Source organism: Vibrio sinaloensis (assembly GCF_000808535.1).
Taxonomy (GTDB): Bacteria; Pseudomonadota; Gammaproteobacteria; order Enterobacterales; family Vibrionaceae; genus Vibrio; species Vibrio sinaloensis_D.
In genome coordinates this window covers 1-57,671 of record NZ_JWLV01000022.1, presented here as the reverse complement: position 1 = coordinate 57,671, position 57,671 = coordinate 1, and the positions used below count along the sequence as shown (strand labels likewise).

Annotated in this window: 57 protein-coding genes; 22 read left to right on the top strand and 35 right to left on the bottom strand. The window is 47.2% G+C overall.

Going from position 1 to position 57,671, the window contains the following annotated elements; all coding sequences use genetic code 11:
• Positions 1–153: 153 nt before the first annotated feature.
• The 9 genes from mioC to RJ47_RS13240 form a co-directional block, all read right to left on the bottom strand.
• Positions 154–588: an FMN-binding protein MioC gene (mioC, locus tag RJ47_RS13275; protein WP_039484356.1), complete on the bottom strand. Its 435-nt coding sequence runs from the start codon at positions 586–588 to the stop codon at positions 154–156.
• Positions 589–639: 51 nt separating this feature from the next.
• On the bottom strand, positions 640–2,001 hold the full coding sequence (mnmE, locus tag RJ47_RS13270) for a tRNA uridine-5-carboxymethylaminomethyl(34) synthesis GTPase MnmE (protein ID WP_039478842.1): 1,362 nt from the start codon (positions 1,999–2,001) through the stop codon (positions 640–642).
• Between the two features lie 121 nt (positions 2,002–2,122).
• Positions 2,123–3,742 (bottom strand): membrane protein insertase YidC, encoded by a 1,620-nt coding sequence (gene yidC / locus RJ47_RS13265; RefSeq protein ID WP_038141369.1) that lies wholly within the window; start codon positions 3,740–3,742, stop codon positions 2,123–2,125.
• A gap of 2 nt (positions 3,743–3,744) precedes the next feature.
• Complete coding sequence (gene yidD, locus RJ47_RS20870) at positions 3,745–4,008, bottom strand: membrane protein insertion efficiency factor YidD (protein ID WP_072016668.1); 264 nt, start codon at positions 4,006–4,008, stop codon at positions 3,745–3,747.
• Entirely contained in the window at positions 3,975–4,298 is a 324-nt protein-coding gene (gene rnpA, locus RJ47_RS13260; RefSeq protein WP_050796250.1) for a ribonuclease P protein component, read from the bottom strand. The genes yidD and rnpA overlap by 34 nt, the downstream gene beginning before the upstream one ends.
• 45 nt (positions 4,299–4,343) lie before the next feature.
• On the bottom strand, positions 4,344–4,481 hold the full coding sequence (gene rpmH, locus RJ47_RS13255) for a 50S ribosomal protein L34 (RefSeq protein WP_038141364.1): 138 nt from the start codon (positions 4,479–4,481) through the stop codon (positions 4,344–4,346).
• Positions 4,482–4,711: 230 nt separating this feature from the next.
• Positions 4,712–5,449: an amino acid ABC transporter ATP-binding protein gene (locus RJ47_RS13250; RefSeq protein ID WP_038141360.1), complete on the bottom strand. Its 738-nt coding sequence runs from the start codon at positions 5,447–5,449 to the stop codon at positions 4,712–4,714.
• Positions 5,446–6,117: an amino acid ABC transporter permease gene (locus RJ47_RS13245; protein ID WP_005472539.1), complete on the bottom strand. Its 672-nt coding sequence runs from the start codon at positions 6,115–6,117 to the stop codon at positions 5,446–5,448. Before RJ47_RS13245 ends, RJ47_RS13250 begins: the two co-directional genes overlap by 4 nt.
• Before the next feature lie 106 nt (positions 6,118–6,223).
• A complete protein-coding gene (locus RJ47_RS13240; protein WP_039478832.1) occupies positions 6,224–6,970 on the bottom strand; it encodes an amino acid ABC transporter substrate-binding protein in 747 nt (248 codons plus the stop codon).
• Positions 6,971–7,368: 398 nt separating this feature from the next.
• Here RJ47_RS13240 and dnaA point away from each other — a divergent pair, with 398 nt between their 5' ends.
• From dnaA to RJ47_RS13215, 5 genes are all read left to right on the top strand, one after another.
• Complete coding sequence (gene dnaA, locus RJ47_RS13235; protein WP_038141356.1) at positions 7,369–8,775, top strand: chromosomal replication initiator protein DnaA; 1,407 nt, start codon at positions 7,369–7,371, stop codon at positions 8,773–8,775.
• Between the two features lie 92 nt (positions 8,776–8,867).
• Complete coding sequence (gene dnaN / locus RJ47_RS13230) at positions 8,868–9,968, top strand: DNA polymerase III subunit beta (RefSeq protein WP_039484353.1); 1,101 nt, start codon at positions 8,868–8,870, stop codon at positions 9,966–9,968.
• Between the two features lies 1 nt (position 9,969).
• On the top strand, positions 9,970–11,052 hold the full coding sequence (gene recF / locus RJ47_RS13225) for a DNA replication/repair protein RecF (protein WP_038191806.1): 1,083 nt from the start codon (positions 9,970–9,972) through the stop codon (positions 11,050–11,052).
• A gap of 13 nt (positions 11,053–11,065) precedes the next feature.
• A complete protein-coding gene (gyrB, locus tag RJ47_RS13220; RefSeq protein ID WP_039484350.1) occupies positions 11,066–13,483 on the top strand; it encodes a DNA topoisomerase (ATP-hydrolyzing) subunit B in 2,418 nt (805 codons plus the stop codon).
• A 538-nt stretch (positions 13,484–14,021) separates the two neighbouring features.
• On the top strand, positions 14,022–14,459 hold the full coding sequence (locus RJ47_RS13215) for an Hsp20 family protein (RefSeq protein WP_005472612.1): 438 nt from the start codon (positions 14,022–14,024) through the stop codon (positions 14,457–14,459).
• Positions 14,460–14,557: 98 nt separating this feature from the next.
• On the opposite strand, the gene RJ47_RS13210 is transcribed toward RJ47_RS13215, so the two are convergent.
• The 3 genes from RJ47_RS13210 to glyQ all read right to left on the bottom strand — a co-directional run bounded on the left by RJ47_RS13210 (position 14,558) and on the right by glyQ (position 19,019).
• Positions 14,558–15,808 carry a valine--pyruvate transaminase gene (locus RJ47_RS13210; protein ID WP_039484348.1) on the bottom strand — a complete coding sequence of 417 codons (1,251 nt, stop codon included), beginning with the start codon at positions 15,806–15,808 and terminating at the stop codon, positions 14,558–14,560.
• Between the two features lie 221 nt (positions 15,809–16,029).
• A complete protein-coding gene (glyS, locus tag RJ47_RS13205; RefSeq protein ID WP_039484346.1) occupies positions 16,030–18,096 on the bottom strand; it encodes a glycine--tRNA ligase subunit beta in 2,067 nt (688 codons plus the stop codon).
• A gap of 2 nt (positions 18,097–18,098) precedes the next feature.
• Positions 18,099–19,019, bottom strand: a complete 921-nt coding sequence (gene glyQ, locus RJ47_RS13200; protein WP_005472497.1) for a glycine--tRNA ligase subunit alpha — start codon at positions 19,017–19,019, stop codon at positions 18,099–18,101.
• 428 nt (positions 19,020–19,447) lie between these two features.
• Here glyQ and RJ47_RS13195 point away from each other — a divergent pair, with 428 nt between their 5' ends.
• The 3 genes from RJ47_RS13195 to RJ47_RS13185 all read left to right on the top strand — a co-directional run bounded on the left by RJ47_RS13195 (position 19,448) and on the right by RJ47_RS13185 (position 22,415).
• Complete coding sequence (locus RJ47_RS13195; RefSeq protein WP_038191798.1) at positions 19,448–20,005, top strand: TMEM165/GDT1 family protein; 558 nt, start codon at positions 19,448–19,450, stop codon at positions 20,003–20,005.
• A 298-nt stretch (positions 20,006–20,303) separates the two neighbouring features.
• A complete protein-coding gene (locus tag RJ47_RS13190; protein ID WP_039484343.1) occupies positions 20,304–21,977 on the top strand; it encodes an ABC transporter substrate-binding protein in 1,674 nt (557 codons plus the stop codon).
• Positions 21,978–22,154: 177 nt separating this feature from the next.
• Positions 22,155–22,415 (top strand): hypothetical protein, encoded by a 261-nt coding sequence (locus tag RJ47_RS13185; protein ID WP_005451077.1) that lies wholly within the window; start codon positions 22,155–22,157, stop codon positions 22,413–22,415.
• Positions 22,416–22,495: 80 nt separating this feature from the next.
• Here RJ47_RS13185 and RJ47_RS13180 read toward each other — a convergent pair whose 3' ends face one another.
• The 3 genes from RJ47_RS13180 to tusA form a co-directional block, all read right to left on the bottom strand.
• Positions 22,496–22,771, bottom strand: a complete 276-nt coding sequence (locus tag RJ47_RS13180) for a hypothetical protein (RefSeq protein ID WP_039484337.1) — start codon at positions 22,769–22,771, stop codon at positions 22,496–22,498.
• Positions 22,772–23,881 (bottom strand): OpgC domain-containing protein, encoded by a 1,110-nt coding sequence (gene opgC, locus RJ47_RS13175; protein ID WP_052237955.1) that lies wholly within the window; start codon positions 23,879–23,881, stop codon positions 22,772–22,774.
• 98 nt (positions 23,882–23,979) lie between these two features.
• Positions 23,980–24,228 (bottom strand): sulfurtransferase TusA, encoded by a 249-nt coding sequence (gene tusA, locus RJ47_RS13170; RefSeq protein WP_039484334.1) that lies wholly within the window; start codon positions 24,226–24,228, stop codon positions 23,980–23,982.
• 134 nt (positions 24,229–24,362) lie between these two features.
• On the opposite strand from tusA, the gene RJ47_RS13165 reads away from it, so the two are divergent.
• Both RJ47_RS13165 and RJ47_RS13160 read left to right on the top strand, forming a co-directional pair.
• On the top strand, positions 24,363–24,557 hold the full coding sequence (locus tag RJ47_RS13165; RefSeq protein WP_039484375.1) for a hypothetical protein: 195 nt from the start codon (positions 24,363–24,365) through the stop codon (positions 24,555–24,557).
• 149 nt (positions 24,558–24,706) lie between these two features.
• Positions 24,707–25,648, top strand: a complete 942-nt coding sequence (locus RJ47_RS13160) for a LysR family transcriptional regulator (protein ID WP_039484332.1) — start codon at positions 24,707–24,709, stop codon at positions 25,646–25,648.
• A gap of 51 nt (positions 25,649–25,699) precedes the next feature.
• Here the strand turns inward: RJ47_RS13160 and RJ47_RS13155 are convergent, their stop codons facing one another.
• From RJ47_RS13155 to ilvG, 6 genes are all read right to left on the bottom strand, one after another.
• A complete protein-coding gene (locus tag RJ47_RS13155) occupies positions 25,700–26,680 on the bottom strand; it encodes an MDR family oxidoreductase (RefSeq protein ID WP_039484329.1) in 981 nt (326 codons plus the stop codon).
• Positions 26,681–26,846: 166 nt separating this feature from the next.
• Positions 26,847–28,376 (bottom strand): threonine ammonia-lyase, biosynthetic, encoded by a 1,530-nt coding sequence (gene ilvA / locus RJ47_RS13150; RefSeq protein WP_039484327.1) that lies wholly within the window; start codon positions 28,374–28,376, stop codon positions 26,847–26,849.
• A gap of 3 nt (positions 28,377–28,379) precedes the next feature.
• Positions 28,380–30,221, bottom strand: a complete 1,842-nt coding sequence (gene ilvD, locus RJ47_RS13145) for a dihydroxy-acid dehydratase (protein WP_038141333.1) — start codon at positions 30,219–30,221, stop codon at positions 28,380–28,382.
• Between the two features lie 30 nt (positions 30,222–30,251).
• Positions 30,252–31,199, bottom strand: a complete 948-nt coding sequence (gene ilvE / locus RJ47_RS13140; protein WP_005472570.1) for a branched-chain-amino-acid transaminase — start codon at positions 31,197–31,199, stop codon at positions 30,252–30,254.
• Positions 31,200–31,211: 12 nt separating this feature from the next.
• Positions 31,212–31,496 (bottom strand): acetolactate synthase 2 small subunit, encoded by a 285-nt coding sequence (gene ilvM, locus RJ47_RS13135; RefSeq protein WP_005472540.1) that lies wholly within the window; start codon positions 31,494–31,496, stop codon positions 31,212–31,214.
• Between the two features lies 1 nt (position 31,497).
• A complete protein-coding gene (gene ilvG / locus RJ47_RS13130) occupies positions 31,498–33,144 on the bottom strand; it encodes an acetolactate synthase 2 catalytic subunit (protein ID WP_039484322.1) in 1,647 nt (548 codons plus the stop codon).
• 479 nt (positions 33,145–33,623) lie between these two features.
• Here ilvG and RJ47_RS13125 point away from each other — a divergent pair, with 479 nt between their 5' ends.
• The gene (locus RJ47_RS13125) at positions 33,624–35,147 is read left to right on the top strand and encodes a YifB family Mg chelatase-like AAA ATPase (RefSeq protein WP_039484319.1); all 1,524 of its coding nucleotides are present in this window, start codon (positions 33,624–33,626) and stop codon (positions 35,145–35,147) included.
• Between the two features lie 52 nt (positions 35,148–35,199).
• Here RJ47_RS13125 and RJ47_RS13120 read toward each other — a convergent pair whose 3' ends face one another.
• Positions 35,200–36,180 carry a DUF2860 domain-containing protein gene (locus RJ47_RS13120; RefSeq protein WP_039484316.1) on the bottom strand — a complete coding sequence of 327 codons (981 nt, stop codon included), beginning with the start codon at positions 36,178–36,180 and terminating at the stop codon, positions 35,200–35,202.
• A gap of 169 nt (positions 36,181–36,349) precedes the next feature.
• Here RJ47_RS13120 and RJ47_RS13115 point away from each other — a divergent pair, with 169 nt between their 5' ends.
• On the top strand, positions 36,350–37,237 hold the full coding sequence (locus RJ47_RS13115; RefSeq protein ID WP_039478796.1) for an acyltransferase: 888 nt from the start codon (positions 36,350–36,352) through the stop codon (positions 37,235–37,237).
• Positions 37,238–37,270: 33 nt separating this feature from the next.
• Here the strand turns inward: RJ47_RS13115 and RJ47_RS13110 are convergent, their stop codons facing one another.
• The 5 genes from RJ47_RS13110 to RJ47_RS21435 all read right to left on the bottom strand — a co-directional run bounded on the left by RJ47_RS13110 (position 37,271) and on the right by RJ47_RS21435 (position 41,141).
• Positions 37,271–37,873 (bottom strand): thiol:disulfide interchange protein DsbA/DsbL, encoded by a 603-nt coding sequence (locus tag RJ47_RS13110; RefSeq protein ID WP_038141321.1) that lies wholly within the window; start codon positions 37,871–37,873, stop codon positions 37,271–37,273.
• Between the two features lie 32 nt (positions 37,874–37,905).
• The gene (locus RJ47_RS13105) at positions 37,906–38,892 is read right to left on the bottom strand and encodes a serine/threonine protein kinase (RefSeq protein ID WP_039484313.1); all 987 of its coding nucleotides are present in this window, start codon (positions 38,890–38,892) and stop codon (positions 37,906–37,908) included.
• A 49-nt stretch (positions 38,893–38,941) separates the two neighbouring features.
• Positions 38,942–40,360 (bottom strand): cytochrome c oxidase accessory protein CcoG, encoded by a 1,419-nt coding sequence (ccoG, locus tag RJ47_RS13100; protein ID WP_039484310.1) that lies wholly within the window; start codon positions 40,358–40,360, stop codon positions 38,942–38,944.
• A 249-nt stretch (positions 40,361–40,609) separates the two neighbouring features.
• Positions 40,610–40,876, bottom strand: coding sequence for a YihD family protein (locus RJ47_RS13095; protein WP_005472551.1), 267 nt, complete (start codon positions 40,874–40,876; stop codon positions 40,610–40,612).
• Positions 40,877–40,973: 97 nt separating this feature from the next.
• The gene (locus RJ47_RS21435; protein ID WP_086028707.1) at positions 40,974–41,141 is read right to left on the bottom strand and encodes a hypothetical protein; all 168 of its coding nucleotides are present in this window, start codon (positions 41,139–41,141) and stop codon (positions 40,974–40,976) included.
• A gap of 305 nt (positions 41,142–41,446) precedes the next feature.
• Between RJ47_RS21435 and RJ47_RS13090 the strand changes: the two genes are divergently transcribed.
• Positions 41,447–42,244, top strand: coding sequence for a sporulation protein (locus RJ47_RS13090; protein ID WP_038141313.1), 798 nt, complete (start codon positions 41,447–41,449; stop codon positions 42,242–42,244).
• Positions 42,245–42,331: 87 nt separating this feature from the next.
• Complete coding sequence (gene trhA, locus RJ47_RS13085) at positions 42,332–42,985, top strand: PAQR family membrane homeostasis protein TrhA (RefSeq protein ID WP_038141309.1); 654 nt, start codon at positions 42,332–42,334, stop codon at positions 42,983–42,985.
• A gap of 1 nt (position 42,986) precedes the next feature.
• Here the strand turns inward: trhA and RJ47_RS13080 are convergent, their stop codons facing one another.
• The 5 genes from RJ47_RS13080 to def form a co-directional block, all read right to left on the bottom strand.
• A complete protein-coding gene (locus tag RJ47_RS13080; RefSeq protein WP_039484308.1) occupies positions 42,987–44,432 on the bottom strand; it encodes a TrkH family potassium uptake protein in 1,446 nt (481 codons plus the stop codon).
• 10 nt (positions 44,433–44,442) lie between these two features.
• On the bottom strand, positions 44,443–45,819 hold the full coding sequence (gene trkA, locus RJ47_RS13075) for a Trk system potassium transporter TrkA (protein ID WP_005472471.1): 1,377 nt from the start codon (positions 45,817–45,819) through the stop codon (positions 44,443–44,445).
• Positions 45,820–45,920: 101 nt separating this feature from the next.
• Positions 45,921–47,201, bottom strand: a complete 1,281-nt coding sequence (gene rsmB / locus RJ47_RS13070) for a 16S rRNA (cytosine(967)-C(5))-methyltransferase RsmB (RefSeq protein ID WP_038141300.1) — start codon at positions 47,199–47,201, stop codon at positions 45,921–45,923.
• A gap of 71 nt (positions 47,202–47,272) precedes the next feature.
• Positions 47,273–48,220, bottom strand: coding sequence for a methionyl-tRNA formyltransferase (fmt, locus tag RJ47_RS13065; protein WP_039478788.1), 948 nt, complete (start codon positions 48,218–48,220; stop codon positions 47,273–47,275).
• A gap of 25 nt (positions 48,221–48,245) precedes the next feature.
• Positions 48,246–48,764, bottom strand: a complete 519-nt coding sequence (def, locus tag RJ47_RS13060) for a peptide deformylase (RefSeq protein ID WP_005472495.1) — start codon at positions 48,762–48,764, stop codon at positions 48,246–48,248.
• A gap of 164 nt (positions 48,765–48,928) precedes the next feature.
• Here def and RJ47_RS13055 point away from each other — a divergent pair, with 164 nt between their 5' ends.
• Genes RJ47_RS13055 through RJ47_RS13040 form a run of 4 tightly spaced genes read left to right on the top strand, consistent with a single transcriptional unit; the run spans position 48,929 to position 52,148 of the window.
• A complete protein-coding gene (locus RJ47_RS13055) occupies positions 48,929–49,948 on the top strand; it encodes a LysM peptidoglycan-binding domain-containing protein (RefSeq protein WP_039484305.1) in 1,020 nt (339 codons plus the stop codon).
• Complete coding sequence (gene dprA / locus RJ47_RS13050; protein WP_039484303.1) at positions 49,948–51,069, top strand: DNA-processing protein DprA; 1,122 nt, start codon at positions 49,948–49,950, stop codon at positions 51,067–51,069. The genes RJ47_RS13055 and dprA overlap by 1 nt, the downstream gene beginning before the upstream one ends.
• Complete coding sequence (locus RJ47_RS13045) at positions 51,066–51,545, top strand: DUF494 family protein (RefSeq protein ID WP_038141288.1); 480 nt, start codon at positions 51,066–51,068, stop codon at positions 51,543–51,545. Before dprA ends, RJ47_RS13045 begins: the two co-directional genes overlap by 4 nt.
• Before the next feature lie 12 nt (positions 51,546–51,557).
• Positions 51,558–52,148: a type I DNA topoisomerase gene (locus RJ47_RS13040; protein ID WP_039484299.1), complete on the top strand. Its 591-nt coding sequence runs from the start codon at positions 51,558–51,560 to the stop codon at positions 52,146–52,148.
• A 45-nt stretch (positions 52,149–52,193) separates the two neighbouring features.
• Here the strand turns inward: RJ47_RS13040 and RJ47_RS13035 are convergent, their stop codons facing one another.
• Complete coding sequence (locus RJ47_RS13035) at positions 52,194–53,327, bottom strand: 5-(carboxyamino)imidazole ribonucleotide synthase (protein ID WP_039484296.1); 1,134 nt, start codon at positions 53,325–53,327, stop codon at positions 52,194–52,196.
• Positions 53,328–53,331: 4 nt separating this feature from the next.
• Positions 53,332–53,817, bottom strand: a complete 486-nt coding sequence (gene purE / locus RJ47_RS13030; RefSeq protein WP_004410971.1) for a 5-(carboxyamino)imidazole ribonucleotide mutase — start codon at positions 53,815–53,817, stop codon at positions 53,332–53,334.
• A gap of 192 nt (positions 53,818–54,009) precedes the next feature.
• Here purE and RJ47_RS13025 point away from each other — a divergent pair, with 192 nt between their 5' ends.
• From RJ47_RS13025 to RJ47_RS13010, 4 genes are all read left to right on the top strand, one after another.
• Entirely contained in the window at positions 54,010–54,567 is a 558-nt protein-coding gene (locus tag RJ47_RS13025) for an L-threonylcarbamoyladenylate synthase (protein WP_038141280.1), read from the top strand.
• An 18-nt stretch (positions 54,568–54,585) separates the two neighbouring features.
• Positions 54,586–55,503, top strand: a complete 918-nt coding sequence (gene hemF / locus RJ47_RS13020) for an oxygen-dependent coproporphyrinogen oxidase (protein ID WP_039484293.1) — start codon at positions 54,586–54,588, stop codon at positions 55,501–55,503.
• A 76-nt stretch (positions 55,504–55,579) separates the two neighbouring features.
• Positions 55,580–56,413, top strand: coding sequence for a shikimate dehydrogenase (gene aroE / locus RJ47_RS13015; RefSeq protein WP_039484289.1), 834 nt, complete (start codon positions 55,580–55,582; stop codon positions 56,411–56,413).
• Complete coding sequence (locus tag RJ47_RS13010) at positions 56,413–56,679, top strand: DUF1488 domain-containing protein (protein ID WP_005472590.1); 267 nt, start codon at positions 56,413–56,415, stop codon at positions 56,677–56,679. The genes aroE and RJ47_RS13010 overlap by 1 nt, the downstream gene beginning before the upstream one ends.
• Here the strand turns inward: RJ47_RS13010 and RJ47_RS13005 are convergent.
• Positions 56,672–57,220, bottom strand: a complete 549-nt coding sequence (locus RJ47_RS13005; protein ID WP_039484286.1) for a gamma carbonic anhydrase family protein — start codon at positions 57,218–57,220, stop codon at positions 56,672–56,674. The two genes, RJ47_RS13010 and RJ47_RS13005, sit on opposite strands and share 8 nt — an antisense overlap.
• Positions 57,221–57,671: the final 451 nt, after the last annotated feature.

Here is a 57,671-nt window from a genome sequence, read left to right as displayed (position 1 = left end):
TTGTTATTGGGATAACTATAGGAAAGTCACTGGATTTGATCTAGTTTATCCACAGGCCGGATGGTTGCTTTTTGACCAAGTAAACTGAAAAGTGGTGGGAGAAGTTATTCACAGAGAGGAAATCAGAGCCGAAAAACGACTCTGAATTGGGGATTAGAAGCGTTCAATATGTTCTAGTAACCAAGTTTCAGCGGCATCTTCGGGAACTGAGTGGCTGAGTACATCGATGGTTAAGCAGTCAGTAATGGGGGCTGCACCAATATCTTCCAGAAGGTCATGGGCATGTTTTCCAGCGGCACAGAAGGTGTCGTAGCTCGAGTCACCAATCGCGATAACGGCATACTTAACCTCACTCATTTTAGGTGGCGTATTTTGTAATGCTGCAATGAAAGGCTGAATGTTATCTGGATATTCGCCCGCACCATGCGTTGATGTGATAACAAGCCATGTCCCTTTGTTTTCAATATCGTTAATGTCTGGTTGGTTGTGGATTGTGGTTTCAAACCCTTTCTCAATCAGAAGATCGCTTAGGTGGTCACCCACATATTCAGCTCCGCCTAAAGTGCTGCCTGTTATAATGTGAATCATTGTTCGTCCTTTACTAAAAGAAGTGCGACCTCTAGGTCGCACTGTCGATGATTATTTACCAATACAGAAAGAAGAGAAGATGCGGCCCAGTAGGTCGTCTGAGCTGAACTCGCCGGTGATTTCACTCAAATGTTGCTGAGCGATACGCAACTCTTCTGCCAAAATCTCCCCAGCCATATAGCCCTCAAGCTGCTGTTGACCAATGTCTAGGTGTTCGGCTGCGCGTTCCAGTGCCTCTAGGTGTCTGCGACGAGCCATAAAGCCGCCTTCATTACCTCCAGCAAAGCCCATGCACTCTTTTAAATGGCTGCGTAGTGACTCGACACCTTCACCCGTCTTCGCTGACAGGCGGATAAGGGTTGGATCGTTGACATGACAAATGCCAAGATCTTCACCGGTTTGATCGGCTTTGTTGCGGATCACTGTCATACCAATGTTATCTGGCAGGCGATCAACGAAGTCTGGCCAAATTTCTTTTGGATCGGTGGCATCTGTGGTTGTGCCATCAACCATAAAGAGTACGCGGTCCGCTTGAGCGATTTCGTCCCAGGCGCGTTCAATGCCGATTTTCTCGACTTCATCAGAGGCGTCACGCAGACCTGCGGTATCGATAATATGCAGTGGCATTCCGTCAATATGGATATGTTCACGCAGCACGTCACGTGTGGTTCCTGCTATGTCGGTCACAATGGCCGACTCTTTGCCTGATAGTGCATTGAGCAGGCTTGATTTGCCCGCATTCGGACGACCTGCGATAACCACCTTCATGCCTTCACGCATAATCGCACCTTGGTTCGCCTCTTGGCGCACCGCACTCAGGTTATCAATGATGGCTTGCAGATCACCTGCTACTTTTCCATCAGCCAGAAAGTCGATTTCTTCTTCTGGGAAGTCAATAGCCGCTTCGACATAGATGCGAAGGTGGATCAGGGATTCGACCAGAGTGTGAATACGTTGCGAGAACGCACCTTGCAGTGATTGTAGGGCGGATTTAGCCGCTTCTTCCGAACTTGCATCGATCAAGTCAGCAATAGCTTCTGCTTGAGCGAGATCGAGTTTGTCATTTAAAAACGCGCGCTCTGAAAACTCTCCCGGTCTTGCGGTACGAATCCCCGGTATTTGTAGGATGCGTTTAATTAGCATGTCCATCACGACAGGGCCGCCATGACCTTGCAGTTCAAGGACATCTTCACCAGTGAATGAATGCGGGTTCGGGAAGTACAATGCGATACCTTGGTCAAGCTGGGAGCCATCTTGCGAGGTAAAGGGTAAGTATTCTGCATAGCGTGGACGCAGTGTTTTCCCTGTTACTTCTTGAGCGACTTTCTCTGCCAGTGGGCCGGATACTCGAATAATGCCGACGCCGCCACGACCAGGGGCGGTTGCTTGGGCGACAATGGTATCTGTAGTCATAGTTGTGCCTGTAGAATCTCGGTGCCATTGCATGGCAAATAAGTAATGTGATGAATTGTAATCAGCTCAAATAAAAAAGGCGACCTTTTGGCCGCCTTTGATAATAATTTCGCATTAAAGGTTACTTAGAGTGTAAGCCTTTTTTCTCCAATGCTTTGTAAATAAGCGTTTGTTGGATAAGCGTTACGATGTTCGATACTAGCCAGTATAGAACCAGACCTGATGGGAAGAACAGGAAGAAGAAAGTAAACATAACCGGCATAAAGGTCATGATCTTCTGCTGCATTGGATCCGTCACGGTCGTCGGGCTCATCTTTTGGATTAGGAACATCGATGCACCCATCAGCAGTGGCAAGATGTAGTACGGGTCTTGCGCTGAAAGGTCATGAATCCAACCGAAGAATGGCGAGTGACGTAGCTCAACCGACTCCATCAATGCCCAGTATAGTGCGATGAAGATAGGCATCTGTAGGATAAGAGGAAGACAGCCACCTAGCGGGTTCACTTTCTCTTTCTTGTACAGTTCCATCATTTCTTGGCTCATGCGCTGACGGTCATCGCCAATACGCTCACGCATTGCTTGCAGTTTAGGTTGCAGCATGCGCATTTTCGCCATAGATGTGTATTGCGCTTTCGTAAGTGGGTACATGGCACCACGTACGATGAACGTCAAACAGATGATTGCCACACCCCAGTTGCCAACAAAGCTTTGAATAAACGAAAGCAGTGAGTGCAGAGGTTTCGCAATGAACCATAGCCAGCCGTAATCGACAACAAGGTCTAGGTTTGGTGCAACTTCAGCCATCTGGTCTTGAAGTTTTGGACCGACCCAAAGCGTTGCCGTCATTTGAGCGCTGTCACCGGTTGCGATGGTTTTGTTCGGCATACGAACGCCGATATCGCCAAGATTGCCAATCACGCGAGTGTATAGGTTAGTGCCTGGCTCGTTGCGTGGAATCCATGCTGATGCGAAGTAGTGCTGGATCATTGCCGCCCAACCTTGACCATCTGGCAGGTTTAGAGACAAGTTACGATCTTGCATATCTTCGAAGCTGTATTTCTTGTAGCGCGTATCTTCTGTTGAGTATGCGCCACCACGGTAAGTTGGCATTGTGATGCTGCCACCAGCGTCAAGAAGGTTTTGACGTAGGTGAGCGTACATACCGAATGTCGCGTTGTTGCCAGAGTTGTTCACAACGTTGTATTCAACGTCGATCGCGTAGCTGCCACGCTTAAGGATGAATGTCTTGGTGTACTCTAAGCCGTTTGCTGCGTATGTCATTGGAACGCGAAGTTCGTCTTGGCCATCTGCTAGAGTGAAGCTATCCGCGCTGACTGCGTATGCAGGACGGTTAGTACTGCTTAGGTCGATACCTTGAGGGCCCACAAGGCCACTTTGAGCGATGAACTGGTGACCAGGCTCGTTTTTAAGTAAAACGAATGCATCAGCAGAATCCATCTCAGCCGAGTATTGGTTTAGATCTGCGTGAATGACATCACCACCAACTGTATCAATCGACAGAGTCAATGCATCAGTGGTCACGGTAATCGTTTTAGCAGAAGCTTGCTGACCAGGAGCTGGATCGAGCTCGTCAGCAAAAGATGGGGCAGGTAGAGTACTGCTTGATTGAGCCTGCTCAACCGGCTGAGGCGTTGGGTTCTTTGCAACTTGCCATTGTTGGAACAATAGGAAAGAAACCAGTGCTAGCGCGATTAACAGGATATTACGTTGAGAATCCATCGTTAATTGTCTCTGTCTTGTTTTTGGACTGGTGGAACGGGGTCGTATGTCCAACCCTTTTTATTTAAAGGGTTGCATTTTAATAGACGTTTGCTTGATAACCAACACCCTTTTACAAAACCGTGAGCTTTCAACGCTTCAATGGCATAAGTAGAGCAGGTTGGAGTAAAACGACAACGCGGTCCAAGAAGTGGACTAATAAAGCCTTGATAGAGTCGGACGAGGCCGATCGCTAACCGCGAGAGGGGCGAGACAGACGCTGCCATAATTTATCAAACAGTTTAAACATTTCATCGTTGCTTAAATCTTGCGCGCTTTTCTTGGCAATAACAACAAAATCTTTGTTAGGAAGCTGATGTTGTTTGTTACGAAAGCTTTCGCGAGCGAGACGCTTGAAGCGATTACGACCAACAGCAGTTTTAATCTGTTTCTTCGGAACGGCTAAACCTAGTCTTGGGTGAGATAAGGAATTTTTGCGAGCAATGATAGTGAAATGAGGTGAGCCAGCTCGATGAGCTTGCTGAAAGACATTTTGATAATGCTCGGGAGTTAACAAGCGTAACTCCCGATTGAACGCGTACGTATTCAAAATAATCGAAGATTACTTAGAAAGACGCTTACGGCCTTTAGCACGACGTGCGTTGATTGTTGCACGACCGTTCTTAGTAGCCATACGTGCACGGAAACCGTGAGTACGCTTGCGCTTTAGAACTGAAGGTTGAAAAGTGCGTTTAGACATGGTTATTACCTTTACTGATCAGTAGTTTTAGGTCAATGTTAACCCGGCGTGGGTATACGAGGTCTTCTCTATATATAAAGAGGACAAACCGACGCCTCTCAACAAAGAGGCGGAATTGTAATCACAGTCACACAAAGTGTCAATCTTTGTGCAAGCGCTAAATTCCGGCCGAGCGATTATACGTAGTGTGAGCAAAATCTCAAGGATCAAACGATCCTCTTTTGTGATCTTTACTCTGCACCAACTTGTCGAAGGAATTTTTGTAAGCGAGGATCTTGTGGATTTCCAAAGATATCCTGTGGAGAACCTTGCTCAACAATGTGCCCTTCTGCCATAAAGATCACCCGATCGGCGACCTCTCTAGCAAATTGCATCTCATGAGTGACCACCAGCATGGTCTGATGTTTTGTAGCTAAGTCCTTCATTAAATTAAGAACTTCACCCACCCATTCAGGATCAAGTGCCGATGTTGGCTCATCGAAAAGCAGCAGTTCTGGTTGCAGCGCCATAGCGCGTCCGATACCCACACGCTGCTGTTGACCACCAGACAGCGCTGCTGGATAACTGTCACCCTTGTCGCCTAAGCCAATATCATCAAGAATCTCTTGCGCGCGTTGAAGTGCGTCTGTTTTTTTCCAACCACGCACAGTCATCAGCCCTTCAGCGATGTTTTGTCTTGCGGTCATGTGGGCGAAAAGCGCATAGTTTTGGAACACAAAGCCTGTCTTACGACGCAAAGCGAGAACTTCGGCTTTGGTGTGATTTTCACTATCGACGCTGACGTCATCAATCGTGATGACCCCTTTGTCGGCATTCTCTAAGAAATTTACTGTGCGAAGTAATGTCGACTTGCCTGTTCCGCTAGAGCCAATAATGACGATGATCTCACCTTGTTTTATCTCAAGGTCAATCCCTTTTAGCACTTCAGTATCCCCGAAGCGTTTTTGAATATTACTCAGTTTGATCATCGTACGTACGCCTTATTGAGTTTAGCTTCTGCCCAGATTTGAACACGAGTAAGGATAACCACCACACCCCAGTAAATAAGTGCAACCGCAAGAAACGCTTCAAAGAAACGGAAGCTTGATGATGCCTCCATTTGTGCTTTGGCCATAATCTCTGCAACGCCTAGCGTAAAGGCCAGTGACGTTGATTTGATCATATCGATGAAGTAGTTCATCAGTGAAGGCAAGGCCACACGAGTCGCTTGCGGCAAAATGACGCGACGCATCGCTTGTGTCGTCGTCATGCCGACTGAGAGGCTCGCTTCCATCTGGCTACGATCAATACCAATAATGGCAGCGCGAATACTTTCTGCCATGTAGGCGGCGAAGTGCAAGGTCAAACCGATGACAGCGGCACTGAAAGCATCTAGCCCGACCATCCATGGGAAAATCTGTGGTAAGCCGTAGTAAAGCAAAAACAGCTGTACTAACAGAGGCGTGCCACGGAAGAAGCTGATATACAGCTGGCTCAGTTGATCGAGTACTGGAACCTTGAATACGCGGATATTGGCGAGAATCACTGACAGTATTAAAGAGAAGATCAGACCCCAAACGGCCATCTCCATAGTTGTTCCCAGATACTTAAGCAGTATCGGCATCAACTCCAGCATGTAGTTAAAATCGAATCCCATAACGTGTCCCAGTGTATAACGACATAGAAAAGCAAAACCCACTGCAAAGGGAGGAAAGCAGTGGGTTAGAAAAGCCTACTTCAACAAAAGTAGCGGAGTGGTCACATTATTTAGTGATGTCTGCACCAAACCACTTTTCAGAAATTTGCGCTAGAGTACCGTCTGCGCGCATTGCTGCAAGTGCTTGGTTAACTTCTGCTTGCAGTTTTTTACCATTTTCATTGTTTACAAATGGCCAAGCATTTTGAATCGTTTCAAACGGTTCGCCTGCAAGTTGAAGAGGAAGACCTGTCTTTTTGATTAGCTCTAGCGCTGAAAGGCGATCCATCACGAAGGCATCTGCACGACCCAGTGCGACATCGTGTTCAATACCTGTGTCGTAGGTTTTGATGTTGATTTTGCCATCTTTGTCGTAGTCACGTAGCAGTTGCTCAAAGTTTGAACCTAGGTTTACTGCCACCGTCTTGCCCGCAAGATCTTGAACACCTTTGATCTCGTCGTTGCCTTTGCGAACCGTAATTTGTGCACCATCCACCACGTATGGGTCAGCAAATAGGTATTTTGCTTTACGCGCGTCTGTCATTGTAATTTGGTTAGAAATTGTATCGATGCGGCCTGTTTCTAGTAGACCGAACAAACCAGAGAAATTTGCGGTTACGTATTCCACTTTGTAATCGTTACGTTTACCAATCTCGTCCCATAGGTCCACTTCGAAGCCTTGTAGCTGATCTTGCTTAACGAAAGTGAATGGGAAGTAACGGCCAGACATGCCGACTTTGACTTCCGTAGCAGCCTGCACAGTCGCAGCAGACAGAGCGATTGCTGCAACTGCAGCCTTAAACCAGATTTTCATAGTACAACTCCATATAATTATGGGGAGAAATATTACTGTTACTTTAGTTAATTAGATAAATAACTAAGAGCAATATCCTAGATAGTAGAGTAATAAGGTTGATATTTTGGTCTAAATCTTACGGCTCAGAGGATTATTTTTCGATCCTGTGAAGGTGGCGATCGATATTTCATGCACAGAGTTATCACCAGAGTCAGGATCGGGCGGAAATTGCCCTTATGTGGATCAATGTGTGAGTAAAAATGGGGCAGTGTGTGGGGATCCGCCGAATAATGTCGAAAATATTGTGAATAACTTGGATCTTATTCACTGGATCGTCGATCTATTGCTAGCGATCTTGGTTATCAACAGGTAAAATTGCCAATCTTTTCCAATCAATTACTTCGAGTGGGGGCACCGTGTCATCTTCGCTTTGGTTGCAATGTCTGCAACAGCTTCAAGAAGAGCTACCAGCAACTGAATTCAGCATGTGGGTTCGTCCGCTACAAGCGGAGCTCAATGACAATACGCTCACCTTGTTTGCCCCAAACCGCTTTGTCCTCGATTGGGTTCGTGATAAGTACCTCAACAGCATTAATCGACTGCTGCAAGAGTATTGTGGCAATGACATTCCGAGCCTACGCTTTGAAGTGGGCAGCAGACCTGTTTCTGCACCTAAGCCGGCACCGAAACGCACGCCAGCCGATGTTGCTGCAGAATCGTCGGCACCGGCACAATTGCAAGCTCGTAAACCGGTTCATAAAACCTGGGATGACGACGCGCAAGCCATTGCCGACATTAATCATCGTTCAAACGTCAACCCAAAACACAAGTTTACTAACTTCGTTGAAGGTAAATCGAACCAGCTCGGTTTAGCGGCAGCGCGTCAGGTGTCGGATAACCCTGGTTCAGCATACAACCCGCTGTTCTTATACGGTGGTACTGGCCTAGGTAAAACACACTTGTTGCACGCGGTCGGTAACGCCATTGTGGACAACAAACCGAATGCTAAAGTGGTTTACATGCATTCTGAGCGTTTCGTGCAAGACATGGTAAAAGCGCTACAGAATAACGCGATCGAAGAGTTCAAACGTTACTATCGCAGTGTTGACGCTCTACTTATCGATGATATTCAATTTTTCGCCAACAAAGAGCGCTCGCAAGAAGAGTTTTTCCATACCTTCAATGCGTTATTGGAAGGCAATCAACAGATCATCCTCACGTCTGACCGTTACCCGAAAGAGATCAACGGTGTAGAAGATCGTTTAAAATCCCGGTTTGGTTGGGGTCTGACGGTTGCGATCGAGCCACCTGAGCTTGAAACGCGCGTTGCGATCTTGATGAAAAAAGCGGAAGACCACCAAATCCACCTTGCAGATGAAGTGGCATTCTTCATTGCTAAGCGCCTGCGCTCTAATGTTCGTGAGTTGGAAGGGGCATTGAACCGCGTTATCGCCAACGCTAACTTTACTGGTCGTCCTATTACCATCGACTTTGTTCGTGAAGCACTGCGTGACTTGCTTGCTCTACAAGAGAAGCTAGTGACCATTGATAACATTCAAAAGACGGTCGCGGAATACTACAAGATTAAAGTGGCGGACCTCTTGTCCAAACGCCGTTCACGTTCGGTGGCTCGTCCGCGTCAGCTTGCGATGGCATTGGCCAAAGAGCTCACCAACCACAGCTTACCTGAAATCGGTGATGCGTTTGGTGGTCGTGACCACACGACAGTTTTACATGCTTGTCGTAAGATTGAGCAGCTTCGCGAAGAGAGCCATGACATCAAAGAAGATTACTCGAACTTGATTCGTACCCTTTCTTCGTAATTCGCAGTATTCTATGGCCTTGAATGTTCGAGGCCATTGCACCTGAACTAATCTCTTTTATAAAGCTAGAAGAATTCTGATAAGAGCGTCCTATGAAATTTTCCATTGAGCGTAGCCATTTACTGAAGCCTCTCCAGCAAGTCTCAGGGGCTTTAGGTGGTCGTCCAACTCTGCCTATTCTTGGTAACCTGCTACTCAAAGTCGAAGACAATGTACTGTCAATGACAGCAACCGACTTAGAAGTGGAACTGATCAGCCGAGTGACGTTAGAAGGCGATTTTGAGGCGGGGAGCATTACTGTCCCGTCGCGTAAGTTCCTTGATATTTGTCGTGGTTTACCCGATGACTCGGTGATTACCTTTGTCTTAGAAGGTGATCGCGTTCAAGTTCGCTCTGGTCGTAGCCGCTTCTCCCTGGCGACGCTACCAGCCAATGACTTTCCGAATATCGAAGATTGGCAAAGCGAAGTTGAAATCTCATTGACCCAAGCAGAGCTTCGCGGTCTGATTGAGAAAACTCAGTTCTCAATGGCCAACCAAGATGTGCGCTACTACCTCAATGGTATGTTGTTTGAAATTGAAGGTTCAACGCTGCGCAGTGTGGCGACTGATGGTCACCGAATGGCCGTTTCGCAAACGGCACTGGGCGCTGACTTTGCTCAGCAACAGATCATAGTGCCGCGTAAAGGTGTATTAGAGCTGGTCAAGCTACTTGATGCTCCTGAACAGCCAGTTGTGCTGCAGATCGGTAGCTCGAACGTACGTGCAGAAGTAAATAATTATGTGTTTACCTCTAAGCTAGTGGATGGCCGTTTCCCAGATTATCGCCGCGTAATGCCGCAAAATACAACCAAGACGTTGGAAGCGGGTTGCGATGAATTGCGTTCCGCGTTTTCTCGAGCTGCGATTCTTTCCAACGAAAAATTCCGTGGGGTTCGCGTTAATCTAGCCGATACTGAAATGCGCATTACCGCCAACAACCCAGAGCAGGAAGAAGCGGAAGAGATGTTGGATGTGAGCTTTGATGGTGAGCCGATCGAAATTGGCTTCAACGTCAGCTACGTATTGGATGTGCTCAACACGTTACGCTGCGAAAAAGTACGGGTCTCGATGTCGGATGCCAATGCCAGTGCTCTGATTGAAAATGCAGAAGACGACAGTGCCATGTACGTGGTGATGCCAATTCGACTTTAGCATGCCGCTTACACGTCTCATCATTAAGCAGTTTAGAAACATTGAAGCCTGTGACATTAACCTGTCAGCAGGCTTTAACTTTCTTATTGGCCCCAATGGCAGTGGCAAAACCAGCGTCTTAGAGGCGATCTATTTGTTGGGTCATGGCCGTTCTTTCAAGAGCTCTTTGACCGGTAGAATTATTCAAAATGACTGTAATGAACTGTTTGTTCATGGGCGTTTTTTGAACTCGGATCAATTTGAGCTACCAATTGGCATTAATAAGCAGCGTGATGGCTCAACAGAGGTTAAAATAGGCGGTCAATCTGGGCAAAAGCTCGCTCAGTTGGCGCAGGTTTTACCCCTGCAATTAATACACCCTGAAGGGTTCGATTTGCTGACGGATGGGCCGAAACATCGCCGCGCATTTATCGATTGGGGGGTATTTCATACCGAGTCGGCATTCTATGATGCGTGGGGGCGATTTAAGCGCTTGAACAAGCAGCGCAATGCCTTATTGAAAACAGCAACCAGTTATCGAGAGCTCAGTTATTGGGATCAAGAGATGGCTCGGTTGGCTGAAAATATCAGTCAGTGGCGCTCAGTGTATGTTGAGCAAATGAAGTCAAAGGCTGAAGAAATCTGTCAAACTTTCCTGCCGGAGTTTGATATCCAGTTGAAGTATTACCGAGGCTGGGACAAAGATACCCCATATCAGCAAATTCTTGAGAAGAATTTTGAACGGGATCAGGCCCTAGGTTACACCTTTAGTGGCCCAAATAAGGCAGATTTAAAAATTAAGGTAAATGGCACGCCTGTTGAGGATGTGTTATCTCGTGGCCAACTGAAGTTGATGGTATGTGCCTTACGAGTGGCGCAAGGCCAACACTTGACTGAAATGACAGGCAAACAGTGTGTTTACCTTATAGATGACTTTGCATCGGAATTAGATAGCCAACGTCGGGAGCGTCTTGCGGACTGCTTAAAAGAGACGGGGGCACAAGTTTTTGTAAGCTCTATTACGCAAAGCCAGATTGCCGACATGGCAGATGAAAATGGTAAGATGTTCCATGTGGAACATGGCACAATAGAGCAAAATATATAGTGGAAGATAACTCATGTCTGAAAATTACGATTCATCGAGTATTAAAGTACTAAAAGGTCTGGACGCGGTACGTAAGCGTCCTGGTATGTACATCGGCGACACGGATGATGGTACCGGTCTGCACCACATGGTTTTTGAGGTGGTGGATAACTCAATTGATGAAGCGTTAGCGGGTCACTGTCAGGACATCGTGGTTACAATTCATGAAGATAACTCGGTATCGGTTCGCGACGATGGTCGTGGTATCCCTACCGAGATGCACCCAGAAGAAAAAGTCTCAGCGGCGGAAGTTATCATGACGGTACTTCACGCGGGTGGTAAGTTTGACGACAACTCATACAAGGTATCGGGTGGTCTGCACGGTGTTGGTGTTTCGGTGGTAAACGCACTGTCTAAGCAAGTAACGCTAACTATCCATCGCGGCGGGCAAATTCACACTCAAACTTATCATCATGGTGAGCCTCAAGCACCACTGGCTGTGATTGGTGAGACTGATAAAACGGGTACAGAAATCCGTTTCTGGCCGAGTGAAGAGACTTTCTCTAACACTGAATTCCATTACGACATTCTCGCAAAACGTCTGCGTGAGCTATCTTTCCTAAACTCTGGCGTATCGATCAAGCTACGTGACGAGCGCGAAGAAGACAAACAAGATCACTTCATGTACGAAGGTGGTATTCAAGCCTTTGTCGATCACTTGAACACCAACAAGACTCCAATTATCGAGAAAGTCTTCCACTTCAACGCAGAGCGTGAAGATGGCATTGCAGTTGAAGTGGCGATGCAGTGGAATGACGGTTACCAAGAGAACATCTTCTGTTTCACTAACAACATTCCTCAGCGTGATGGTGGTACCCACCTTGCGGGTTTCCGTGCTGCGCTAACGCGTACCTTGAACTCGTTCATGGACAAAGAAGGCTTCTCGAAGAAAGCGAAAACCGCGACTTCTGGTGATGATGCGCGTGAAGGTCTAACGGCGGTTATCTCGGTGAAAGTGCCAGATCCTAAGTTCTCAAGCCAAACCAAAGACAAGCTGGTTTCTTCTGAAGTGAAATCTGCGGTTGAGTCTGCAATGGGCGAGAAACTGTCAGAATTCCTTGTGGAGCATCCAACAGAAGCAAAAATCGTTTGTACCAAGATCATCGACGCAGCTCGTGCTCGTGATGCGGCGCGTAAAGCACGTGAGATGACTCGTCGTAAAGGCGCACTAGACTTAGCCGGTCTACCAGGCAAACTGGCGGACTGTCAGGAAAAAGATCCAGCGCTCTCTGAACTGTACATAGTGGAGGGTGACTCGGCAGGCGGCTCCGCAAAACAAGGCCGTAACCGTAAGAACCAAGCGATTCTTCCTCTGAAAGGTAAAATCCTTAACGTAGAGAAAGCGCGTTTCGACAAGATGCTTTCTTCTCAAGAAGTAGCAACGCTGATTACGGCTCTTGGTTGTGGTATCGGTCGTGACGAGTACAACCCAGACAAACTGCGTTACCACAACATCATCATCATGACCGATGCCGACGTCGATGGTTCGCACATCCGTACGCTACTATTGACCTTCTTCTACCGTCAAATGCCAGAGCTTATCGAGCGTGGCTACGTGTACATTGCTCAGCCACCGCTTTACAAAGTGAAGAAAGGTAAGCAAGAGCAGTACATTAAAGATGAAGATGCAATGAACCAATACCAAGTGGCATTGGCGCTTGATAACGCATCTCTGCACGTAAACGCAGAAGCACCAGCACTGGCGGGTGAAGCACTAGAGAAACTGGTTCAGCAATACAACGCTGGCATCAAGCTGGTGGATCGCATGAGCCGTCGTTACCCACGCGCGCTCGTTCATGAGTTCATCTACACGCCGCGTTTAACTGCTGAACAGTGTCATGACGCCGCGGCAGTAGAAGCTTGGACTAGGCAACTTGTCGAGCAGCTAAACGCGAAAGAAGTGGGCGCAAGCCAATACAACGCAGAAGTTGAGCAGCACGCAGAGCTAGGTCTAAGCCTACCTAAGATTGTGGTACGCACTCACGGCGTGACGCATGAGCATGTACTAAGCATTGACCTAGTTAATTCGAAAGAGTACGGCAAGCTAGCAAGCCTATCGGAAGCACTAGACGGTCTGATTGAAGAGGGCGCATACATTAAACGTGGTGAGCGTACTCAGCCTGTTGCAAGCTTTGTTGATGCACTAGAGTGGCTAATCAAAGAGTCGCGTCGTGGTCTAAGCCTACAGCGCTACAAAGGTCTAGGTGAGATGAACCCAGATCAGCTTTGGGAAACCACAATGGACCCAGAAACGCGCCGTATGATGCAAGTAACGATCGAAGATGCAGTTGGTGCTGACCAGTTGTTCACGACACTAATGGGTGACCAAGTTGAGCCGCGTCGTAACTTCATCGAAGAGAATGCATTGAAAGTAGCTAACCTGGACGTTTAGTATCTTTGATACTTCGCTCTTTAGCTTAATTTCTGTGTCAGAGGTGCTCACATACCTTCGTATGCTCCGCGCCTCTTCCTTGAACTAAAGCCAAATAGCTTCGTCTCAAAAAACTAAATTTTTAAAGGACTGCCAGAAATGGTGGTCTTTTTTATTTCCGATGTTTTCATTATTTTTCAATTGGCTGGAGCGTTATCCTCAAGAGAGAGGAACGACCTAGTTGGGGATCTCTAGAAGCGTATAGAAAATTTTTTAATCCGATCCCTTGAAACTGATTTGTGGTATCCACATATCTATTAGTGAAGAGGAAAGCTGTCTTGCTCAAGAGAGAAGAAATAGACCTCTGGACTCGCTGATAAGGTATCGCTCAAGAGAGGATGACTTTAGAGGCACACAATTGAACTGATTTATTACTACGTCCCAGTGCTGATTGAGCCCGAGGAGTAGAAGATAAATCCCTTAGCTGGCAAGGATCGAACAGAGCATCGATCTACGCAAACTCACGGCTAAGACTATTGCTTATTATGAGGATAGCATTATGAGAACTGTAGATTTCACTCCACTTTACCGCAACGCAATTGGTTTCGATCGTCTTTTGAATATGATGGAAGCGAATACATCAAAGAATTCTTCTGGCGGTTACCCTCCATACAATATCGAGCAGCAAGACGAAAACCACTACCGCATTACCATGGCCGTGGCGGGTTTTGCAGAAGAGCAGTTAGATCTGACTCAGAAAGAGAACATGCTAATTGTTAAAGGTGAGCGTAAAGCAGAAGAAGAGAAACAATACGTTTATCAAGGTATTGCAGAGCGCGATTTTGAGCGAAAATTCCAGCTGGCAGACTACGTGAAAGTCGTGGGGGCAACTATGGAAAATGGTCTACTGCATATTGACCTAGAACGCGAAATCCCAGAAGCGATGCAGCCACGTAAAATTGCGATTAACGGCAGCAAGCTTATTGAAAGCAAATAATTGCGAGTAACGAGTGAAAGAGCACCATCTAGGTGCTCTTTTTTGTATCTTACGTAAGCGACTTGGCAAGTATTCATTATTCAGGTCGCTGCGAGGTATTATCCTTGTTGGTACGCCTCTTCGACCTCTTCAGAGATAATCTTGATGCCTTTCTGCATCATCTCGTCATCCTGAACATAGTTCATGCGCAAGCACTGATGCGTATGCTCCCAATCATCTTCTTGACCGATAAAGAAGTACTCACCTGGGACAATCAATACACCACGGGATTTAAGGCGTTTGTAGAGTTCCATTGTGGTGATAGGCAGCTCATCAAACCATAGCCAAAGGAAGATAGCACCTTCGGGTTTATGAATACGAAAGCGCTTATCGGTAATGGCTTCTTGCAGCAATTGAACCGCACGTTGAGACTTTTGTTGGTAAAACGGCTTAATCACATTGGAACTCAGCTCAAGAAGATCGCCTTTTTCGATCATACGGTTGGCCATCGCAGGGCCTAAGCTGCCTGGCGCTAGGCTGATGATGCCATTCATGTTGGTCATCGCTTGGGTTATCTCTTCACTCGCAATCACAATCCCACAGCGAACGCCTGGTAGACCGAGTTTGGACAGGCTCATACACAGGATGGTGTTCTCATTCCAGAAGGGTTCTACGTCTTCAAAAATAATATTTGGGAACGGTAAGCCGTAGGCGTTATCGATGATCAGTGGAATGTTGTTTTCACGTGCCAGCTTATCCAGTTTATGGATTTCTTCATCAGTGAGTACATTACCTGTCGGGTTGGTTGGGCGAGAGGCACAAATCGCGGCAACTGAGTCATCGACTTTAAGCTGTTCAAAATCAACGTGGTATTTAAACAAGCCATTATCAAGTAGCTCAATTTCTGGATGGTAAGAGACGAAGATATCTTCATCAATGCCAGCGTCGCCATAGCCGATGTATTCAGGGGCAAGCGGCAATAAAATTTTCTTGTGCGACCCATCTGTTTGCTTACCCGCAAGCAGGTTAAATAGGTAGAAAAAGCCACTTTGACTGCCATTGGTCAGGCTGATGTTCTTCTCACTGATATTCCAACCATAGGTGTCTTTTAACAGCTTTGCTAGCGCTTTTACGAACGTGTTTTTGCCCTGAGGACCATCGTAGTTCGCCATGGCGGCCACGAGTTCACCACTGGCGAGCATCTCTTCACTGGTTTGATGAAAGTAATCGAGCATGGCTGGAATCGCGGCAGGGTTACCGCCTCCGAGCATGATGGCACCAGGGGTGCGAAGACCATCATTGAGATCATCCATTAATTGTGTGATACCTGAGTACTGATTAAATTTTTCACCAAACTTAGAGAATTGCATCGCAGATTTTACCTAATTCATTATTGTCATTGCTTTTTGTTATCAGAGATCAGTGCGTGGCTGATCAATCGAGTAATCCTTGAACATACCTTAATGGTCATAAGACGAAAAGCACTAAATTGGGGCAGGCTAGAATAAGCGGAAAAATAAAGCCCAACTCCGTGGAGTTGGGCTTTAAAGGTCTTACTTTAAGTAAGGTCTTCTGAGGTTTAATCGAAGGCTTACTTTTGTAGTAGAGAGATATCTGCGATCTGTAGGAACAGGTTACGTAGGTTGTTAAGTAGCGTTAGACGGTTCTTTTTCAGAGCTTCGTCGTCTGCCATTACCATTACGTTATCGAAGAAGGCATCAACAGGCTCACGTAGACCCGCTAGCTTGCTTAGTGCTTCTTGGTAGTTACCTGTCGCGAATGCTGGCTCTAGCGCTTCTGTCATCACTTCAACGCTTTCTGCTAGAGCTTTCTCTGCGTCTTCTTGTAGAAGAGCAAGGTCGATCTCAGCAGCGAGTTCACCGTCGAATTTCGCTAGGATGTTACCTACACGTTTGTTCGCAGCAGCCAGTGCTTCAGCGGCTTCTAGTTCACGGAAGTGAGATACCGCTTTCACACGCTGGTCGAAGTCTGCAGGTTTAGTTGGACGGTTAGCCAGTACCGCTTGGATGATATCCACGCTGAAGCCTTGGTCTTTGTACCATGCATTGAAACGACCAAGCATGAATTCAATAACGTCGTCTGCAACGTTCGCGTTTGTTAGCTTGTCGCCAAATAGAGACTGAGCTTTCGCGATAAGGTCTGTTAGGTCTAGGTTGTAGCCGTTTTCTACGATGATACGTAGTACACCTAGTGACGCACGACGAAGTGCGAATGGGTCGCTGCCTTTTGGAGCTTGGCCAATACCGAAGATACCAACGATAGTATCTAGCTTGTCTGCCATTGCTACAGCAGATGAGATACCTGTGCTTGGTAGGTCATCACCAGCGAAACGAGGCATGTACTGCTCGTAAAGCGCTAGTGCAACTTGCTCGTCTTCACCATCGTGAGTCGCATAGTGCATGCCCATGACACCTTGAGTATCGGTAAATTCGAATACCATAGAGGTCATTAGGTCACACTTGGCTAGCAGACCAGCACGCTTAGATTTTTCAACGTCAGCATCGATTTGCTCAGCGATGTAGCCAGCAAGCTCAGTAATACGGTCAGTCTTGTCTTTGATAGTACCAAGCTGCTTCTGGAAGATAGCTTGCTCTAGCTCAGGTAGACGATCGATTAGAGGACGCTTACGGTCAGTGTTGAAGAAGAATTCTGCATCCGCTAGACGTGGACGTACAACCTTCTCGTTACCTTCGATTACGTAGCGAGGCTCTTTTGATTCGATGTTTGAAACGAAGATGAAGTTAGGTAGTAGCTTCTTGTTGTCATCGTAAACAGGGAAGTACTTTTGGTCACCTTTCATGGTGTAAACCAAAGCTTCAGAAGGTACTTTTAGGAACTCTTCCTCAAACTTCGCTGTTAGCACAACTGGCCACTCAACCAGAGAAGTTACTTCTTCAACTAGGTCATCTTCTAGATCCGCTGTACCACCAACCGCTGCTGCTGCTTTTTGCGAATCAGCAAGGATGATCGCTTTACGCGCTTCGTAATCTGCCATGACTTTACCGCGCTCTTCTAGGATCGCTGGGTATTGTTCTGCAGAATCGATAGTGAACTCTTGCTCACCCATGAAGCGGTGACCACGGATAGTGCGGTCTGATGCTACGCCTAGGATCTCACCTTCGATAAGGTCAGAGCCCATTAGCATGGTTAGCGTTTTAACCGGACGGATAAACTGAGTGGTTTTGTTACCCCAGCGCATTGGCTTAGCGATAGGTAGGTTGCCCAGTGCTTTTGCTGCCAGCTCAACAACGATTTCAGACGTTGCTTGGCCTTTTACTTCTTGTTTGAAAAGAAGCCATTCGCCCTTGTCTGTGACTAGACGGTCAGCTTGCTCAACTGTGATGCCGTTACCACGCGCCCAGCCTTGAGCCGCTTTGGTTGCATTGCCGTCAGCATCAAATGCGACAGAAACTGCAGGACCGCGCTTCTCAACGACTTTGTCAGCTTGGCCTTCAGCTAGCGCAGAAACCTTAAGTGCTAGACGACGAGGAGCGGCGTACCATTTCACGCCTTCGTGTGCTAGGTCTGCGCCTTTTAGCTCAGCTTCGAAGTTTGCTGCGAACGCTTCCGCTAGAGTGCGAAGTTGCGTTGGTGGTAGCTCTTCAGTACCCAGTTCAATTAGAAATTCTTTTGCCATGATTACTTCTCCTCGTCCTTCTTGCACATTGGGAAGCCAAGCGCTTCACGTGATGCGTAGTATGCTTCTGCAACAGACTTAGTCAGGTTGCGGATACGAAGGATGTAACGTTGGCGCTCTGTAACAGAGATAGCTTTACGTGCGTCTAACAAGTTGAAAGCGTGTGCCGCTTTTAGGATGCGCTCGTAAGCTGGTAGAGGTAGAGGCTTCTCTAGCTCTAATAGTTCTTTTGATTCTTTTTCACACTGGTCGAAGAAGCTGAATAGGAAATCAACGTCAGCGTGTTCAAAGTTGTACGTTGATTGCTCAACTTCATTTTGGTGGAAGATGTCACCGTAAGTTACGTTAGAACCGTCTGGCGCGACGTTCCATACTAGGTCGTAAACTGAGTCTACTTCTTGGATGTACATAGCTAGACGTTCGATACCGTAAGTGATCTCGCCAGTAACTGGTTTACACTCAAGGCCACCAACTTGCTGGAAGTAAGTAAACTGAGTCACTTCCATACCGTTTAGCCATACTTCCCAACCAAGACCCCATGCGCCTAGCGTTGGGTTTTCCCAGTTATCTTCTACGAAACGAATATCGTGAACTAGCGGGTCGATACCAAGAACTTCAAGCGAGCCTAGGTACAACTCCTGAATGTTATCTGGAGAAGGTTTTAGAGCTACTTGGAACTGATAATAGTGCTGCAGACGGTTCGGGTTTTCACCATAGCGACCATCGGTCGGGCGACGTGAAGGTTGAACGTAAGCTGTCGACATTGGCTCTGGGCCAAGTGCACGTAGACATGTCATTGGGTGAGAGGTGCCAGCACCTACTTCCATATCTAGAGGTTGAACAATGGTACAACCGTTTTGTGCCCAGTAATCCTGCAGCGCGAGGATCATTCCCTGGAAGGTTTTGATATCGTATTTTTGCATAGTAATTCGCGCGATTCTTTGAGTAATAGTTGTGTCTAAAATAGACAAAAAATAACAATCAAGTATACCCAGATAATTGGCATGGGAGTAGCGCTAATCTTGATTAATTCCTAGTCGAAATTCTCCTTTAGTAGATTTTTAATGGCTTATTCGTCCAAATTTTCCTAAAAGGGAGTTTTTCACCAGTTTATTGCTTGAGATGTTGCAATGAGATGACTAAAATGCAGCCATCTTTGGGGAGTAGCTTACTTGATAGATACCACGTTTATCAGGTTCGTCCGTCAACATAATTGGTGCAAAATCACCATGGCGTTCGAGGCTCATTCACATGAGCTTAGCAAGACCTTAGATAAACATCGTGAACCGGGGTGGGGCGCGAGGTTTGTCTATGGTTAAAAAACTATAATCCCTGCCCCAATGAGCATGTCGTGAGCGTTTTAGCTATTTCAATTACTACCGTAGCCTTAGCAGAAATTGGTGATAAGACCCAATTGCTATCCTTGCTACTGGCCAGTCGATACCGTAAACCCATTCCCATTATTGCAGCGATCTTTTTTGCCACTATTGCCAACCACGCGTTAGCGGCATGGCTTGGGGTTGTAGTGGCGGATTACCTTTCTCCAGAAGTCTTAAAGTGGGTGGTCGTTGTCAGCTTTTTAGCCATGGCAGGCTGGGTGCTGATTCCAGACAAACTGGATGACGATGAAGAGATCTCCAATCGCGGTCCTTTTGTTGCCAGTTTTATTGCCTTTTTCATTGCGGAAATTGGCGATAAAACGCAGATCGCTACCTCTATCTTAGGTGCGCAGTACTCCGATGCCTTAACTTGGGTCATTCTAGGTACCACGATTGGTATGCTGCTTGCCAATGTTCCGGTTGTGCTGATTGGCAAATTGTCCGCTGATAAGATGCCGCTTGGCTTGATCCGAAAAGTGACCGCATTGCTGTTTGTTGCTTTGGCTGTTGCCGCTGCGGTTTTCTCTTAAGCGTCGGTATTCTCAACAATGGCGACCAGAGAGAGTTTTAATCTGGTCGCATTTTCGTTGATTGGTATGCGGTTGATGCCACTGGAAGATGTGGTAATTTTCCTTCAAACACGGCGTCATTTGATGATATGACACGCAAAGCATCCGCAATCTTGATAGAATTGTGGTTGCTTAATAATTAAATAGTTCTGGCTTGTGTTATTTTTGCAACTTTCTGTTTTCTATCAAAAATTACTCATATTGAAGCAGAGCGATAGTCCGGTTAGTTTTTATGCATCTCTACTCGTAAGGTATTGTCATGAAAACAAAACTTTTATCTACTCTGATTACGTCATCATTAGTATTTTCCGCCCATTCTGTGGCCGATGCGAACTTAGACAACATGTCGAAGTTGACGATCATTCCCAATCACAACCCTTCTTTGATTCGAAACTTCAACCCTTATGCGGTTTCTCGTTTGCATACGGCTCGAGACTTTATTTTTGAGCCTTTGGTTATCTTCAATGAACTAAAAGGTAATGTCCCAGAGTACCGCCTTGCGACGGGGTACACGATGAGTGATGATCTACTGAGTATCACTTTTGACCTTCGTGAAGGAGTGAAATGGTCAGACGGAGAAACCTTCGATGCCGATGATGTGTTGTTTACCTTTGACCTTGTGCGTAAAAATCCGAATATCGATGACCGTGGTATCAACAGCAAAATTAAGTCGGTTGAGAAATTGGGGCCATATCAGGTGCGTTTCAATTTAGACAAGGTGAATACCAATATCGGTTATGAGATCGCTCAAGTACCTGTTGTCCCTGAGCATCAATGGAAGTCCGTTGATGATCCTGCCGCATTTATGAACCCAAATCCTATTGGTACTGGACCATTTACTGAGTTGCCTCAATTCACTTCAACACTATTTCTCCAGTGTCGTAATGCGCACTATTGGGATCAAGCAAACCTAGATGTCGACTGCTTACGCGTCCCGCAAATGAATCATAATGACCAAGTGCTCGCTGAATTGATGAACTCGCGCATCGACTGGGCTGGATCTTTTGTTCCTGATATTGACCAAACCTACATGAAAGCGTCAAATCACCATGGTTATTGGTACCCACCCGCAGGGACCCAAGCATTTATGTTTAACTATGCATCGAAAGATAAAGTCAAACATGCGGTGCTGAACGATATTAATTTCCGTCGTGCTTTCTCTATGGCGATCGACCGCCAGACATTGATTGATATCGCCAACTACGGGAATGCGGTCTTGAATGACTTTGCTTCTGGTTTGGGCTACGCGTTTGAAGCTTGGTCAGATGAAAAAGTGCATAACCAGTACAAGCCATTTATGACTTACTCGCCTGAGAAGGCCAAGGCGTTACTTGCCAAGTCAGGTTATAAAGATATCGACAATGATGGCTTTGTTGAGTCTCCGTCGGGTGAAAAATTTGAATTGAGCATTCAGTCTCCGCAAGGGTGGACCGACTTCAATAACACGGTCATGTTGGCCGCCGAGCAGCTCGTCAGTGTTGGGATTAAGGTCAAAGCACGTACGCCTGATTTCTCTATCTACAATAAGAGTATGCTAGGGGCTGATTACGACATTGCGTACACCAACTACTTCCATGGACCGACGCCACACAAATATTGGGACAGTGGCTATCACTCACGCTTGCAAGCATCGGAAGGAATGCCTCGATTTGCCATGCATCACTGGAAGAGTGAGAAGTTAGATAACTTGTTAGACAGTTTCTACAAAACGGCTGACATCAAAGAGCAGAGATCCATCGCTCACTCAATTCAAAAGACCATTGCTGAAAATCAGGTCACGGTTCCTGTGTTGTCTGGGCCAAATTTCTACCAATACAATACGACCCGCTTTACTGGCTGGTGGAATGCGGATAACCCGAAAGGGCGCCCAATGATTTGGGAAGGTACACCTGAGCGCTTACTGCATGTGCTTGACTTAAAGCCTCGTAGCTAGGGGCAAGATACTCCAACCTTCAAGGCCCTAATTTCGATTAGGGCCTTTGTATTTCAATAACAAAGCAAGTTTCGTGACGCATTGAACAGATTCGGTGGAAGTCGTGATCGCTGACATATTAGTGTCACAATTGTCATGCTAATTTAATCCTGTGGATGATAGCGAGAGGGCAAGTTTATGCTTACACGTTACATGGGGATGACCCCAAAAAGTCAGAGTTATTTGTTCACCTTTGGTCTCGCCTTATGCTTACTAGCAATGGTGCTCACCGACATGTGGTTACCCATTGTCGCCGGGACATTTATTTTAACTGGGTTGACGGTAGAGGCGTGGATTCGCGTCGCACACATTATTCCTATGCATGAGGAGATGAGAGCGATGAGAAAACAGCTTAATAAGCTCCAATCGGAAGTCCGCACCTTAGAATATGATGAATAATTGAAAGCAGCCGTCGGGCTGCTTTTTTTGTCCAATTTTTGAAGTGAAACGTAAACTGTCGGTAAGGCTGTTGCTCTGCTCTAAGGGGCTGTTACAACTAGCGTTATGCGCCAGTTTTGTTTTATTTTACGTATTGTTGAAGCCGTTGAAACTCGCTTACCGTGCAAGCTTGAGATCAACGCACTTGCTGTGTTGATCACGCACCCAATATAGAAATTTCCGCCCTCTTCGGTGATGCCTGTGATTATTACTTTCAGATCATGCTTTTTACTCGCTTCTCTAGTGACTTCTTCGCTCTCGTTACACCCGATTAAGGCAATAAAAGTCACCAATAGGGCAATCAGTTTTCTTTTCATTTAGGAACTCCTTGTCAGATTCAAAGTATTGAGCTGTTGTTGTCGCTGTTTTATGAGTGGCGGAATAAAGAGCAACAATGCGACAGCACCTAAGCAGAGGTTGAAATTTGGCTGGAAGTTAAAGTGACCTAATGCAAACGGTGCTAAAGCAAAAATCACCACGTAGTGCCAAGTAAAAACGTGTAGGGAATAGCGGCCAAGAAGGGCCAGTGGCTTAAAGGCGAGCGCATTGGGTTTGCAGTGCAACAGCCAAGAAAATAAGTAGACCAACAGCAACAAGTTAAAGGCTCTTAGCCATCCGATGAGCGGCTTATCTGCAAGTTCATACAGCGTTCCATAGTGGATGCCATACTCGGCCAATACGTTGCGATTGAGAAAGAAAATGATCGTCGCGATGATAGCTACGGCAACCGTGATAGAGCGATATTTAAACCAGTTTATCGGCTGGTGCTTTGCGTAGTATCCCAAGGTGATGCCAATAACAAATATCAACTGCCAAGCCAGTAAACTGAAGTAGCCAGTATTGAGTTCGCTGTCGGGGAAATATGGAGTGAGCCACTCAGACAGATTTATCACTCGACTCGACAGCCAGAGCAAAATACTGACGATCAGCACTTGGGCCGTGCGACCGTTTTGCAACTGGCTCAGGACAAATGGAGCAAGTAGCAGGAAAACAATGTACATGGGCAAAATATCGAAGTACGCCGGCTTGTGAATCAAGGTGGCACTTGCCGCAACCGCAAGCAGTTTGTTCTCCATCAGGCCTGGAAATATCTTGTTGTAAAAGGCTTGAATCGAGGGTTCCAGCGCAATTTGTAGCGATGCGATGATCAGTAAACCGACAATCGCTGCCATGTGATAGAAGTAGAGTTGCTTAGCTCTGCGGAACAGTTTTTGGCGGATCACTTGGCGATCATAGGCCGAGTATATTAGCCCAACCATCAGGCCTGAAATGAGAATAAAGCCTTCCGCAGCCCCGACTTGCCCGAGCGGTTGAAGAGTAAAGTATTGAATCTCTGTCCACCCCACAGTAAGCCAAATAAAGTGGTTTACGGACATGATCAGCAGCAAAGTGCCGCGAATGGCATCAATGGAATGATTACGTTGCATAAAATTTCCTCCCTTAATGCTGCTAGCTTAGAAGGGAGGAAAAATGAAAAACTGACTAATTGTGTGGTGAATCGATGAAGTGCGATCCGGCGGTTAGTCTAGCTAAGCCCTTTCTTGATAAGATACAGGTAGGGTAACGCCTCTGTCTGAGAACCAATTAATTGATGATCCATAAAGCGACAGAAACTCGGGATATCTCGAGTGGTTGATGGGTCGTCTGCTTTGACCAACAAAATTTCCCCATCTTGCATAGTTCGAATTGTCTTCCTGACCATCATTACTGGCTCTGGGCAACGTAATCCTTCTGCCTCTAGTGTTTTATTTGCCTGTTCTGGATTGAATGTCATGGTCATATCTGTTTTACCTCAGTTGGGCCTAGATGATACTGCTGAAGAAAAAATATTCAATAACCCCTTGGCAAAGTGATCATTTTGTTTTAACTTAGTTAACAAGTTGGTAACATTTGAAACGGAGAGCAGATATTATGACAGCTTTAGATCGGCTAACAATCTATTCAGTGCTGTGTTTTATTTCCTTTTGCGCTCTTGTTTTACGTTCACCATCTGAATCGTCGTCATTTATGCCGTTACTTGGTATGGGCGCGACGGTCGTAGGGTTTTGGCTCGAGATGCACCGCTGGCCGAGTGCATCTGAAGAGCATGAGAACGGTCAATAGACTTCCAACTATTGTCCGCACTTGCCACTACACTCAACTACATTCCGACACTATCCCCAGTTTTCTTGGGCTTCCCCGCTGAAAAGCGGGATTTTTTTTGCCTGAAAAAGGTACAATAGCGCATCACATTTTAATGACCTTGGCAGAACGTGGAACTAGAAGACATCTATCGTCGTGATCTGAATTTGCTGGTGGCACTGCGCGTTTTAATCGAAGAATGCAGTGTAAGCAAAGCGGCAAACCGTTTAAATCTAAGCCAATCGGCGATGAGTCGAGTGCTTGGGCGGTTGCGTGACATGTTAGGAGACCCACTCTTTACCCGCCAAGGGCAGCATTTGATTCCGACCGAAAAAGCGCTGGAAATTGATCGGTCTTTGGGAGAGCCACTCGAGTCATTGCGTCAATTGCTGTCGCCGTTGGAGTTCGATCCGCAAAGCTGCGAGCAGACCTTTACTATCGCCACGACCGATTACGCGATGCAAACCATATTGCCGTTTGCCTTACCGCGTATTTATCAAGAAGCGCCAAATGTCTCGTTTAACTTTTTACCCTTGCAGCATGACCGATTGGCAGACCAGCTTACTTACGAGAATGCCGATTTAGCCATTTGCCGCCCGATTGGTCCTGTTGAGCCTTTGCGTAGCGAGATCTTAGGCCGAGTTGGGGTGCTTTGTTTGCTCTCTAAACAGCATCCTTTAGCGGACGCAGAAATGAGCTTGGCGGATTATCTGACTTATCCGCACGCGATGATCGCAATCAGTGATGGAGTGAAAGCGTTGATTGAGGGGGCACTGGTCGATCAGCCAAAGCGTAAGATGGTACTGCGTGCCTACCATTTGGAAGCGGCGCTGGCGATCGTTGATACCATGCCCATCATTATTACCGTACCCGCTGACTTAGCGTATCTAGTCGCAGAGCGTTACGACTTAGTCATTAAGCCGTTACCATTTCAGTTTACGCCGTTTGACTACTCAATGATTTGGCATCCGCGCTGCGAGCATTCTCCGGCTCAAGAGTGGCTGCGAGGAATTGTTAAGGAAGAGTGCAGTCGCTTGATTGCTAAACGCATTGACGACATTGGATTGGACTAATTGTAAAAGAGCCAGCATTACAGGTGCTGGCTCTTTTCTTTGTAGCGTTTATTACAGCTTAATCACCACACGACCCGTCACTTGGCCGTTCGTGATGTCTTCTGCGTATTTTGGGGCTTCGGCTAATTCAACCTCGGTACATGCTTGCTCAAAGTAGCTCTCTGGAAGTAGCTCAACCAGTTTTTCCCATGCCGCGATTCGCTTATCTGTTGGACACATGACGGAATCCACACCCTGTAGGCGTACGTTACGTAGGATAAATGGCATTACTGTTGTTGGTAGGTCAAAACCACCAGCCAGACCACACGCTGCAACTACGCTGTTGTAATCCATTTGAGCGAGCACTTTCGCGAGCACTTTGCTACCAACGGTATCAACCGCACCTGCCCAAACTTGTTTTTCGAGTGGGCGCGCTGGCTCTTCAAACTCGCCACGCTCAATGATGCGGCTCGCACCAAGTTTTTCAAGTAGTGGACCGTTCTGTTCAATGCGGCCTGTCACTGCTGCCACTTTGTAGCCTAGTGTTGATAGAAGTGTCACCGCTACTGAGCCAACACCACCACTTGCGCCAGTGACTAGGACTTCACCGTCTTCTGGTTTCACGCCACCATCAATGACGGCTTGAACACACAGCATCGCAGTGAAGCCCGCTGTACCGACCATCATGGCTTTTTTGCTGTCGATACCTTTTGGTAGTGGCACTAGCCAATCTGCTTTTAGGCGTGCACGCTGTGCCATGCCGCCCCAGTGGTTCTCACCCACCCCCCAACCAGTAAGCACAACTTTGTCGCCTGCTTGGTAACGGTCATCGACGGAGCTTACTACTGTACCCGCGAGATCGATGCCTGGTACCATAGGGAAGTTACGGATGATTTTTCCCTTACCTGTGATTGCTAAACCGTCTTTGTAGTTTAGTGATGAGTAGTCCACATCGATCAGTACTTCGCCTTCCGGCAGTTGCGCTTCATCGATCTGTTCGATGGTTGCGATAGTACGTTTTTCTTCTTGGTTTAGAATCAGTGCGTTAAACATAGTGATCTCCACAAATAGAGCAGCAATTTAAAAACTGGTTATGAGTGTAGACCTAATTTGGGTATGACTAAAATGAAACTTTAGCATTATATCTATGCGTATCACGCATTCTGTGGCAATGCTGCAATAAAAATTAAAGCCAGTCGATTGACTGGCTCTAAGATTGTTAAGAAAGGAAGAACTTGTATGACGGGTTGTCGGTTTCGTCCTTGCACTGGTAACCAAGTTCGCGCAGATGTGCTGAGAAGCGTGATAAGTCTGATTCATCAAGCTCAAAACCACATAGGACACGACCATAATCCGCGCCGTGATTGCGATAGTTGAACAAGCTAATGTTCCAGAGTGTCCCGAGCGTGCTCAAGAACTTCAGTAGCGCTCCTGGGTACTCTGGGAACTCAAAGCTGTACAAACGTTCTTTGAGAGGCTTGGAAGGCTTACCACCAATCATGTAGCGTACGTGCAGTTTTGCCATTTCGTCATCGGAGAGGTCAACCACTGGGTAGCCTCCATCTCGTAGATCGTGAATGATGTGGTTTAGCTCATCTTGGCCACCTTGCAGGCGGACACCGACGAAAATATTGGCTAACGCGTCATCGTTGTAACGGTAGTTAAATTCCGTTACCGCTCGGCCGCCAATGAGATTGCAGAACTCGAAGAAAGCGCCCTGACGTTCAGGAATCGTCACTGCCAGCAAGCCTTCACGTTTTTCACCCAGTTCACAACGCTCAGAAACATAGCGTAGACCGTGGAAGTTGGTATTGGCCCCTGATAAAACCGTACCTAGATTCTTACCCTTAAGCTCGTTTTGCTCGGCAAACTTTTTCAATCCCGCCAAAGCTAACGCGCCAGAAGGTTCAGCAATCGCACGAGTATCTTCGAAGATGTCTTTGACGGCCGCACAGATTTCATCACTGGATACCGAAATATGACCATCGATGAATTGCTGGCATAAACGGAACGTCTCTTCACCGATGCGTTTTACCGCAACACCGTCGGCAAACATGCTGACTTGGTCAAGCACCACAGGTTCGCCCGCATCGAGTGCTGCTTTTAGACAAGCAGAATCTTCAGGCTCAACCGCAATCACTTTGATTTCAGGCATCAGCTGTTTCACCAGTACCGCAACACCTGCAGCAAGACCACCGCCACCGACAGGCACGAAGATGTAATCGAGGTGACCATTTTGCTGCAGCATCTCCATACCAATCGTCCCTTGACCTGCAATCACAAGTGGGTGATCGAATGGGGGTACAAAAGTGTAGCCATGCTCAGCAGATAAGCGCTCTGCTTCGGCTTTGGCTTCATCAAAGTTGCTGCCATGCAGCACCACGCTACCACCAAAACCGCGCACCGCTTCGACTTTGATGTCTGGGGTGGTTTTTGGCATCACAATGGTGGTTTTTATACCCAGCTTGGTGCCAGACAGCGCCATACCTTGAGCGTGATTACCTGCGGATGCTGCAATTACGCCTGCTGCTTTTTGCTCATCCGTGAGGCTCGCCACCATGTTGTACGCACCGCGCAGCTTGAACGAGTGCACCGGTTGGCGGTCTTCACGTTTGATTTGTACATTGTTGCCAATGCGAGCGGCTAAGCGAGGCATCTCTTGAAGTGGCGTTACCGTTGCCACTTCGTAGACTGGAGCTCTTAATATCTGGCGCAGATAATCTGCGCCAGTTTGGTTTGTCAGAGTCATAAGCTAGTCCTCTAGCTTAGATTTATCTCGTACAGCGCCTTTGTCTGCACTGGTCGCCATACTTGCGTACGCTTTTAGTGCAAATGAAACTTCACGTTGACGGTCAACTGGTTTCCAGCCTAACTCGTCTTGTTTTGCACGGCGCTCTGCAAGCTCTTGTTCAGATACTTCTAGAGAGATTGAACGGTTAGGAATATCAATCGCGATAATATCGCCTTGTTTTACCAGACCAATTGCGCCGCCGTTTGCTGCTTCAGGAGAAGCGTGACCGATAGACAGACCTGATGTACCACCCGAGAAACGGCCATCAGTCAGCAGTGCACACTCTTTACCAAGACCCATCGATTTTAGGTAAGTGGTTGGGTAGAGCATCTCTTGCATGCCCGGACCACCTTTAGGGCCTTCATAACGAATCACCACGACATCACCGGCTTTGACTTTGCCGCCTAAGATGCCTTCAACCGCATCTTCTTGGCTTTCAAATACCACCGCAGGGCCGGTGAATTTGTGGATGCTTTCATCAACACCTGCTGTCTTAACGATACAGCCATCAAGGGCGATATTGCCTGAAAGTACCGCTAGGCCACCTTCTTGTGAGAACGCGTTATCGATGGAACGGATACAACCTTCAGCGCGGTCATCATCAAGACGGTCCCAGCGACAATCTTGTGAAAACGCTTTAGTGGTACGAATACCAGCAGGGCCTGCGCGGAAGAACTTCAATACGTCTTCGTCTTCCGTTTGGATGATGTCGTATTTCGCAAGTTGCTCTTTCATGGACAAGCCAAGTACCGTGCGAGCTTGATTATGAAGTAGGCCTGCACGGTCCAGTTCACCAAGAATCGCCATGACACCACCTGCGCGGTGTACGTCTTCCATGTGATATTTCTGGGTTGATGGCGCCACTTTACATAGGTGAGGAACTTGGCGAGATAGGCGATCGATATCTTCCATATCGAAATCGACGTCACCTTCTTGCGCTGCTGCAAGTAGGTGAAGGATAGTGTTGGTAGAGCCACCCATCGCGATATCGAGTGCCATCGCATTTTCAAACGCATCAAACGTTGCGATGTTGCGTGGCAATGCAGATTCATCGTCTTGCTCGTAGTAACGTTTAGTGAGTTCAACAATGCGTTTACCTGCATTGATGAACAGCTGCTCACGGTCTGCGTGCGTTGCTAGCATTGAGCCATTACCTGGCTGAGAAAGACCTAGCGCTTCAGTTAGACAGTTCATCGAGTTTGCCGTGAACATGCCTGAACATGAACCACAAGTCGGACAAGCACTACGCTCAATTTGCTCACTCTGCTCGTCTGAGACTTTCGGGTCAGCGCCTTGGATCATCGCATCAACAAGGTCGAGCTTGATGATTTGGTCAGAAAGCTTGGTTTTACCCGCTTCCATCGGACCGCCAGAGACAAAGATTACTGGGATGTTTAGGCGCATTGACGCCATCAGCATTCCCGGAGTGATTTTGTCACAGTTAGAGATACATACCATGGCATCGGCGCAGTGCGCGTTGACCATGTACTCTACCGAATCTGCGATAAGCTCACGTGAGGGCAGTGAGTACAGCATGCCGCCGTGGCCCATCGCGATACCATCATCAACGGCGATGGTGTTAAATTCTTTGGCGATACCGCCAGCTTTTTCGATTTCACCTGCAACCAATTGGCCCATGTCTTTTAGGTGAACGTGGCCTGGTACAAACTGGGTGAATGAGTTCACCACGGCGATGATTGGCTTACCGAAATCTTCGTCTTTGACACCTGTCGCACGCCATAAAGCGCGCGCACCGGCCATATTGCGTCCATGTGTTGTGGTTGCTGATCTGTATTTTGGCATTGTGTTACTTCCTATATTTGCCGGTGCTTTTTAAGCTTTTTCTGCGTCTTGTGGGTACACGTAATCGAGCCAACCCCATTTGTCTTCTGTAGTGCCATTGAATAGGCCGAAGTAAGCTTCTTGGAGCTCTTTGGTGATTGGGCCGCGTTTGCCTGTGCCGACTTCAATCTTATCGATAGTGGCAACAGGAACGACCTCTGCTGCTGTACCGGTCATAAAGACTTCATCTGCTAGGTAAAGTGCTTCACGCGCAATGTTTGCTTCACGAACTTCATAACCGCGATCACGAGCGATTGTCATGATGGAATCGCGAGTGATACCCGGCAGGATTGCACTGGTTGCTGGTGGTGTGGTGATAACACCATCTTTAATCACAAAGATGTTTTCGCCCGCACCTTCAGATAGGTAACCATCAACGCTTAGCGCAATACCCTCATCGTAACCGTGACGACGGGCTTCACCGCCGACAAGTAGTGATGATAGGTAGTTACCCCCCGCTTTTGCAGCGGTAGGAATGGTGTTTGGCGCTGCGCGGTTCCAGCTAGAGATCATCGCGTCCACGCCTTTCTCTAGTGCTTCTTCACCTAGGTAGGAACCCCAAGGGAAAGCCGCAATGATCAGATCCATTTCAGTGCCGACTGGCGGGCATACACCTAGACCGACATTACCAACAAAGCCCAGTGGACGAATGTAGGCGCTTTCAAGTTTGTTTTGACGCAACGTTTCACGCGTTGCTTCCATGATCTCCTCAACCGTGTACGGGATTGGGAAGCGATAGATTTTTGCGGAATCTTTAAGGCGCTTTGCGTGCTCTAGATGGCGGAAGACAATTGGGCCTTTGGGTGTGTTGTAGCAACGTACACCTTCGAATACTGACGTTCCATAGTGCATCGCGTGAGTCAAAACGTGTACATTTGCCTCCGCCCAAGGAACCATTTCACCATTAAACCAAATGTAGTCTGCTGTTTTTGTAGCCATTTATTGCCTTCCTTATGCACAGATTTTTTGTTGTAGATTGTTATTTGGGAGTTCGTCACGAGCGATTTGCGTGACTTCAACAGTGCGCACATCCCAAAGCTTCTCAATTTGATTGGTTAAGAATGAGATAGGGCGATCGCTGTCGACAATGATTTCAACGCTGGCAACCTTGCTTTCGTGATTTTGAGTGCCAGCCACTTGTTTCACCACAAATCCGCGGTGACGCACGACGCGTAGAACACGCTCTAACAGTACCGGTTTATCGTCAGCTTTGATGTCGATTAAGTATCTTTCCATGTTAGGTGTTCTCCAGCATGTCATTGTTTGATGCACCTGGCGGTACAAGTGGCCATACGTTTTCTTCTTCATCGATTAAAACATGAAGTAAGTATGACGTCTTACTTTCTAGCATTTCTTTCAGTGCTGGCTCAACTTCTTCTTTCTTGGTGATGGTTTTTCCAGGAATATCAAAAGCTTTTGCTAGCATGACGAAATCTGGGTTGTCATCCAAAATCGTTTCACTGTGGCGTCCATCAAAGAACAGTGATTGCCATTGACGAACCATGCCTAGGCGTTGGTTATTGAGGAGAACGATTTTCACTGGGATTTGACGACGCTTAAGTGTCCCAAGTTCCTGCACGTTCATCATAAACGACCCATCACCTGTAATAAGGATAGATTGGTCATCAGGACGCGCCACTGCCGCACCCATTGCAGCAGGAAGGCCAAAGCCCATGGTGCCAAGGCCTGCTGAAGTGATGAAGTTTTGTGGTTCGCGTGGTTGAATGTGCTGCGCTGCCCACATTTGGTGTTGACCCACGTCGGTTGAGACGATCGAACTGTCAGGCATCATGTCAGACAGCTGATTCAGCAGGCCTGGGGCGTAGATAAGTTCGCCTGGGTGATTGTAGTTCCATTTAAAGTCACTACGCAGACTTTCACTGTGCTTCACCCAAGGGGTGATGTCTTGCGTCAATTCAAGTTGAGGAAGCACGGTAGGGATCTCTCCACGTACTGGTGCATTGGCTTGGCGCAACTTGTGGATCTCTGCGGCATCGATATCGATATGGATGACTTTAGCGTTTGGCGCAAAGGTATCGAGCTTACCCGTAACTCGGTCATCGAAACGGGCACCCACAGCAATCAATAGGTCACACTCTTGTACCACTAAGTTCGCCGCTTTAGTGCCGTGCATGCCTAGCATGCCGAGATAGTGCGGATCGTGACGTTCAATAGTACCTAAGCCTTTTAGCGTACTGACCGATGGCATTGGATTTAAACGCAAGAACTCGCGCACTGCGTCAGTCGCATGACCAAGCTGAACACCGCCACCAACATACATGACAGGACGTGAACTTTGCGATAATAAGGCTTGCGCTTTGGCTATATCGTCGTTGCTTGCAACTGGCATTGCAGGTGGTGTGAAAAGAGGAAGAAGAGTGACAGGTGCTTGACCTAACTGAACATCTTTTGCGATATCGACAATGACTGGACCGGGTCGCCCCGTTTTTGCCACTTCAAACGCTTCAGCAAGGGTTGGTGCTAGCTCATGGATGTCAGTGACAAGATAACTGTGTTTGGTACAGGAGAGTGACATACCGATCACATCCATTTCTTGGAATGCATCGGTACCGATGTGGGAGCTGGCAACCTGACCTGTTATCGCCACAAGGGGGATGGAGTCCATAAAGGCATCGGCTAGACCTGTTACTAGGTTGGTAGCGCCGGGTCCAGAAGTGGCCATACACACGGCAACATCTTGCGTTGCTCGCGCCATTCCTATGGCAGCCATTGCAGCGCCTTGTTCATGGCGGCAAAGAATGTGTTCGACGCCACCATCATAAAGGGCGTCATAGATTGGCATTATGGCACCACCAGGATAACCAAATACGGTTTTGATCCCTTGTTGTTTTAATGCGGCTACGACTAATTCGGCACCTGTCATCGTAAGCCTCCTTGTTTACCGCTTGAGCGATGTTGTGTTGCATTGCACTTCATGTGCGCTCCCATTCTTCCTGTCATCAGGGTCAAGAACGACGTTGACCAAGATGAACTCTATTTTAATTGTCTGGCGTAAGTTGTAAAAAAACCCCCGGACTTTTCAGTGCGGGGGTTTTTAAAATGCTGTGGTTATTTGTCGCCCACTAGCCCCCGCGTGGAATCAATAATGACCACGATAATCAGGAGAATCAGTGCGTTGAAGCGGGCGTTTAAATTCATAGTTCTTTTAAGTCTTTTGGTACTCAATACTGGTACGAAATTGTTTGCGTCACTAGTGGTAACATACAATTCCGTTAAATGACAAGCAAAAACTCATACTTTTTTCACATTCTTTCAGCAACTGGGCAGGCTATATAACAACCTTGATGACAAATTCAGCGAACTATCAGGGAGATAAATAATGGATTGGAATGTGAGTCAATTATGGGGTTAGCCATCATTCATAGCCGAGCGTCTGTTGGTGTTGAAGCGCCCAGCGTCACAGTTGAAGTCCACATCAGTAATGGAATGCCAGGGTTTACCTTGGTTGGTCTACCGGAAACAACCGTCAAAGAATCCCGCGATCGGGTGCGTAGCGCGATTATTAACTCTCGTTTTGAGTTTCCAGCCAAGCGGATTACGGTCAATTTAGCCCCAGCAGATTTACCTAAAGAGGGAGGCCGCTTTGATCTGCCGATCGCGCTGGGCATCCTTGCCGCTTCAGAGCAGATTCCCTTAACCCATTTGGCCGATAAGGAGTTTATTGGTGAATTGGCGTTATCGGGAGAGTTGCGGCGCGTAAAAGGTGTGTTACCTGCGGCATTGGCGGCGAATCAAGCGCAACGTTGTTTGGTAGTTCCGCAGAGCAATGGCGACCAAGCGGCGTTAGTTGGAGAAGAACTACATAAGTCAGCCAGCACTTTACTGGAGGTTTGCGCGGCGTTGTGTGGCCAAAATGAACTGCAGCTCCACCAATCTCCACACAAGATGTCGTCTCCCGCGCTAGAGCGCGATTTGCAAGATATTATTGGCCAGCAACAAGGGAAGCGTGCACTAGAGATCGCTGCTGCAGGCAATCACAACCTCTTATTTCTTGGTCCGCCGGGGACAGGGAAAACCATGCTTGCCTCTCGCCTTTGTGATTTGTTGCCCGAAATGACCGACGAGGAGGCGATGGAAACGGCCTCTGTTGCCTCTTTAACGCAGCAAGAAATCAACGCCTACAACTGGAAACAGCGCCCATTTCGGTCGCCACACCACTCTAGCTCGACCGCGGCATTGGTGGGCGGTGGGTCAGTACCGAGACCCGGAGAGATCTCTTTGGCGCACAATGGTTTGCTGTTTCTTGATGAAATGCCCGAGTTTGAGCGGAAAGTGTTGGATTCTTTGCGTGAGCCTCTGGAATCAGGGGAAATCATTATTTCTCGAGCTCAAGGGAAAACGCGCTTTCCTGCTCGCTTTCAATTGGTCGGCGCACTCAACCCAAGTCCGACAGGTTACTATGAAGGCAATCAATCTCGGGTGAACCCTCAAGTGATTTTGCGTTATTTGAGTCGCCTATCTGGGCCGTTATTAGACCGGTTTGATATGTCGCTAGAGATTCCCGCTTTGCCCAAAGGAACCTTGGCGGAAGGAGGGGATCGCGGTGAAACAACTCAAGTGGTGAAGCAGCGAGTTATTGAGGCGCGCGAGAGAATGCTGAGTCGATCAAACAAAGTGAATGCTTTGCTAGGCAGTCGTGAAATTGAGCGATATTGCCCACTACGTAAAGAAGATGCCCAGTTTCTGGAAAGCGCATTACACCGATTGGGCCTGTCTATTCGTGCTTATCATCGAATTATCAAGGTGGCACGCACCATTGCTGATTTGGAGGGGGCAGAGCGCATTGAACGTAATCATTTGGCGGAAGCGTTAGGTTATCGTTCGATGGATAGGCTACTCAAACAGTTAACCGCTCAAGCTGTATAGAAAGGCTCGCGAAATGCGAGCCTTGATCGTCTGAGAGTAAGAGAGCTTTGCGTTAAAAGCGGTAGTTTATACCAGCGGAAACCAATGACTCTTGGGTATCGTAGAAGTTTATATTGGCTTGGTTAGAGCCGTAACCCGCAAGACCAATCAAGGACCAGTTTTGCCATCCCATAAACTGCTTGTACTCATAGGCGGCGAATAAGCTCCACTCGCCATCCTCGCGTGTTTTGTTATACAGCGGATTTTCTTCGTCATAAGAACGAGTGGTGTAGCCTGCCGTGAGAGCGAGCTGATGACGATTCATGATCTTGAAGTAGGAAATTTCGCCGCCGACAGAGTTAAGAGAATTCGCCTCTCCCTTGGCGTCGGTTTTGATAAACGTCATCGAGGGTTGGATAAAAGCGGTTCGGCTTAGAGGGAATCGGTAACTGCCTTTGATGTAGTAGGATTGGGCATCACGTCTGAGGCGATTTGCTTCAGCGCTATTAAGTTGAGACGTGCCCGACGCTTCGTCTTCCACGTCTTTATTGGCATAAGCAGTATCGATACTCAAGCCGCTGCCAAACAGATTGCTGAGTTTGAGTCGGTAGGCATGACCAGTTTCTTCTGTTGTACTGCGCTTTTCTCCGACGAGATAAGGGTCTTCCCATGTCTTGCCAGACATAATTGTCGGTAGGTATGAGATGTCGACAACGGTACCTGAACCGAGCTTATGCTTGTAGCCCACTTCGAGTGCTAGCGTACCTACGGCCAAATCTTCACGGGACGTACCCACGTAAAATTGCTGATTAAGTGGCACGCCAAAGGTATAGGCTAAATTGCCAAGGGGGGCGGCAATAAAGCCATTGTCACTTGATGGCTGATGACCAAGGCTATCGATGGTTTTATCACCAGACGTATTAAAGTTGGATGTGGAAGAGGTGTATCCGACATTAAAGCTCAGCTCTCCACTAAAGCCCGCGCTATCCGAGAGTTGGGCGAAAGCTGGGCTGGCAAAGAGCGAGAGAGTAAGCACTGATAATGTTGTTTTCATAGATTTTCTTCCTAGATCTAACGTTGGTTGTATGGCCTGAGTAACCTAACTAATCTGACCATAGTCGCAGCGATTCCAATGTGCTTGAGGACCAGTATAATTACACGCTGTTTTATTGTTCATATATGAACCTCATTAAACTTTCATACGGAGCTCACAATTAATCGCTATGTTGGCCTATCTGACTCTTATCCTAAACGTTGTGTTGGTTGCTTTAAACTCCGCTGTCTGCTCTTTAATCATTTGTATCATCGCTGTGTTTAAGATTGTATTACCCACCGCCCTGTTAAAAGCCAAAGCGACTGAAATGGCGAACAAGACAATGTGGCTTTGGGCATCCATTAATGCAGTCATCTTGGCCATGTTCAATCGAGTTGAATGGGATATAGAAGGTGGAGAGGAGCTGAAAAAGCACGGTTGGTACTTGCTGATTAGCAACCATTTAAGTTGGACCGATATTGTGGTGCTTTGCTGCGTGTTTAAAGATCGTATTCCAATGCCGAAGTTTTTCCTTAAACAGCAGCTCCTGTATGTGCCTTTTATTGGGATGGCTTGCTGGGCGCTCGATATGCCGTTTATGCGTCGTTACTCGCGAGAATACTTGATTCGTCATCCGGAAATGCGGGGTAAAGACTTAGAAACGACGCGCCGTTCATGTGAAAAGTTCAAATACTCTCCCACAACGGTGGTGAACTATGTGGAAGGCACGCGCTTTACACCGGAAAAGCAGCGCAAGAGTAAAGCCGGTTACGATTACCTACTTCAACCCAAAACGGGTGGCATCGCCTATACGCTAGCGGCAATGGGGGATCAGTTTGAGAATATTATTGATGTGACTCTCGCCTACCCAGAAAACACCCATAAACCTTTTCGAGACATGTTGATGGGGCGAATGACGAAAGTGGTGGTTCGGATAAATGTCTTGCCTGTCGATCAGCAAGTTCGAGGTGATTACTTTAAAGATAAGCCGTTTAAGCGTCAGTTCCAGCAGTGGCTGGGTAATGTATGGCAAGAGAAAGATGAGTTACTGAAAGAGATTTATCACAAGCAATCATAGAAAAGGGAGCGAAACGCTCCCTTTTTAGTGTGTTTATTTTTGTGTCAGCAAGTAGTTAACCAGTTCAAAGTATTCATCGATCGTTTTGATGCTTTGTGCTTGAACCAAGTACTTGTTATTCACCACGACAGCGGGTACACCTGATAAACCGCTATCTTTAAACTGTTTGTCGAAGCGACGAACCATTGAGTCCACCGCAAAACCGTTAAATGCCGCGTCAAATTTTTTCGCATCCACACCTTCATCTAGGAAAATCTGGCGTAACTCTTCGTCATTTTTAGGGGCTTTGCGCATGTTATGAATGCGGTTAAACAGCACAGGTGTCATTTTGTCTTCTACTTTCAGCACCAGCATAGTTGCGTATGCCTTGCTCATGGACTCGCCCATGTTTCCACCCATAAACGAAACGTGGTTCTTTTGGAACTTTGCGTTGTCAGGCAACTGCGCTTTCAACTGCTGAATGATAGGTTCAAAGGTATTACAGTGAGGGCAGTAGAAAGAGAAAAATTCGGTCACAGTTGGCTTTTTAGATGCTTCTAGCTCAAGAACCTTAAAATGCTCGCCTTCTTTAAATTGCGCTGCGTGAGCAGTAAGGCTCAGCATCAAGGTTGCAAATAGTGCAAACAGCTTTTTCATTATTGACTCCATGTTTGTCGTTGTTTGGCTTTTTACCACTGCGGCATCAGTGATAATGGTGGCTCATTCAGTGCTGAGATTTGTTCTTTGAATGCCAACACTTGGCTTTCCCAATATTTTGGATCATCAAACCATGGGAAGGCGAGCGGGAAAGCAGGATCCTGCCATCTTTTTGCTAACCATGCCATATAGTGCACCATACGTAGACCGCGTAATGGTTCGATTAGTTTCAATTGATTCGAATCAAAGTCACTAAATTCTTGGTAGGCTTCCAAGAGAATGTCCAGTTGCATCAGCTTATCGGCACGCTCTCCGTTGAGCAACATCCATAGATCTTGAATCGCGGGTCCATTGCGAGCGTCATCCAAGTCGACAAACATAGGCCCATCACGCCATAAGATGTTACCAGGGTGGCAATCGCCGTGGAGACGAATCTGGGAACTTGGCGTTGTCCAATGCTGTTCAAGCGTTTTGATCAGTAGGTCTAGATCGTTAAAAAACGCATTCTCTAGGTGCATTGGAATAAACTGAGAGTTTTGCAGCAAGGTGCGAGGCTGATAAAGGTATTCGTCCAAGCTGATGGAGGGGCGGTGCTCAAATGTCTGTTTTGCGCCAACCTTGTGAATACGTCCTAGGAAGCGACCAACCCCTTCGAGTTGTTCCAAATTATCCACTTCAAACTGACGTCCGCCGACGCTCTCAAACAAAGCAAACAGATAGCCTTGGTATTGATGGAGTGACTGACCGTTGATGATGACAGGAGGTGCGACTGGAATCTCGGATTCGATCAACTCGAGGGTAAAGTCGTGCTCTTCTTGAATCTGAGCTTGGCTCCAGCGTTCTGGGCGGTAAAACTTAACCACGTAGCGTTGGCGCTCTTCATCAGTAAATTGGTAGACGCGGTTTTCGTAGCTGTTGAGGGCCAAGAAACCGGATTCAGCGCGAATGCCAATGCTTTCCAGTGCGTACCACATAAAGTCTGGCGTCAGAGCATCAAAGTTAAAAGCGTGTTGAGTCATAAATAAAAAAGGCTCATTGCTGAGCCTTTTTCCATAGAGTAATGAAGGTCTAGAGCTTCTTAATGAATCGGCTCTCGACGGCTATCGTAAAGTCTTCGCTGTCAGACAGTATAAACTGAATCTTGGAAACCGAAGAGTCTAGATTCTCTGGGTTGACGCCTAGGCTCATTGGTAAGCTCAGTACTTCACCTGGTGCAACTTGAACGGTTTGTTTGCCATACCAAGAGACATTGCCCAGCCCTTCTACATCTAGATTGTAAACCTGCTGCTGTTGAGTTTTATTGATTACTTTTAGCGTGTAGGTGTTTTCGACTTCACCGGCACTGTTGACGCGGAAGAGCTGGTTTCGATCGCGAAGCACACTTAAGCCCGCAGGTTCGACGGCCGCAATTTGAGCGAAGAACAACCCAATCATAACAAGCAGGACGGCGCCATAGCCTAGCAGTTTAGGGCGCAGTACTTTGGTGTGTTTGCCCGACAATCTATGTTCAGTCGTGTAGCTAATGAGGCCTTTGTCATAGCCCATACGCTCCATAGTTTTGTCACACGCATCGATACAGGCACCACAGTTGATACACTCATATTGCAGGCCGTCACGGATGTCGATACCGGTTGGACATACCTGAACACACAAGTCACAGTCGATACAATCACCCAAACCCAGCGCTTTCGGATCCGCTTTGCGAGAACGAGGCCCTCGGTTCTCTCCTCGCTGGCTGTCGTAGCCAACGATAAAGGTATCTTTATCAAACATGGCCGATTGGAATCGCGCGTAAGGACACATATGGACACACACGATAGAGCGCATCCAACCTGCGTTGGCATAGGTACAACCCGCGAAGAACAGTACCCAAAACACGGGCCAGAAATCGGCATCAAAGGTAAAAAAGCCCACTACCAGCTCTTTCACGGGAACAAAATAGCCGACGAATGTCAGGCCTGTGGCGATAGCAATGGCAATCCAAGCAGCATGTTTGGCCACTTTACGCATCAGTAGATTCGAGGTGAGCTTATTGGAATCTTGTTTGCGTCGTTTATTCGCGCTGCCTTCGAGTTTTTCTTCAAACCAGATGTACATAAAAGTCCAAACGGTTTGCGGGCAAAGATAACCACACCACACACGGCCCAAAAAGGTGGTAATAAAGAATAAGCCGAACGCGGCAATCATAAATAGCAGCGCGAGTAGGGTGAGATCTTGAGGGTAAAGGGTTGTGCCAATAAAGTTGAACTGTTGGTTACCAATGTCGAGCAAGATTGCCTGGCGATCGCCGTACGAAAACCATGGAATGGAGGCGAAAAGCACCAGTAAAAACCATCCCCCATAGCGGCGTAGCTTTTGGAATGTGCCTTTACTTTCTCGCACGTAAATACGATTACTTGGGTTAAACCTATCGCCCTTAGTTTTATGGGTCTTAGGGTTAAAGGTTTTAGGAGTCACATCTTTTACATCGATCTTATCCTGACTCATGAAGCTTCCTTCTTAGGCTTGAACGGTGTGATTTATTGAGCTCACACTCTGTAGACATTGCTATTTTAGTAAATACTTATGGGCGGCGATTATATACGCAATAACATTTTTATTTCTTTAAGGTTATCAACCTTTAACAACAAAGGTCAGTACAGTTTTATAAATAAATGTCCTAACAGTTAGTGGTGTTGTGATGGTTTGGGTATAAAAAAGGCGACCAAGTGGCCGCCTTAACCGAATCTGTTTGTTTTATTTGATGATGCCGCGAGCGCGAAGAATCGCGGTTTTAAAGTCATCTTCTTGGTCTTTTTTTAGACCTGGAATCATTTCATCTTTGGCGCTGTTGCGCATTTTGAGATGGTAGATGAGGACATCATCGGTCAACTCTTCCAGCTTACCTTCGTAGCCCGCTTCTTGAGCCAGTTTTACGATCATTTGCAATAAGTTGAGCTCTTGGTCTTTTTGCCATTCTGGCTCTAGTAGCTCAAGCAGCTCCTCAATGCGATGACATTTCATCTTCTTTCTCCACAATAATTATAATGATTTGCTGATTAAGGTATCAGATTGGCGTATTTGAGTTAAGAAAAAAGCGCAGCCGAAGCCGCGCTTTTTATTAAGCTGCTTTAACGATTTTGGTGGGTGTTGAGCTCATGAAGACACTCTTTTCCACTAAAGTCATACCAGGAGCTGATTTCTTTGCCGTTGGAGCAGCCACAAAGCCACTGCGACGACGCATCGCACTACGGTTAGTGTGCGAGAACCTGACGGTTGTTGGGCGCATTTCTTGACCTAACTGTCAGGCAATTCCATTGCCAATGTAATGGCCTGGCCCGCTTTGAGTTGAGCTTCATTACTGAAGGGTGGCTCTCTGGCTTTCGCCAATCCAAACTGCGGGACAGGAATGCTGATATGCGTGCATATCATTGGTTAGATTAGCACCAAGACTTTTATTGATCGACAGCTATTCACTACGGCCTTAGTCGTAGGAGAAAGTTTCTGTGAGAGGTGTTGCATCCCTGATACATCGTGGCAGATTAGTATGTTACTTTAAGCATAGTTAAAGCGAAGATTGCCAAGGAGGAGCGCATGTCGTTTTTTAAAAAGACACTGGCGAGTTTTGGAATCGGTTCAGCGAAAGTTGATTCTGTGTTGCAGCAAGAGGTCCTTTATCCTGGCCAAAAGGCGAATGTGGTGATCCATGTTTATGGTGGCGCGACGGCGCAAGAAATCGACAACATAGAGCTCAAACTGTTTTGTCGCTATATCAAAGAAGTGCCTGCGGATCATGATAAGAACAAGCACACGGCAGGACGAATGCGCCGTGTCCCAGCCAGTTATCAACTCGCTGACTGGAAACTGCCGTACGCTTTTACTCTGCAACCTGGCGAGGAACGGACGTTTGATGTCGAATTAGAGGTGCCATGGAATACACCAGTAACGATTGGCGACTCCAAAGTATGGTTAGAGACTGGTCTCGACATTGCGATGGCCAAAGACCCTAGCGATAAAGACATCTTAACAGTACGTCCTGACCCGCTTTTAGATGGCATCTTTACCGCGTTGGAAGAGCAAGGTCTACGTATCCGCCAAGTTGAATGTGAGCAAGTCGATGGGTTTGCGATGCCCTTTGTTCAGGAGTTTGAATTTGTTCCAACTACGGGACCATTTCATGGTCGCTGGCGTGAATTAGAAGTGGTCGCGTATCGCAGTGAAGAATCGCTTCAGATGTGGTTTGAAATCGATCGCCATCGCGAGGGGGCGAAAGGAATGCTCGCGAGTCTGTTGGGGGTTGGCCAGTTAAAGCGAGAGCTGAAAATCCCATTGCACACCTCCGCTGAAAAAGCCGGTGAACTGGTCCTTGAGTACTTAGATAACCACTCTTAACCTAGCTTTCTTATTTTAGGCTTACAAGTGTAAGCTGAATGTGCCATACTCTGGAGCAATTATTCAAATTCTGGAGTAGGCACTGCTATGTCCGTCAGCGAGTCATCTCAATATAGCGTCAAAGAAGAGATCGCCAATACGATTACGCATGCACTAGGCATGGTGCTGGGCATTGTTGGTCTGATTCTATTGTTGGTCAAAGCGATTGATCACAATGCCGACGCACTGACCATTACCAGCATGAGCATTTACGGCAGTAGTATGATCGTGCTGTTCCTCGCTTCGACGCTGTACCATGCCATTCCTTATCAGCGCGCCAAACGAGCGTTAAAAACCTTTGATCATTGCGCGATTTACTTATTAATTGCTGGCAGTTACACGCCTTTTTTACTGGTCAGCTTAAGAACGCCACTTGCGATCGGTTTGATGATTGTGATTTGGTCGATAGCGCTGATCGGCATCATTATGAAGCTTGCCTTTGTTTATCGCTTTAAGAAACTATCTTTGGTGACCTACCTGCTGATGGGGTGGTTATCATTGATCGTGATTTATCAATTGGCGCTGAACTTGGAAGTAGGTGGGCTGACCCTTTTGGCTGTCGGCGGTTTAATTTATTCGCTGGGGGTTATTTTCTATGTGGCGAAACGCATCCCGTACAACCACGCGATTTGGCACGGGTTTGTACTCGCGGGTTGCGCTTGCCACTTCTTTGCGATCTATTTTTACGTAAAACCTATTTAGATTAGCGGCGCCAAAATGCCGGGAAGAACAGCACCAGTAAGGTAAGAATTTCAAGCCTCCCCATCAGCATTCCTAAGCTCAGTATCCATTTAGCCGCGTCTGGTAGAGGAGCAAAGTTGCCCGTTGGGCCTATAATGCTGCCCATCCCAGGACCGACATTGGCCACGGCGGTAATCGCGCCAGAAATGCTGGTGATTGGGTCAAGGCCCATTGCACTCAAGCAGCCAGCAACGACAATGATGGTGATGAAAAACATCAACCCAAACGCGACGATTGAGCGGACAATATCATCATTCACTGGGCGGCGGTTGTAGCGCTGGACGAAGACACCTGAAGGATGAATCAACTTCATCATCTGTTTGTTTAACAGAGTCAGAGCAATCTGAAAACGGAAGATTTTTATTCCGCCCGAGGTTGAACCCGAACAAGCGCCCGCCATCATCAAAAAGGCAAAGAGTGTGGTTGGCAGAGCACCCCAAGCGGTAAAGTCTTCTAAGCCGAATCCTGTTGTTGTGACGACTGATACAATGTTGAACATAGAAACACGCAGCGCATCAAGGACGGTGTAGCCATCTCGAATCACCAACCATGCGGCAATCACTAAGCTGCTGCCAAGGAACAGATAGGTAAAACCACGCACTTGTGCATCTTCTAACAGTTCGTCGAAGCGTCGTTTACGGATCGCAGATACGAACAACAAGAACGGCAAGCCACCCAAGAACATAAACAAGGTTGCGACCCAATGAGCGCCATTCGAAAAGTGGTTCATTGAACCATCGGAGGTTGAGTAGCCACCCGTTGATAACGTGGTAAATGAATGGTTGATGGCTTCAAACAAATTCATCCCTGTCAGCATAAAGCCAATCAGGCAAAGCCCTGTCAGTACCACATAGACGGACATAATGTTCTTGGCGACGGTTTTCGCTCGAGGACTGCTTTTATCAGACCAATCCGAAGACTCAGTGTGGAACAGTTTCATCCCGCCGACGTTGAGCATCGGTAATACCGCTACCGCCATCACGATGAAGCCAATCCCACCTAACCACTGCAAGATTGAGCGCCACAGCAAAATACTGGGTGCCATGTTATCTAGGCCACTCAGCACTGTTGAACCTGTGGTGGTGATGCCAGACATGGTTTCAAAGTACGCGTCGGTAAAGCTAATGTGGTTGATAAATACAAATGGCAACGCGGCGAAAGCGCTAGCGATGGTCCAAACCAAGCTGGTAATTAGGAACATGTCGCGCACGCTGAGCTTAAAGTTTTTGGTTCTGCCTAAACTGAGGCAGGTAAAGGCGGCCAGATGGGTGATCAGTACCGATTGACCAAACTCCAAGAATCCCGGAGTACCACTAAAAAATGCCACCAGTGTTGGCACGTACATGAACAGAGCTAGTTTCGAAAGCACTAGCCCTATCACGAACAATACAGGGCGGAAATTGACCATGGTGCCAATCCTAAAGGAAGAATGGGCTCGGTTGGAATAGCGCTTCCACGTCTGGTACATATTTCTTATCAACTAAGAACATCACCACGTGGTCATCTTGTTCAATTACGGTTCGGTCATGGGCGATCAGAACTTCTTCACCGCGGACAATCGCACCAATGGTGGTGCCCGGCGGTAGTTTGATGTCACCAATCGCACGTCCCACCACTTTCGAAGTGGTTTCATCGCCATGGGCAACGGCTTCGATGGCTTCGGCCGCGCCACGGCGCAACGAGGATACATTGACAATGTCAGCACGGCGCACGTGAGTGAGAAGCGCAGAGATGGTGGCTTGTTGTGGGGAGATGGCTACATCAATCGCGCCACCTTGGACGAGATCAACATAGGCGCCGCGTTGGATCAGTACCATCACTTTTTTTGCCCCCATGCGTTTGGCAAGCATGGCAGACATGATGTTGGTTTCATCTTCGTTGGTGAGGGCGATGAACACGTCCACTTGGTCGACGTTCTCTTCGCTCAGCAGTTCTTGGTCTGCGGCGTCACCACAGAAAACGATGGTATTCTCTAACTCTTCAGAGAGTTTTTCAGCACGTTGATAGCTGCGCTCAATCAGTTTTACGCTGTAAGTCTGTTCAAGGCGCCTCGCCAAGCTTGCGCCGATGTTACCCCCGCCGACAATCATGATGCGGCGGTACGGTTTTTCTAGGCGTTGCAATTCACTCATCACTGAGCGAATGTGGTTGCTTGCCGCCACGAAGAAGACTTCGTCATCGGCTTCGATAATGGTGGTGCCTTGTGGGCGTATTGGACGGCCTTGACGGAAGATAGCCGCAACACGAGTATCGATGTGTGGCATGTGCTCGCGTAGAGTGGAAAGAGCATTACCAACCAGTGGACCCCCATAGTAAGCTTTTACGGCAACTAAGCTGACTTTTTGCTCAGCAAAGCTCACCACTTGCAGTGCACCTGGATATTGGATCAAACGCTCAATGTAGCTTGTCACCAACTCTTCTGGCGCAATCAGGTGATCGACTGGAACGGCGCCTGATTGGAAGAGTGCTTCTTTTTCAGCAAGGTATTGTGGAGATCGAATGCGAGCAATTCGGTTTGGCGTGTTAAAGAGAGAAAACGCGACCTGACACGCGGCCATGTTGGTTTCATCGGTATTGGTGACCGCAACCAGCATATCGGCATCTTGGGCCCCTGCTTCACGCAGAGAGTCTGGGTGGCTTGCATGACCGTGGACGACACGTAAGTCATACTTGTCTTGCAGTTCACGCAGCCGGTCATTATCTCGGTCAACGATGGTAATGTCGTTGTTTTCACCTACCAGGTTTTCAGCCAAAGTACCGCCGACCTGACCTGCGCCAAGAATGATGATTTTCATAGCTTTTCTCTTTATTCGCTTAGCTGGTTGAATACAGCTTAAGTATTTACTCGTTGCAATGAAATAGCGGCTAAGACAAAGTCATTAGCCGCTCAAATTAATTATGCTTGTTTCACTAGCACTGCGTAGTAGAAACCATCCATATCCTCTTCGCCAGGTAAGATTTGGCGTCCTGGATTGTTGATGTCAGAGCCGACTAGTGTCGCATCACTTGTGCGTTCTAAGAATGCTTTCACTTGAAGGACATTCTCTTTTGGCGTAATTGAGCAGGTTGCGTAAACCATAGTGCCACCGGCTTTCAGTTGCCCCCACATTGCATCCATGATTTCACTTTGCAGCTCAGCAAGCGCATCAATGTCGTTTGCTCGGCGTAGCCACTTAATATCAGGGTGACGACGGATAACACCAGTCGCCGAACAAGGAGCATCAAGGAGAATGCGGTCAAATTTTTCGCCGCTCCACCACTCTTGAGGGTAGCGAGCATCGCCACAAATCACATCCGCGCGCAGTTGTAGACGTTCTAAGTTGTCATAGACGCGATCAAGACGCTTAGCATCACAATCAATCGCAACCACTTCGGTATCTTCTGTGTGCTCAAGGATGTGGGCGGTTTTGCCACCTGGCGCCGCACAGCAATCAAGGATCAGCTCGCCATTTTGTGGCTGTAGATAGTTCACAGACAGCTGAGCGGCAGCGTCTTGGACTGATACCCAACCGCGGTCAAAGCCTGGAAGAAGGGTTACGTCACAAGGCGAGGCCAATTTTATGGCATCTTCTGCTTCTGGGTGAATGCTGAATTCAATGTTTGCATCTTTCAGCAGTTCAAGATATTCATCGCGCGTGTGGTGCTGACGATTCACGCGTAGCCACATTGGGGCCTTGCTGTTGTTTGCTTCGACCAATTGCTCCCATTGCTCTGGGTAGCTTTCACGCAGCATATTCAATAGCCAGTTCGGGTGACCATATTTGCCGGCATTGTGACTAACGGCTTTTTCATCTAATGCTTCTTGATCACGTAAGTAGCTACGTAATACGGCATTGATTAGGCCGCGCAGGCTTGGGCCTTTCAACGTCTTGGTGCCTTCCACCGTTTCTGCTACTGCCGCATGAGCGGGAATACGCATAAAGCTAAGTTGGTAAATACCAACCAGAATTAGATGGTGGAATACGCGTTTTTTCCCTTTCAGTGGATTATCCATGAGCTCATTGGCGATGGATTCCAAACGTGGCAAGTAACGCAGTGCGCCATAACAGATCTCTTGTAAGAGAGCGTGGTCTCTTGGTCTGATGGTTTTTTGCGCCGCAGGTAGTGCGTGTGAAAGAGATTGGCCTTTATCGACCACTTGGAATAGGACGTTGGCTGCAGCAGCGCGAACATTCATGATGAATACCTTAAATTAAGGGAGGGTGTCTCCACCCTCAAAATGTACGTTTCCCGTCAGGGAGAATGTGTTTAAACCAGCTGAGTGCCGACTTCAAACCAGCTAGCACGTGAGTTCAAAATGTCTTGAACTGACATGGCTTTTTTACCTGGTACTTGCAGTTGTTCTAGTACTAGTACGCCATTGCCAGTGGCAACGTAGATACCTGTTTTATCCGCTTGCAGGATGGTGCCTGTTGGTTTATCTGACGTTTGCTCATCAACTCGGCTTTGCCAGACTTTGATGCTGTTTTCAGCCGCTTCAAAGTAGCTCATTGGCCATGGATTGAAAGCGCGTACGCAGCGTTCAATATGCGCAGCATCGTCAGCCCAGTTAATACGCGCTTCTTCTTTACTCAGTTTCTTCGCGTAGTTTGCTAGCTCATCATCTTGCTTTTCAGGCACTGCTTTGCCTTGGGCAATATCGGCCAAGCATTCAACTAGCGCATCAGGACCAAGCTCCGCGAGCTTTTCATACATAGTGGCACTGGTGTCAGTTGCTTCAATTGGCAAGGTCGCGATTTTTAGCATGTCACCAGTATCAAGGCCGATGTCCATTTGCATGATGGTTACGCCAGTCTCGTTATCACCCGCCCAAATAGAACGTTGAATCGGAGCAGCGCCACGCCAGCGAGGCAAGATTGAACCATGAACGTTAATACAACCTAGCTTTGGTGTATCCAGTACTGCTTGAGGAAGCAGTAGGCCATAAGCCACAACAACCATGATGTCAGCGTTGAGATCTGCAAGCTCTTGTTTGGCTTCATCAGACTTAAAGTTTTCAGGTTGATAAACCGGAATGTTGTGCTCTAGGGCAATGTTCTTCACTGGGCTGGCAGTAAGCTTTTTACCGCGACCTGCTGGGCGATCTGGCTGTGTGTAAACAGCAATAACTTCATGCTCCGAAGACAACAACGCCGCCAAGTGACGGGCGGCGAAATCCGGAGTACCAGCAAAAACAATCTTCAAAGGTTTGCTCAAGGTACCTTCCTTCTATTTATGGCGGTTAAGCTTTAGCGTTCTTCTCGTTGAAGCGCTTGATCTTAGCTAGCTTGTCTTGAATACGCTTGCGTTTTAAAGGCGAAAGGTAGTCTACAAACAGTTTGCCTTCTAGGTGATCAAGTTCGTGCTGTACACAGATTGCTAATAGGTCATCAGCTTCAAAAGTGTACTCTTCGCCATCACGGTTAAGCGCTTTTACTGTTACTTCTGCCGCACGTGGTACGAGTGCTCTTGCTCCAGGTACAGATAGACAGCCTTCTTCGATGCCATCTTCACCGCGTTTCTCGATGATTTCTGGGTTGATCAGAACCATTGGCTCGTCACGAGTCTCAGAAATATCGATAACAACAATGCGTTGGTGGAAATCAACTTGGGTTGCTGCCAAGCCAATACCTTCTTCGTCGTACATGGTTTCAATCATGTCATCAACGAATTTTTGAATCTCAGGAGTCACGGCTTCAACCGGCTTTGCGACGGTGCGAAGGCGATCATCTGGGAATGTTAATACTTGTAATACAGACATATACACTCGAAATGTTGAACTGTGCCGAATCAGGATAATCCTTGTTGGCTCAATTCTAGACATTTTGTAGACCAAATGACAGCATCATTGCGTTTTTGACGCGTTTATAGGCAGTTCTCGCGATTCTAATCACCACCAAATTTTACTCTCAGGGATGAACGGTTATGTCAGTACGGTTCGGGTTTTCGCTTGTAGCATTGTTGTCTTTTTGTACCTCACATTTCGTTTCTGCACAGGAAGAAGTCCTCACCGTAAAAAAGGGTGCGCCTACGACCTATACCGTGGTGAAAGGGGATACCTTATGGGATATTTCGGCGCTCTATTTAGATAGCCCTTGGTTGTGGCCACGATTGTGGCAGGTCAACCCAGAGATCGATAACCCCCACCTTATTTACCCAGGCGATAAACTCAGTTTAGTTTGGCGCAATGGGCAGCCAGTACTGAGCTTGAAGCCGATGGTGAAACTGAGCCCTAAAGTCCGTGTTTTGGATAAAAAGGCGCTGCCTACCATCAATGAATCCTTAGTTTTGCCTTATTTAGAGTCAGATCGCCTACTGACAGAGGAAGAGTTATCGACAAGCGCTCGCGTGCTTGGCTCGAGCGATGGCGATCAATATTTAACGAACCACAAACTCATTTACATCACGGGGGAGCACAATCACTCAGACTGGGTGATCTACCGACCGCTTGATGAATACCAGCGCGACACGCACAAAATGACGGCGCTTAAACAGATCGCTAAGGCGACGTTGACCTCGCAAGGGCAAGGCTTTAGTGGTTTGGAAATTAGTGTCCAGAACCAAGAGATTCTGGCAGATGACATTGCACTACCAGTGATTGAAGGTGTTACTGATTCGCTATCTACGACCTTTTACCCAGCGCCTTCTCCTGCGCAGAGTGTGGCGAACTTGTTAGGCTCGCTGGAGGGCAGTCATTATGTGGGGCAAAACCAAGTTGTGGTTATCGACCGAGGTGACATAGACCAGTTGCGCCAAGGCTCCATGTTTGAACTCTATTCTCCGGGGGCGAAGATTGAGGATGGCAAACACCTGCCAGATACTTTCATTGGCCATTTAATGGTGATTCGTCCGTACGAACATTTTAGTTTGGCATTGGTAACACAAAGCGCTCAGCCTATCAGTCAGCAAACGTTACTTCGGTCACCGCTAGACGCTTTGGAATAATGAATCGAGAGGCTTTAGCGGCTTGGCTAGCTCTCTATTTTACCCCGCGCGTTGGCCCCAAAACATTTGCTAAGCTAACAGCAATCGAGAGCCCTGAAAGTATTGCTCAATTAAGCACTTCAGAGCTTCAATCGGTAGGTTTTAGTACGCAGCAAATTGAGTACTTAAAGCATCGCGCTGAGAAAGACATTGTCGATTGCTTCAATTGGCTAGATGCTTGCTCGCAGCGGGCGATATTGACGTTGCGAGACTCAGCCTACCCTCCATTATTGAAACAAACAGGCACCGCTCCAGCAATACTATTTGTTGAAGGTGATGTTTCTTGTTTATCTCACCCTCAATTGGCTATGGTTGGCAGTCGCAATGCCAGTATCGATGGCTTGAACTGTGCCCGCCGTTTTGCTCAATCGCTTGTTGAACATGGGCTGGTTATTACCAGTGGTCTCGCTTTGGGAGTTGATGGCTATGCGCATGATGGTGCGTTGCAGGGAGGAGGGAAAACAGTAGCGGTACTGGGGAGTGGGTTGGACTCAGTATATCCTGCTCGCCATCGTCAGTTGGCTGAAAGAATATGCCAAAGTGGAGCATTGATTTCCGAATTTCACCCACTGGCAAAACCGAAAGCGGATCATTTTCCTCGCAGAAATAGAATTATTAGTGGCTTATCGGCAGGAGTGCTGGTGATTGAGGCGGCAGAAAAAAGCGGTTCTTTGATTACCGCGCGTTATGCCGCGGAGCAAGGTAGAGACGTATTTGCGATTCCAAGCTCTATTCACCACACCCAAGGGCGTGGCTGTAACCTATTGATAAAGCAAGGTGCTTGCTTGGTTCAGAATGTCGAAGATATTGTCGCTGAAATCGAGACACTGGTTCGCTGGTCTGATCAAGGTATCGGTGCAGTTCAGCAGGAAATTTTTCCTCTAGAAGATAGCAAAGAAGAATTGCCATTTCCTCAGCTGTTAGCTAACGTAGGAAGTAGGGCTACACCAGTTGATATTCTTGCAAGCAGGACCAATATACCTGTTCAAGAAGTCATGATGCAGCTCTTAGAGCTTGAGCTCTCAGGGCATGTTGTTGCAGTTTCCGGTGGCTATATTCGAAAGGGGAGGGGCGAGCTATGATGATGGATATCCTAATGTATCTGTTCGAGACTTACATCCATAGCGATGCAGAGTTACAAGTCAATCAAGATGAGCTTGAAGAAGAGTTGCTTCGTGCAGGCTTTCATCAAAATGACATCTATAAAGCCCTTGTCTGGCTGGAAGAGTTAGCCGCTCTGCAGCAAAGCGAGGCCCACTCAGCAATTTCTGTGTGCAGTACATCGACTTCGACACGTATTTACACCGCCAAAGAGTGTGAGCGTTTGAGTCTAGAGTGCCGCGGTTTCATTACTTTCCTTGAACAAGTGAACGTGTTGACAACAGAAACGCGTGAAATGGTGATTGACCGCATTATGGGCCTCGAGACGGATGAGTTTGAGCTGGATGATCTCAAGTGGATTGTATTGATGGTGCTGTTCAATGTACCAGGCAATGAAAACGCTTATACGCTTATGGAAGAGCTGTTATACACCAAAGAACAAGGTGTTCTACATTAACGAGCTTTCCAAGTGACCAAAAGCAGTAAAATAGATCAGCAGCTGTTTTCAGCTCATGAACACGCATTAGAGCATCAAGCGTGCCCGAAATGCCAATCCGAGCAGCGCGATGGCGAACTTCAGCTTCGCCATGGTAAGCATGGCCCATTTCTTGGCTGTACCTTGTATCCAACCTGCGATTACATTAAGCCATTACACCAAAATGATGGGCATATCATCAAAGAGCTTGGTGTACCTTGCCCAGAATGTGGCAACGAGTTGGTCCTTCGCCAAGGGCGTTACGGTATGTTTATTGGTTGTAGCCACTATCCGCAGTGCCATCATATTGAGTCTCTGGATCAACCTGAAGAAGAGCCAAAGTCACCGCATTTAACTTGTCCGGAATGTCACAAAGGCCATCTAGTTGAGCGCAAAACACGCTTTGGTAAGTTATTCTATGCCTGTGATAACTACCCTAAATGCAAGTTTGCGGTTAACCTGCCTCCAGTAGCTGGGCAGTGCGAGAAGTGTGGATTTCCATTACTGATTGAGAAAAAGCTGGCCAGTGGAGACCGATTACAGTGTGCTAATCGTAAATGTCATCACACCCAAGAAAACAAATAGCAAAACGGCGCCTAGAGCGCCGTTTTTGTTTACTGTTTATTAAGATTACTCAGTGAAGTTCTCAGCGAAATCATGTACGGCTGGAAAAGCCTTCTTGTCTAGGACATCGGCGAGCGCACATAATTTGCGTTGCAGTTCGCCATTGTAATCTCCACACACATTGATGTGGCCCATTTTACGGCCTTCGCGTTTCTCTTTTCCGTACCAATGCACATGGCAACCATCCATCGCGATCACAGCTTCTGGTAACGTATCTTCACCCAAAATGTTGATCATCGATGTGGATCGGATCAGCTTGGTTGACCCCAGTGGCAAGCCACAAACGGCGCGCAGGTGGTTCTCAAACTGACACGTTTCCGCGCCTTGTTGAGTCCAGTGACCAGAGTTATGAACGCGTGGTGCGATTTCATTAACCAGTAAAGTGCCATCTACATCAAAGAACTCGAGGGCTAACACGCCGACGTAGTCGAGGCTGTTGGCAACCGCAGTGAACATGTTCTTCGCTTGTTCTTGTAGCTCAGTATCTGCAATAGCAGTAGACAGTGTCAGGACACCATTGGTATGAACGTTCTCCGCTAGAGGGTAAACCGCCACGTTGCCATCTTTGCCACGGGCACCAACCAGAGAGACTTCACGATTAAACGGGACAAACTCTTCAGCGACAATCGCTTGGGTTTCTGTCGCGGCAATGCATTCCGCCATTTCAGCCCAGATGGCATCTGCTTGATCTGCATCTCTTAGGCGCCACTGGCCCTTTCCATCGTATCCGCCCAAAGCGCTTTTAAGCACCATAGGAATACCTACGTGTTGGATAGCAGTATCAAAGTCCTCACGGGAGTTGATGACGTAGTATTTAGCATTACGTACGCCTGCATCATCGAGTAATTGCTTCTCGATGCGGCGGTCACCACCAGCTTTAATAGCCTGTGTTGATGGTAAGAACTTGCCACTTTGCTCGCACACCGCAAGAATGTCATGAGGGATATGTTCAAACTCAGCAGTGATGACGTCAGCTTGCGCAATCGCATTCTCTAAACCATGGCCAGTCACCATTTGGGTTAGCGGATGAACGATATTTTTGCTCCCCACATCGTACGCAGAGATCTCGATGTTAAGAGGCGCGCCTGCCAATGACATCATACGAGCCAGTTGACCGGCACCTAGCACTAACACATGCATAGTATTAGTCCTCTGCTGGATTTGGGTTAGCTAATACAGTTTCAGTCTGTTCACTGCGGAACGCTTCAACCTTAGCCATCACTTCTTCGTCATGCGTACCAAGGATTTGTGCCGCTAGTATACCTGCGTTTGCTGCGCCAGCTTCACCGATGGCTAGCGTGCCTACCGCAATCCCTTTTGGCATTTGAACAATAGAATAGAGAGAATCTAAGCCACTTAACGCTCGTGATTGAACAGGAACACCAAGTACAGGCAAAGACGTAAACGCCGCAGCCATGCCAGGTAAGTGAGCAGCGCCGCCAGCGCCGGCAATGATCACTTTAAGACCACGTTCTTTCGCGCTAGTCGCGTAATCAGCGAGAAGTTGAGGAGTGCGGTGTGCAGAGACGACTTTTGTTTCGTACTCAACTCCGAATCTGTCTAGCATTTCTGCCGCTAGTTTCATTGTTGGCCAATCTGATTTTGAACCCATGATGATACCGACTTTCATCTCGAACTCCTTAAAGCTGCGCGTAATAGGTGAGCATTCAATTTGTGCGCATTATACGGGGATTTTACTCTTAAGCAAACGTTTGCGTTGGCATTGAAATCAGATTGATACAATTTATAAATAAATAGCTTTAGTCACTGGTTGTGATTGTTTGTACACTTATCAAAAACAAAGATTGAACAGGAAGTATTCGTGGATAATTTTGATCGAGCGCTCAACGCTTTAAATGATGGTGAAGTGATTGCCTACCCTACAGAGGGCGTATTTGGTGTCGGGTGTGATCCGGATAACCCAGAAGCTATTCAAAAATTATTAGAGCTCAAGCAGCGCCCTGTCGAAAAAGGGTTGATTTTGATTGCTGCAAGCTATGAGCAGCTGCTGCCCTACATTGATGAGTCACAATTAACTGCGCAGCAGCTTGAGCAAGTCCATCAAACTTGGCCAGGTCCAGTCACTTGGATAATGCCTTGCAGCGATAAAGTGTCTAACTGGGTTTCTGGCCAATTCGATTCCATTGCAGTGCGTGTAACGGATCATCCTTTGGTACAAAAGATGTGTAATGCGTTTGGAAAGCCGCTAACCTCTACCAGCGCGAATCTAACTGGTGAGCCGCCTTGTATGACCACAGAACAAGTCTATCAGCAGCTAGGCGATAAGCTGGTGGCTGTTTTGGAAGGTGAAACGGGTGGAAGAGAAAAGCCAAGTGAGATTCGTGATGCGAAAACGTCACAAGTATTAAGACAAGGCTAACCTTGCAAAGGAAGAAAGATGTCGGCAATTGATAAACAAGCGGTAAAGCAATTCTTAATGGAACTGCAAGACTCGATCTGTCAGAAGTTAGAAGCAGCAGACGGTCAGGCAGAATTTGTTGAAGATGCATGGCATCGTGAACCTGGTGAGAAGCTAGGTGGTGGTGGTCGAACTCGCGTGATGAAAGAAGGCGCAGTGTTTGAGCAAGGCGGCGTGAACTTTTCTCACGTTGAAGGCAAAGAAATGCCAGCTTCTGCAACGGCTCACCGACCTGAGCTAGCTGGTCGACGCTTTGAAGCGATGGGGGTGTCTTTAGTTATGCACCCGAACAACCCTTATGTCCCAACTTCTCACGCTAACGTTCGTTTCTTTATCGCCGAAAAAGAGGGCGAAGAGCCAATTTGGTGGTTTGGTGGGGGCTTTGACCTAACACCGTTTTATCCTTTTGAAGAAGACGCGCAATATTGGCACAACACTGCGAAAGAGGTGTGTGCGCCATTTGGCAGTGAAGTTTACCCAGAGCATAAAGCTTGGTGTGATAAATACTTTTACCTGCCACACCGTGATGAAACCAGAGGCGTCGGTGGCTTGTTCTTTGATGATCTTAATCATTGGGAGTTTGATAAGTGCTTTGAGTACATCAAAGCGGTTGGTCAAGGTTATACAGATGCCTACCTGCCGATTGTAGAGCGCCGCAAAGAAACAGAATACGGCGAGCGTGAACGTCAGTTCCAACTATATCGCAGAGGTCGTTACGTCGAATTCAACCTAGTGTTTGACCGTGGCACTCTGTTTGGCCTGCAGAGTGGAGGTCGAACAGAATCTATCTTGATGTCGATGCCACCACTTGCTCGCTGGGAGTACTCGTACCAAGTGGAGCCGGGCTCGCCAGAAGCCGAGTTATACGACCACTACCTCAAGCCGAGAGAGTGGTAAGGCTTTCTTCCTTATATAGATAGTGATAGGGTCAATGTTTCGCATTGGCCCTTTTTTAGTTCTGCAGGTAAAGGAAATGACTCAGCAAATAGATCGCTATGCCGTTTTTGGTAATCCCATCTCTCAAAGTAAATCGCCTTTTATTCATACCCTATTTGCTCGTCAAACCAATCAGTCATTGACCTATACCGCAGAAAGCCCAAATAAGGATGCGTTTCAACAAGCGGCGTCTGAGTTTTTTGCTCAAGGTGGCAAAGGCTGTAATGTCACGGTTCCATTTAAGGAAGATGCTTATCGCTTTGCTACTCGACTGACAGAACGTGCTCAATTGGCTGGAGCGGTGAATACGCTGAAGAAGCTCGATGATGGTGAGATTATTGGTGATAACACCGATGGTGAAGGGTTAGTACAGGACTTGCTTCAATATCAAGTGCCTTTAAAAGGAGCGCGTATTTTACTTATTGGTGCTGGTGGTGCCGCACGTGGCGTCATTAAGCCACTATTAGATCAGCAGCCCGCTGAGCTTGTTGTTACCAACCGAACCTTTGCTAAAGCGCAACTGCTTGCCGAGATGTTTGCTCCGTATGGAACGATTAGCGCTTGTGAGATGAGTGACGTCAACCAAGCGTTTGACGTGATCATCAACTCCACCTCTTCTAGCTTGAGCGGTGAACTACCAGAGATATCCGCAGCTATCTTTACGGAACAGGCGGTGGTGTATGACATGATGTATGGCGCTGGTAAAACGACCTTCAATCAGTGGGCACATGAGCATGGGGTGGTGCAAGTCTTTGATGGATTGGGAATGCTGGTCGGTCAAGCGGCAGAAAGCTTTATGCTTTGGCGTGGTTTAAGACCAGGTACCAAACAAATTTTACGTGAGTTGAGAAAGAACCTAGAGGGATTGTAATGAATCAATCGATCTTATTCCCAGACATGCAAACATGGGATGAAGACAAACAAGCGGTTCTCTTTCCAGCGCAGCAATCAGGTGCTCTGATTCAATGCCTAGTGAGTATCAGTGAACTGAAACAGCTGTCGGGACAGGACATCGAGAACGAACAGCAAGCTCTGGAAGTCTTTTCACAATATCGATTCGATCTTGAAGAGCTTGCTGAAGAACTGATTGAAGAGGAAGAATTCAACTCAGAAGGTAATATAGAGGTCGTTAGTTAATCTCTTTAACCTCATGTAGGTAATCTTCTTTATTCTGCACATAGTTATCCGCAGACTTCTGTAAGAAAGCTCGTTCCTTATCGTTGAGGGGGCGAGCTTGCTTGACCGGACTTCCTACATAAAGGTAACCGCTTTCGAGTCGCTTTCCTGGGGGGACCAGACTGCCCGCACCAATCATTACCTCTTCTTCTATAATGGCAGCGTCTAATACAATCGCGCCCATACCGACTAAAACGCGATCTTTAATGGTACAGCCATGCAGCATCACCTTATGGCCGATCGTGACATCATTTCCAATAACCAGAGGGTATCCGTTAGGGTTCTCTTTATTCTTATGGGTGACATGTAAAACACTACCATCTTGAACATTAGTGCGATCGCCTATTTGAATATGGTTTACATCACCTCGTGCAGCCACCAATGGCCAGATGCTTGAGTCGTTGCCTATTTTGATATCACCAACCAAAACAGAGCTACTATCTATATAGACGCGCTCACCAATTTGAGGGGAAATACCTTTGTAACTGCGTAGTGAGCTCATGATTTATCCTTTTTATCTTGATATATAGCGTTTATAGGCTCAGAAAAGTACTAAAAATAGGTCGTTTTGAATAGAAAATACCCAAACAATAAAAAAATCAAAAAAAACTGCAAAAAGGGCTTGCCAATGTGATGGCGATCTCTATAATGCCCCCTCGCTGACACGGGAACGCTTCGAAAGAAACGAGAGCCCAGTTAGCAAGGTCAATTAGCCAAGCGGAAACGCTTGAAAAAAGTTTGAAAAAAGTGGTTGACACTAAACTTTATCTCGCTAGAATGGCCGCCTCTTCCGAAGTGATGTGAGTCACAAAGAAGAAAGCTCTTTAACAATATAAACCTATCAATCTGTGTGGGCACTCGTTGATGATAATCCAATTAGAAGCTTCGGCTTCAAATTAGGTTTCAATGAAACGAAGTGACCATTGAATCGAAAGATTCAGCACAGTCAATTC

Coding starts and splice junctions, on each gene's coding strand:
- mioC (WP_039484356.1), bottom strand. CDS start 588: ATGATTCACATTATAACAGGCAGCACTTTAGGCGGAGCTGAATATGTG.
- mnmE (WP_039478842.1), bottom strand. CDS start 2,001: ATGACTACAGATACCATTGTCGCCCAAGCAACCGCCCCTGGTCGTGGC.
- yidC (WP_038141369.1), bottom strand. CDS start 3,742: ATGGATTCTCAACGTAATATCCTGTTAATCGCGCTAGCACTGGTTTCT.
- yidD (WP_072016668.1), bottom strand. CDS start 4,008: ATGGCAGCGTCTGTCTCGCCCCTCTCGCGGTTAGCGATCGGCCTCGTC.
- rpmH (WP_038141364.1), bottom strand. CDS start 4,481: ATGTCTAAACGCACTTTTCAACCTTCAGTTCTAAAGCGCAAGCGTACT.
- RJ47_RS13250 (WP_038141360.1), bottom strand. CDS start 5,449: ATGATCAAACTGAGTAATATTCAAAAACGCTTCGGGGATACTGAAGTG.
- RJ47_RS13245 (WP_005472539.1), bottom strand. CDS start 6,117: ATGGGATTCGATTTTAACTACATGCTGGAGTTGATGCCGATACTGCTT.
- RJ47_RS13240 (WP_039478832.1), bottom strand. CDS start 6,970: ATGAAAATCTGGTTTAAGGCTGCAGTTGCAGCAATCGCTCTGTCTGCT.
- dnaN (WP_039484353.1), top strand. CDS start 8,868: ATGAAATTTTCCATTGAGCGTAGCCATTTACTGAAGCCTCTCCAGCAA.
- recF (WP_038191806.1), top strand. CDS start 9,970: ATGCCGCTTACACGTCTCATCATTAAGCAGTTTAGAAACATTGAAGCC.
- gyrB (WP_039484350.1), top strand. CDS start 11,066: ATGTCTGAAAATTACGATTCATCGAGTATTAAAGTACTAAAAGGTCTG.
- RJ47_RS13215 (WP_005472612.1), top strand. CDS start 14,022: ATGAGAACTGTAGATTTCACTCCACTTTACCGCAACGCAATTGGTTTC.
- RJ47_RS13210 (WP_039484348.1), bottom strand. CDS start 15,808: ATGCAATTCTCTAAGTTTGGTGAAAAATTTAATCAGTACTCAGGTATC.
- glyS (WP_039484346.1), bottom strand. CDS start 18,096: ATGGCAAAAGAATTTCTAATTGAACTGGGTACTGAAGAGCTACCACCA.
- glyQ (WP_005472497.1), bottom strand. CDS start 19,019: ATGCAAAAATACGATATCAAAACCTTCCAGGGAATGATCCTCGCGCTG.
- RJ47_RS13190 (WP_039484343.1), top strand. CDS start 20,304: ATGAAAACAAAACTTTTATCTACTCTGATTACGTCATCATTAGTATTT.
- RJ47_RS13185 (WP_005451077.1), top strand. CDS start 22,155: ATGCTTACACGTTACATGGGGATGACCCCAAAAAGTCAGAGTTATTTG.
- RJ47_RS13180 (WP_039484337.1), bottom strand. CDS start 22,771: ATGAAAAGAAAACTGATTGCCCTATTGGTGACTTTTATTGCCTTAATC.
- opgC (WP_052237955.1), bottom strand. CDS start 23,881: ATGCAACGTAATCATTCCATTGATGCCATTCGCGGCACTTTGCTGCTG.
- tusA (WP_039484334.1), bottom strand. CDS start 24,228: ATGACATTCAATCCAGAACAGGCAAATAAAACACTAGAGGCAGAAGGA.
- RJ47_RS13155 (WP_039484329.1), bottom strand. CDS start 26,680: ATGTTTAACGCACTGATTCTAAACCAAGAAGAAAAACGTACTATCGCA.
- ilvA (WP_039484327.1), bottom strand. CDS start 28,376: ATGACTCTGACAAACCAAACTGGCGCAGATTATCTGCGCCAGATATTA.
- ilvD (WP_038141333.1), bottom strand. CDS start 30,221: ATGCCAAAATACAGATCAGCAACCACAACACATGGACGCAATATGGCC.
- ilvE (WP_005472570.1), bottom strand. CDS start 31,199: ATGGCTACAAAAACAGCAGACTACATTTGGTTTAATGGTGAAATGGTT.
- ilvM (WP_005472540.1), bottom strand. CDS start 31,496: ATGGAAAGATACTTAATCGACATCAAAGCTGACGATAAACCGGTACTG.
- ilvG (WP_039484322.1), bottom strand. CDS start 33,144: ATGACAGGTGCCGAATTAGTCGTAGCCGCATTAAAACAACAAGGGATC.
- RJ47_RS13125 (WP_039484319.1), top strand. CDS start 33,624: ATGGGGTTAGCCATCATTCATAGCCGAGCGTCTGTTGGTGTTGAAGCG.
- RJ47_RS13120 (WP_039484316.1), bottom strand. CDS start 36,180: ATGAAAACAACATTATCAGTGCTTACTCTCTCGCTCTTTGCCAGCCCA.
- RJ47_RS13115 (WP_039478796.1), top strand. CDS start 36,350: ATGTTGGCCTATCTGACTCTTATCCTAAACGTTGTGTTGGTTGCTTTA.
- RJ47_RS13110 (WP_038141321.1), bottom strand. CDS start 37,873: ATGAAAAAGCTGTTTGCACTATTTGCAACCTTGATGCTGAGCCTTACT.
- RJ47_RS13105 (WP_039484313.1), bottom strand. CDS start 38,892: ATGACTCAACACGCTTTTAACTTTGATGCTCTGACGCCAGACTTTATG.
- ccoG (WP_039484310.1), bottom strand. CDS start 40,360: ATGAGTCAGGATAAGATCGATGTAAAAGATGTGACTCCTAAAACCTTT.
- RJ47_RS13095 (WP_005472551.1), bottom strand. CDS start 40,876: ATGAAATGTCATCGCATTGAGGAGCTGCTTGAGCTACTAGAGCCAGAA.
- RJ47_RS21435 (WP_086028707.1), bottom strand. CDS start 41,141: ATGCGCCCAACAACCGTCAGGTTCTCGCACACTAACCGTAGTGCGATG.
- RJ47_RS13090 (WP_038141313.1), top strand. CDS start 41,447: ATGTCGTTTTTTAAAAAGACACTGGCGAGTTTTGGAATCGGTTCAGCG.
- trhA (WP_038141309.1), top strand. CDS start 42,332: ATGTCCGTCAGCGAGTCATCTCAATATAGCGTCAAAGAAGAGATCGCC.
- RJ47_RS13080 (WP_039484308.1), bottom strand. CDS start 44,432: ATGGTCAATTTCCGCCCTGTATTGTTCGTGATAGGGCTAGTGCTTTCG.
- trkA (WP_005472471.1), bottom strand. CDS start 45,819: ATGAAAATCATCATTCTTGGCGCAGGTCAGGTCGGCGGTACTTTGGCT.
- rsmB (WP_038141300.1), bottom strand. CDS start 47,201: ATGAATGTTCGCGCTGCTGCAGCCAACGTCCTATTCCAAGTGGTCGAT.
- def (WP_005472495.1), bottom strand. CDS start 48,764: ATGTCTGTATTACAAGTATTAACATTCCCAGATGATCGCCTTCGCACC.
- RJ47_RS13055 (WP_039484305.1), top strand. CDS start 48,929: ATGTCAGTACGGTTCGGGTTTTCGCTTGTAGCATTGTTGTCTTTTTGT.
- dprA (WP_039484303.1), top strand. CDS start 49,948: ATGAATCGAGAGGCTTTAGCGGCTTGGCTAGCTCTCTATTTTACCCCG.
- RJ47_RS13045 (WP_038141288.1), top strand. CDS start 51,066: ATGATGATGGATATCCTAATGTATCTGTTCGAGACTTACATCCATAGC.
- RJ47_RS13035 (WP_039484296.1), bottom strand. CDS start 53,327: ATGCATGTGTTAGTGCTAGGTGCCGGTCAACTGGCTCGTATGATGTCA.
- purE (WP_004410971.1), bottom strand. CDS start 53,817: ATGAAAGTCGGTATCATCATGGGTTCAAAATCAGATTGGCCAACAATG.
- hemF (WP_039484293.1), top strand. CDS start 54,586: ATGTCGGCAATTGATAAACAAGCGGTAAAGCAATTCTTAATGGAACTG.
- aroE (WP_039484289.1), top strand. CDS start 55,580: ATGACTCAGCAAATAGATCGCTATGCCGTTTTTGGTAATCCCATCTCT.
- RJ47_RS13010 (WP_005472590.1), top strand. CDS start 56,413: ATGAATCAATCGATCTTATTCCCAGACATGCAAACATGGGATGAAGAC.
- RJ47_RS13005 (WP_039484286.1), bottom strand. CDS start 57,220: ATGAGCTCACTACGCAGTTACAAAGGTATTTCCCCTCAAATTGGTGAG.